This is a genomic window from Amycolatopsis sp. NPDC049688, from assembly GCF_040674975.1.
Classification (GTDB): Bacteria; Actinomycetota; Actinomycetes; order Mycobacteriales; family Pseudonocardiaceae; genus Amycolatopsis.
In genome coordinates this window covers 902,862-960,532 of record NZ_JBFANY010000001.1, presented here as the reverse complement: position 1 = coordinate 960,532, position 57,671 = coordinate 902,862, and the positions used below count along the sequence as shown (strand labels likewise).

General features: G+C 72.3%; 44 protein-coding genes (1 of these 44 only partly in view). 27 read left to right on the top strand and 17 right to left on the bottom strand.

Annotation, left to right across the window (positions count from 1 at the left end):
* A protein-coding gene (locus AB0J55_RS03945; RefSeq protein WP_364242416.1) for a TM0106 family RecB-like putative nuclease crosses the window boundary here: on the bottom strand, window positions 1-2,585 show its 5' portion. 742 nt of this gene lie to the left of the window's left edge; only the first 2,585 of its 3,327 coding nucleotides appear in the window; it begins with the start codon at window positions 2,583-2,585; the stop codon falls past the left edge of the window.
* 176 nt (window positions 2,586-2,761) lie between these two features.
* Here AB0J55_RS03945 and AB0J55_RS03940 point away from each other — a divergent pair, with 176 nt between their 5' ends.
* From AB0J55_RS03940 to AB0J55_RS03915, 6 genes are all read left to right on the top strand, one after another.
* Window positions 2,762-5,338 carry an alpha-glucuronidase family glycosyl hydrolase gene (locus AB0J55_RS03940; RefSeq protein WP_364242413.1) on the top strand — a complete coding sequence of 859 codons (2,577 nt, stop codon included), beginning with the start codon at window positions 2,762-2,764 and terminating at the stop codon, window positions 5,336-5,338.
* 84 nt (window positions 5,339-5,422) lie between these two features.
* Window positions 5,423-6,361, top strand: coding sequence for an acyl-ACP desaturase (locus AB0J55_RS03935; RefSeq protein ID WP_364242411.1), 939 nt, complete (start codon window positions 5,423-5,425; stop codon window positions 6,359-6,361).
* A 23-nt stretch (window positions 6,362-6,384) separates the two neighbouring features.
* Window positions 6,385-7,149: an IclR family transcriptional regulator gene (locus tag AB0J55_RS03930; protein ID WP_364242408.1), complete on the top strand. Its 765-nt coding sequence runs from the start codon at window positions 6,385-6,387 to the stop codon at window positions 7,147-7,149.
* Between the two features lie 69 nt (window positions 7,150-7,218).
* Window positions 7,219-8,250 carry an aromatic ring-hydroxylating dioxygenase subunit alpha gene (locus tag AB0J55_RS03925; protein WP_364242405.1) on the top strand — a complete coding sequence of 344 codons (1,032 nt, stop codon included), beginning with the start codon at window positions 7,219-7,221 and terminating at the stop codon, window positions 8,248-8,250.
* Window positions 8,247-8,408, top strand: a complete 162-nt coding sequence (locus AB0J55_RS03920) for a hypothetical protein (RefSeq protein WP_063749421.1) — start codon at window positions 8,247-8,249, stop codon at window positions 8,406-8,408. Before AB0J55_RS03925 ends, AB0J55_RS03920 begins: the two co-directional genes overlap by 4 nt.
* On the top strand, window positions 8,405-9,322 hold the full coding sequence (locus AB0J55_RS03915; protein WP_364242402.1) for a PDR/VanB family oxidoreductase: 918 nt from the start codon (window positions 8,405-8,407) through the stop codon (window positions 9,320-9,322). The genes AB0J55_RS03920 and AB0J55_RS03915 overlap by 4 nt, the downstream gene beginning before the upstream one ends.
* 8 nt (window positions 9,323-9,330) lie before the next feature.
* Here the strand turns inward: AB0J55_RS03915 and AB0J55_RS03910 are convergent, their stop codons facing one another.
* A complete protein-coding gene (locus AB0J55_RS03910; RefSeq protein ID WP_364242399.1) occupies window positions 9,331-12,594 on the bottom strand; it encodes an NACHT domain-containing protein in 3,264 nt (1,087 codons plus the stop codon).
* A gap of 112 nt (window positions 12,595-12,706) precedes the next feature.
* Here AB0J55_RS03910 and AB0J55_RS03905 point away from each other — a divergent pair, with 112 nt between their 5' ends.
* Window positions 12,707-14,164, top strand: a complete 1,458-nt coding sequence (locus AB0J55_RS03905) for a phospholipase D family protein (protein ID WP_364242396.1) — start codon at window positions 12,707-12,709, stop codon at window positions 14,162-14,164.
* A 3-nt stretch (window positions 14,165-14,167) separates the two neighbouring features.
* On the opposite strand, the gene AB0J55_RS03900 is transcribed toward AB0J55_RS03905, so the two are convergent.
* The 4 genes from AB0J55_RS03900 to AB0J55_RS03885 all read right to left on the bottom strand — a co-directional run bounded on the left by AB0J55_RS03900 (window position 14,168) and on the right by AB0J55_RS03885 (window position 18,716).
* Entirely contained in the window at window positions 14,168-15,742 is a 1,575-nt protein-coding gene (locus AB0J55_RS03900) for a succinic semialdehyde dehydrogenase (protein ID WP_364242393.1), read from the bottom strand.
* Window positions 15,739-17,367 carry a GMC family oxidoreductase N-terminal domain-containing protein gene (locus AB0J55_RS03895; protein WP_364242390.1) on the bottom strand — a complete coding sequence of 543 codons (1,629 nt, stop codon included), beginning with the start codon at window positions 17,365-17,367 and terminating at the stop codon, window positions 15,739-15,741. The genes AB0J55_RS03900 and AB0J55_RS03895 overlap by 4 nt, the downstream gene beginning before the upstream one ends.
* A 96-nt stretch (window positions 17,368-17,463) precedes the next feature.
* Entirely contained in the window at window positions 17,464-17,922 is a 459-nt protein-coding gene (locus tag AB0J55_RS03890; protein WP_364242388.1) for a dihydrofolate reductase, read from the bottom strand.
* Complete coding sequence (locus AB0J55_RS03885; RefSeq protein WP_364242385.1) at window positions 17,919-18,716, bottom strand: thymidylate synthase; 798 nt, start codon at window positions 18,714-18,716, stop codon at window positions 17,919-17,921. The genes AB0J55_RS03890 and AB0J55_RS03885 overlap by 4 nt, the downstream gene beginning before the upstream one ends.
* Window positions 18,717-18,823: 107 nt before the next feature.
* Between AB0J55_RS03885 and AB0J55_RS03880 the strand changes: the two genes are divergently transcribed.
* From AB0J55_RS03880 to AB0J55_RS03870, 3 genes are all read left to right on the top strand, one after another.
* Entirely contained in the window at window positions 18,824-19,276 is a 453-nt protein-coding gene (locus tag AB0J55_RS03880; protein WP_364242382.1) for a Fur family transcriptional regulator, read from the top strand.
* Entirely contained in the window at window positions 19,273-21,546 is a 2,274-nt protein-coding gene (gene katG, locus AB0J55_RS03875; protein ID WP_364242379.1) for a catalase/peroxidase HPI, read from the top strand. The genes AB0J55_RS03880 and katG overlap by 4 nt, the downstream gene beginning before the upstream one ends.
* Before the next feature lie 144 nt (window positions 21,547-21,690).
* Window positions 21,691-22,455, top strand: a complete 765-nt coding sequence (locus AB0J55_RS03870) for a polysaccharide lyase family 7 protein (protein ID WP_364242376.1) — start codon at window positions 21,691-21,693, stop codon at window positions 22,453-22,455.
* Between the two features lie 36 nt (window positions 22,456-22,491).
* Here AB0J55_RS03870 and AB0J55_RS03865 read toward each other — a convergent pair whose 3' ends face one another.
* Window positions 22,492-23,514 carry an LLM class flavin-dependent oxidoreductase gene (locus AB0J55_RS03865; protein ID WP_364242374.1) on the bottom strand — a complete coding sequence of 341 codons (1,023 nt, stop codon included), beginning with the start codon at window positions 23,512-23,514 and terminating at the stop codon, window positions 22,492-22,494.
* A 124-nt stretch (window positions 23,515-23,638) separates the two neighbouring features.
* Between AB0J55_RS03865 and AB0J55_RS03860 the strand changes: the two genes are divergently transcribed.
* From AB0J55_RS03860 to AB0J55_RS03820, 9 genes are all read left to right on the top strand, one after another.
* The gene (locus tag AB0J55_RS03860; protein WP_364242372.1) at window positions 23,639-24,142 is read left to right on the top strand and encodes a hypothetical protein; all 504 of its coding nucleotides are present in this window, start codon (window positions 23,639-23,641) and stop codon (window positions 24,140-24,142) included.
* 122 nt (window positions 24,143-24,264) lie between these two features.
* Complete coding sequence (locus tag AB0J55_RS03855) at window positions 24,265-25,959, top strand: alpha/beta fold hydrolase (RefSeq protein WP_364242370.1); 1,695 nt, start codon at window positions 24,265-24,267, stop codon at window positions 25,957-25,959.
* 429 nt (window positions 25,960-26,388) lie between these two features.
* The gene (locus AB0J55_RS03850) at window positions 26,389-26,718 is read left to right on the top strand and encodes a helix-turn-helix domain-containing protein (protein WP_364242367.1); all 330 of its coding nucleotides are present in this window, start codon (window positions 26,389-26,391) and stop codon (window positions 26,716-26,718) included.
* A gap of 111 nt (window positions 26,719-26,829) precedes the next feature.
* Window positions 26,830-30,690, top strand: a complete 3,861-nt coding sequence (locus AB0J55_RS03845; RefSeq protein WP_364242365.1) for a tetratricopeptide repeat protein — start codon at window positions 26,830-26,832, stop codon at window positions 30,688-30,690.
* Window positions 30,691-30,787: 97 nt separating this feature from the next.
* Window positions 30,788-32,191: a cellulase family glycosylhydrolase gene (locus tag AB0J55_RS03840; protein ID WP_364242363.1), complete on the top strand. Its 1,404-nt coding sequence runs from the start codon at window positions 30,788-30,790 to the stop codon at window positions 32,189-32,191.
* A 109-nt stretch (window positions 32,192-32,300) separates the two neighbouring features.
* On the top strand, window positions 32,301-32,660 hold the full coding sequence (locus AB0J55_RS03835; RefSeq protein WP_364242361.1) for a metalloregulator ArsR/SmtB family transcription factor: 360 nt from the start codon (window positions 32,301-32,303) through the stop codon (window positions 32,658-32,660).
* Window positions 32,657-33,145, top strand: coding sequence for an SRPBCC family protein (locus AB0J55_RS03830; RefSeq protein WP_364242359.1), 489 nt, complete (start codon window positions 32,657-32,659; stop codon window positions 33,143-33,145). The genes AB0J55_RS03835 and AB0J55_RS03830 overlap by 4 nt, the downstream gene beginning before the upstream one ends.
* A 1-nt stretch (window position 33,146) precedes the next feature.
* Window positions 33,147-33,707, top strand: a complete 561-nt coding sequence (locus tag AB0J55_RS03825) for a maleylpyruvate isomerase family mycothiol-dependent enzyme (protein WP_364242356.1) — start codon at window positions 33,147-33,149, stop codon at window positions 33,705-33,707.
* A gap of 153 nt (window positions 33,708-33,860) precedes the next feature.
* Window positions 33,861-35,159, top strand: coding sequence for a cellulose binding domain-containing protein (locus tag AB0J55_RS03820; RefSeq protein ID WP_364242353.1), 1,299 nt, complete (start codon window positions 33,861-33,863; stop codon window positions 35,157-35,159).
* Between the two features lie 2 nt (window positions 35,160-35,161).
* Here the strand turns inward: AB0J55_RS03820 and AB0J55_RS03815 are convergent, their stop codons facing one another.
* Together AB0J55_RS03815 and AB0J55_RS03810 are read right to left on the bottom strand one after the other, a co-directional pair.
* Entirely contained in the window at window positions 35,162-35,905 is a 744-nt protein-coding gene (locus AB0J55_RS03815; RefSeq protein ID WP_364242350.1) for an alpha/beta fold hydrolase, read from the bottom strand.
* Entirely contained in the window at window positions 35,905-36,273 is a 369-nt protein-coding gene (locus AB0J55_RS03810) for a DUF1330 domain-containing protein (RefSeq protein ID WP_364242348.1), read from the bottom strand. The genes AB0J55_RS03815 and AB0J55_RS03810 overlap by 1 nt, the downstream gene beginning before the upstream one ends.
* A 72-nt stretch (window positions 36,274-36,345) precedes the next feature.
* Between AB0J55_RS03810 and AB0J55_RS03805 the strand changes: the two genes are divergently transcribed.
* From AB0J55_RS03805 to AB0J55_RS03785, 5 genes are all read left to right on the top strand, one after another.
* Window positions 36,346-36,975: a TetR/AcrR family transcriptional regulator gene (locus AB0J55_RS03805; RefSeq protein WP_364242345.1), complete on the top strand. Its 630-nt coding sequence runs from the start codon at window positions 36,346-36,348 to the stop codon at window positions 36,973-36,975.
* Window positions 36,976-37,008: 33 nt separating this feature from the next.
* Window positions 37,009-38,001 (top strand): LacI family DNA-binding transcriptional regulator, encoded by a 993-nt coding sequence (locus AB0J55_RS03800; RefSeq protein WP_364242343.1) that lies wholly within the window; start codon window positions 37,009-37,011, stop codon window positions 37,999-38,001.
* Window positions 38,002-38,348: 347 nt separating this feature from the next.
* Window positions 38,349-39,701 (top strand): sugar ABC transporter substrate-binding protein, encoded by a 1,353-nt coding sequence (locus AB0J55_RS03795; protein ID WP_364242340.1) that lies wholly within the window; start codon window positions 38,349-38,351, stop codon window positions 39,699-39,701.
* 41 nt (window positions 39,702-39,742) lie between these two features.
* Complete coding sequence (locus AB0J55_RS03790; RefSeq protein WP_364242338.1) at window positions 39,743-40,654, top strand: sugar ABC transporter permease; 912 nt, start codon at window positions 39,743-39,745, stop codon at window positions 40,652-40,654.
* A gap of 20 nt (window positions 40,655-40,674) precedes the next feature.
* Window positions 40,675-41,490, top strand: a complete 816-nt coding sequence (locus AB0J55_RS03785; RefSeq protein WP_364243394.1) for a carbohydrate ABC transporter permease — start codon at window positions 40,675-40,677, stop codon at window positions 41,488-41,490.
* On the opposite strand, the gene AB0J55_RS03780 is transcribed toward AB0J55_RS03785, so the two are convergent.
* From AB0J55_RS03780 to AB0J55_RS03770, 3 genes are read right to left on the bottom strand one after another with little or no spacing between them, the layout of a single operon-like run.
* Window positions 41,480-43,318 (bottom strand): ATP-binding protein, encoded by a 1,839-nt coding sequence (locus tag AB0J55_RS03780; RefSeq protein WP_364242335.1) that lies wholly within the window; start codon window positions 43,316-43,318, stop codon window positions 41,480-41,482. The genes AB0J55_RS03785 and AB0J55_RS03780 overlap by 11 nt on opposite strands.
* A gap of 5 nt (window positions 43,319-43,323) precedes the next feature.
* The gene (locus AB0J55_RS03775; RefSeq protein WP_364242332.1) at window positions 43,324-44,538 is read right to left on the bottom strand and encodes a transposase; all 1,215 of its coding nucleotides are present in this window, start codon (window positions 44,536-44,538) and stop codon (window positions 43,324-43,326) included.
* Between the two features lie 40 nt (window positions 44,539-44,578).
* Entirely contained in the window at window positions 44,579-45,601 is a 1,023-nt protein-coding gene (locus AB0J55_RS03770; protein ID WP_364242329.1) for a hypothetical protein, read from the bottom strand.
* Window positions 45,602-45,858: 257 nt separating this feature from the next.
* Here AB0J55_RS03770 and AB0J55_RS03765 point away from each other — a divergent pair, with 257 nt between their 5' ends.
* From AB0J55_RS03765 to AB0J55_RS03755, 3 genes are all read left to right on the top strand, one after another.
* Entirely contained in the window at window positions 45,859-47,838 is a 1,980-nt protein-coding gene (locus AB0J55_RS03765; RefSeq protein ID WP_364242326.1) for an ATP-binding protein, read from the top strand.
* 222 nt (window positions 47,839-48,060) lie between these two features.
* Complete coding sequence (locus AB0J55_RS03760; protein ID WP_364242324.1) at window positions 48,061-48,867, top strand: helix-turn-helix transcriptional regulator; 807 nt, start codon at window positions 48,061-48,063, stop codon at window positions 48,865-48,867.
* 225 nt (window positions 48,868-49,092) lie between these two features.
* On the top strand, window positions 49,093-52,122 hold the full coding sequence (locus AB0J55_RS03755; RefSeq protein WP_364242321.1) for an acyltransferase domain-containing protein: 3,030 nt from the start codon (window positions 49,093-49,095) through the stop codon (window positions 52,120-52,122).
* 43 nt (window positions 52,123-52,165) lie between these two features.
* Here AB0J55_RS03755 and AB0J55_RS03750 read toward each other — a convergent pair whose 3' ends face one another.
* The 5 genes from AB0J55_RS03750 to glgX are packed head-to-tail and all read right to left on the bottom strand — an operon-like array spanning window position 52,166 to window position 57,500.
* Complete coding sequence (locus tag AB0J55_RS03750; RefSeq protein ID WP_364242318.1) at window positions 52,166-53,353, bottom strand: FAD-dependent monooxygenase; 1,188 nt, start codon at window positions 53,351-53,353, stop codon at window positions 52,166-52,168.
* Window positions 53,350-54,576, bottom strand: coding sequence for a PP2C family protein-serine/threonine phosphatase (locus AB0J55_RS03745; protein ID WP_364242316.1), 1,227 nt, complete (start codon window positions 54,574-54,576; stop codon window positions 53,350-53,352). The genes AB0J55_RS03750 and AB0J55_RS03745 overlap by 4 nt, the downstream gene beginning before the upstream one ends.
* Entirely contained in the window at window positions 54,573-55,025 is a 453-nt protein-coding gene (locus AB0J55_RS03740) for an ATP-binding protein (RefSeq protein WP_364242313.1), read from the bottom strand. The genes AB0J55_RS03745 and AB0J55_RS03740 overlap by 4 nt, the downstream gene beginning before the upstream one ends.
* Window positions 55,025-55,357 (bottom strand): STAS domain-containing protein, encoded by a 333-nt coding sequence (locus AB0J55_RS03735; RefSeq protein WP_364242310.1) that lies wholly within the window; start codon window positions 55,355-55,357, stop codon window positions 55,025-55,027. Before AB0J55_RS03735 ends, AB0J55_RS03740 begins: the two co-directional genes overlap by 1 nt.
* 7 nt (window positions 55,358-55,364) lie before the next feature.
* Entirely contained in the window at window positions 55,365-57,500 is a 2,136-nt protein-coding gene (gene glgX, locus AB0J55_RS03730) for a glycogen debranching protein GlgX (RefSeq protein ID WP_364242308.1), read from the bottom strand.
* Window positions 57,501-57,671: the final 171 nt, after the last annotated feature.

Genomic DNA, 57,671 nt, shown 5'->3' with positions numbered 1-57,671 from the left:
ACCACCTGTGGCAGCTGCTGCGGGTCGCCCAGCAGCAGGACGTTGCGCGCGCACACCGACACCGCGAGCGCGTCGGCCAGGGCGAACTGACCGGCCTCGTCGATGATCACCAGGTCGAAGGGCTCTTCGCGGATCGCCGCGTTGGCGAAGGTCCAGGCCGTCCCGCCGACCAGGTGCCCGGTGTCGTGCTCCGCGCGCCACTTCACCAGCGCCGGGTTGCTCTTCGGCTGCTCCCACGGCGCCGCCGGGTCCGGCGTCCTCTTCGCCCGCTTGGCGCACGGCAGGTCCGGTGCGTTCTTCTTGGCCGCGCTCAGCACGTTTTCCACGGCCTTGTGGCTGTTCGACGTCACCGCGACGGTCCGCCCGGCCCGCACGAGGTGGGCGATCAGCTTCCCGGCGAGGTAGGTCTTGCCCGCGCCGGGCGGCCCCTGCACGGCCAGCGTGGAGCCGTCCAGGGCGTCGACCGCCTCGATCACCGTGGCGACCAGGTCCGGCCCCGGTGCCGGCAGCGCCGCGCCGCCACGCAGCCGCGGCGGTGTCCGCCGGAGCAGGTCGACACCGGGGTGCCGCGGCAGCTCCGGGAGCGCGTCGACGACCAGCCGGGCGAGGTCGGCGACCGCCTCGTCCTTCGGCGAGGGCCGGACCGGGCTGCCGGGCAGCACCGCGGACGGCCGGTCGTTCGTGGTCGCGTCCGGCGGGCAGCTCTCCTCCAGGGTCAGCTCCACGGCCGACGCGGCGACGACCTTCGCGTCGCGGGCGGTGTCGCCGTAGCGCAGCCGCACGTCGTCGCCCGGGGCGAAGGGGTGCGGCCGGTCCGGGTCGCACGCCAGCTGCAGCGTCCGCTTCGCGGTGCGCGCCCGCCCGGACGGCGGCACCCACTCCCCCGCTTCCAGGGCGACCGGCACGGCGCAGGCGGTGTCCACTTCGAGATCGCCGAGCGGCGCGGCCAGCTGGCGGAAGTACTCCCACCACGCCGGGTTCGTCTCGCGGCGGTGGTAGCCGACGGCCGCCGCGAGCAGCGCACGGGCCCGCTCCTCGCCGGTGAAGGCGCCCGGGTCGTCCGGGAGTCCCTCCAGCAACGGGTCGACCAGCGCGGCCAGCTGCGCGGCCCGTTCGGCGCGCCGCTCGGCGGCGACGTCCTCCTCGGCCGCGCGCAGCAGCGCGTCCTCGGCGGATTCCGCGGCCGGTTCCGGGACGTCGATCCCCGCGTCGGCGCGGACCCGGTGCAGGAACCCGAAGAGCCGCTGGGCGGAGAGGCAGTCGTCCTCGGTGTTCTCGGCGATGCGACGCAGCACCTCGTCGGCGCGTTCCGGCGCCCCGGTCTGCGCGAACGCCAGGTACTCCTCGTACGCGTCGACGTCGGACACGGCGGTTTTCGCGCGGGCGCCGGGCTGGTAGAGCGGTTCGAGGTGGCGGATCGAGTACGACCGCTGCGACACGCGCAGCGCCTTGCGCACGACCGCGTGCAGGTCCACGACCGCGCCGCTGCGCAGCAGGTGGTCGACGGTCTCCTCGCGGGTGCCGTGCACCGCCGCCAGCCGCTTGATCGCGGTGACCTCGTACGGCGCGTAGTGGTAGACGTGCGAGCCGGGGTGTTCGGCGATCCGCGCCGCGGCGAAGTCGACGAACTCTTCGAACGCGCGCCGCTCCTGGGTCCGGCTGTGCGCCCAGAACGGCGTGAACTGCCGGTCGGCGACCGCGCCGAACAGGTACTCCAGCCCCTCGCCCGCGAGGGCGTGCGGGTCGCCGGCGAGGTCGACGAACACGTCGCCCGGCGCGGGCGCGGGCAGGGCGGCCAGCTCGTCGGGGTCGACGATCTCGTAGGCGACCTCGCCGGTGGTGTCCTGCCGGACCTGCAGCGCGGCCTGGGCGCGCAGAGTCGCGAACGCCGTCGCGGACAGGTCCCGCGGCCGGTCGGCCGGGCCGGCCGCGGCCAGGGCGTCGATCGAGCCGAGCCCGGCTTCGACCAGCTTGCGGCGCTGGTCGACGCGCATCCCGGCGACCAGCGAGAGGTCCCGGTCGGCTTCGCGGGCCGTCGCGCAGTGCCGGGCGAAGCCGCAGCCGGCGCAGGCCGGGCGCTCGTCGGCCCACAGCGGGACCGGCAGCCGCGGCGGCCGCCCGGCCAGCCGGGCCCGGAGGCGGTCCACGAGCGGCCGGAAGTCCTCGGTGCGCAGCGTCCGCGTCCCGCCGTCGGTGAGCCGCAGGTGCAGGTGCGGGCCGGCGGGCCAGCCGGCGCGGGTCATCGCGTCGGCGCACGCGGCCAGCCGGACCACGGCCGCGGGCGTGGCCTGCCGGACCGGCGTCGTGTCGTGGACCTCGTAGCGGCCTTCGCCGTCCTGGACCAGGAGGTCCGCCCGGGCCGAGAATTCGCCGTCGAGGAAGACGGCCCGGTGGATCACCGGGACCCCGGAGCGCAACGCCTCCTCCGTCGCCTTCGCGGCGAGCGCGAGGTCTTCGACGCCGTCGGTCTCGTGGCGGCCGGGCTCGGGCCGCGGCGCTCCCGGCAGGCCCGCGGCGAGCGCCTGGACGAGCAGGCTGCGGTGTTCGCATTCGAGCAGGTCGGCGAGATCGGCTGGGGTGAGCATCGCGCCGCAGTCTGGCACGGCAGTCCGGGCGGGCCGGGCACGCCGTCTCCGACACGCCGGGCGCTCGGCGAAAGTTTCGGGATTTCCCCGCTATATCGCCAATTATTGACAGTGCGGTACCTGCCCGCAATAGTGCGGGAAACGAACTGAATATCCGGCGGGCGGATGGGGGAACCTTGTCTTCCAGTGACGAGAACGGAATGCGGCGGCGCAGCTTCCTGATCGGCAGCGGAGCCGTCCTGACGACCTCGGTGTTCGGCGCCCCCGCGGCGCAGGCGAGCCCGCCGGCTTTTCCGGGCGGCTACGACGGCTCGGACCTGTGGTTGCGCTACGAGACCGTCACCGATCCCGGCGTGCTCGCCCGGTACCGGGCCGCGCTCGGCGCGATCGTCGTGGAGAACGCCGAGCGGACCCCGGTCCACCGCCACACGGCGAACCTGAGCATGGCCCCCGGCGCCACCGAGCACCTGGTGCGGAGCACCCTGGAAGCAGCGCGCGACGAACTCGTCCGTGGCCTCGGGGGACTGCTGGGGCGGCCCGTGCCGGTGCTGGGCGGCTTTCCCGACCGCGCGGTGGTCGTGGGCACTCCCGGCACCTCTCCCCTGGTCCGCAGGCTCGTTCCCGCACCCGACCTGAAGCCGCTCGGGACCGACGGATACCTCGTCCGCTCCCTGTCCCGGGGCGGCCGCCGGGTGATCGTCATCGCCGGCAACACCGAGCTCGCCGCGCTGTACGGGACGTTCGCGTTCCTCCGGCGTCTGCAGGCGCAGCAATCCGTCGCCGGCCTGAAACTTTCTTCGGTCCCGAGGATCAATCACCGGTACCTCAACTATTGGGAGACCGAGCGGCTGTACGCCGGCAACAACCCGGCCGGCACCGGCGGGCTGAACGGCGAGAACGGGGCGATGTTCGACTTCACCGCCACCGGCGCGTCCGCCGCGCTGAACCTGCCGGTGATCCTGGACCGGTACGTCGTGGCGGCGCGGGCGATGGCGTCCCTCGGCATCAACGGCATCACGATCAACAACGTCAACGCCAACAGCTTCTACCTCACCCCGGCCGCCATCGAGCAGGAAGCCGCACTGGCGGACGCGTTGCGCCCCTACGGGATCAAGCTGGCCGTCTCCATCAACTACGCGGCGCCGACGGACGCCCGGTTCGCCCCCGACACGCTCACCCGGGAAGAACTCGATCCCTACAGCGCCAAGTTCCGGGACTGGTGGACCCGGCGGGCACGGCAGCTCCAGGCCGCCATCCCCGACTTCATGGGCTTCACCGTCAAGGCGAACTCCGAGGGGCAGCCGGGTCCCCAGGACCTCGGCTACGACCACGGTGACGGCGCCAACGGCATGGCGGCGGCGGTGGCGCCGCTCGGGATGCGGATCTTCTGGCGGACCTTCGTCTACAACGCCGACGTCGACGCGGACCGGCTCAAGCGCGCCTACCTGGAGTTCGGCCCGATCGACGAGGAACTCCAGCCCGACGGCACGATCGGCCGGTTCTCGGAGAACGTCTTCCTGCAGACCAAGAACGGCCCCCTCGACTACCAGGCCCGGGAGCCGGCCAACCCGCTCTTCGGCCGGATGGAACACACGAACCAGGCCCTCGAACTGCAGATCACGCAGGAGTACACCGGGCAGAACACCATGCTGTGCTACCTCGGCCCGCTGTGGGAGGAGGTCCTGAAGTCCGACACGTACGCCACCGACGCGCACGGCAAGCTGCTGGACAAGCGGCTGGTGGGGCACGTGGTGGACGGCACCGCCCAGGGTCACCCGGACAGCGCCATCGTCGGCGTGGGCAACTTCGGCAACGCCGCCAACCTGACCGGGCACCACTTCGCGCAGGCGAACCTGTACGCCTTCGGCAGGCTGGCCTGGGACTGGACGCTCGACGCCCGCGGCATCGCCGAAGACTGGGTCCGGCTGACCTGGGGCAACCACGACTTCGTCGTCCGGACGATCGTGGCGATGATGCTGGGCTCCCGGGAGGCGCTGGTGAGCTACCAGACCCCGCTCGGCGTCGCGCACCAGTTCCGGTCCAGCGACCACTACGGCCCCAACCCGGCCGAACGGCTCGCGCGGGACGACTGGAGCCCGGTGTACTACAACAAGGCCGACGCCGCCGGCCTGGGCTACGACCGCTCCCCCACCGGCAGCGGCTTCACCGCGCAGTACTTTCCGGTGCTCGCGGCCCGGTACGCCGACATCGAGACCGTGCCCGAAAACCTGCTGATGTGGTTCCACCACGTGCCGTGGGACCGGCGGATGCGCAACGGCCGGATCTTCTGGGACGAACTGGTGTACCGCTACCAGACGGGCGTCCACTACGTGAGCTGGATGCGCCGGGCCTGGAGTTCGCTCGAACGGCACGTCGACGCGCGGCGCTTCGCCGAGGTGCGCGACAAGCTCGCCGCCCACGAGGCCGACGCGGGCAGCTGGCGCGACACCTGCGTGCGGTACTGGCAGGGGTTCAGCGGCCGGGCGATCCCCACGGACGGGCCGCTCGCGATCCGGATCGTGGCGGGCGGCCGGACGATCGGCGGGTTCGACGCCGGGGCGCCGTCCTGCACCGTTCCGCTGCCGGCCGGCGCTTCGCCGAGGATCACGAAGGTCATCCCGGCCGATCCCGCGGTGCGGTGCGAGGTCCTTTCCCAGGCCGGTGGCGTGCCCGGGCGGGCCGTCGTGCGGGTCACCGGGAGGAGCTTCTTCGGGCCCGTCCTCAAGGACTACGTGTTCGAGTTCACGAACTGAGGGGAACCCCGCGGCATCGGTGTCCGTTGTCGGTTCCTACGGCACCGTAAGTTACGGTCGCGTAGGTACGGAAGGACATCCCCCATGCCGGTCCCCGAAACCACCCGCCTGCTGCACGAACTGGAAGGCACGGTCGAAGAGAACCTCAACCGGCACCTCGCCGCCGCCCAGGAGTGGATGCCGCACGAGTACGTCCCGTGGAGCCAGGGCCGCGACTTCGCCGAGCTCGGCGGGGAGGCCTGGGACCCGGAGCAGTCCCGCGTGACCCCGATCGCGCGGACGGCCCTGGAGGTCAACCTGCTGACCGAGGACAACCTGCCCAGCTACCACCGCGAAATCGAGCGCGCGTTCGGCCGCGACGGCGCGTGGGGCACCTGGGTGCACCGGTGGACGGCCGAGGAGGGCCGCCACGGCATCTGCATCCGCGACTACCTGCTGGTCACCCGCGCCGTCGACCCGGTCGAGCTGGAGCGGATGCGGATGGAGACCATGCAGGCGGGCTACGACACCGGCGACAAACCGCTGCTGAACGTCTGCGCGTACGTCTCGTTCCAGGAGCTCGCGACCCGGCTTTCGCACCGCAACACCGGCCGCTACACCCAGGACCCCCTGGCCGAGAAGCTGCTGGCCCGGGTGTCCACGGACGAGAACCTGCACATGGTCTTCTACCGCAACCTCGTCAAGGCCGCCCTGGAGATCTCGCCGGACGCGATGATGCGCGCGATCACCGACGAGGTGCTGAACTTCGCGATGCCGGGCGCGGTGATCCCGAGCTTCCAGCGCAAGGCGGCGCTGATGGCCAAGGCGGGCATCTACGACCTGCGCATCCACCACGACGACGTCGTCCAGCCGCTGCTGCGGTACTGGAAGGTCTTCGACCTGACCGGCCTCGGTGCCGTCGGCGAAGCCGCGCGCGAGGAGCTGGCGACCTTCCTCAAGGGCCTGGACACGCAGGCGTCCCGGTTCGAGGAACGCCGTGACGCGGCTGCTGCGCGCCGGGCGGCGCGAGGCATAGTGGACTGAAGTCCCGCCCACCGGAGGTCGCCGTGCCGCACCGAGGTCGCGCGCCCGGCGCCACCGGGCCGGTCCTCGGACGCGCGCTGCGGGTCCTGGAGGCGTTCTCGCCGAACCGGCCGGCGCTGCGGCTGAGCGAGGTCGCGCGCCGGAGCGGGCTGCCGGCCGCGACCGCGCACCGGCTGCTGCGGGAGTTCTGCGAGTGGGGTGCGCTGGAGCGGGACGAGGCCGGCGTCTACCGGGTCGGGTTGCGGCTGTGGGAGCTCGGATCGCTGGCGCCGCGGGGCCTGGGCCTGCGGGAGCTGGCCCTGCCGTTCCTGGAGGACCTCTCGCAGATCACGCGCGAGAACGTCCAGCTCGCCGTCCGCGAAGGCACCGAAGTCGTGTACATCGAGCGGATCGCCGGGACGGGCGCGGTGCCGGTGCTGACCCGTGTCGGCGGCCGGTTCGCACTGACCGCCACCGGCGTGGGGCTCGTCCTGCTCGCGCACGCCCCCGCCGAGGTGCAGGAGGACGTCCTCGGCCGTCCGATCGAGCGGTACACGCCCGAGACGGTGACGGACCCGGACCGGGTGCGGCACCTGCTGGCCGACGTGCGCACGCACGGGTTCTCCATCAGCGAGCGCCAGGTGACCCTGGACGCGCTGTCGGTCGGCGCGCCGATCCACGACGCCCGGGGCCAGGTCGTCGCGGCGGTGTCGCTGGTCGTGCGGTACGGGAGCGTCTCGCCGCACGCGCTGGCTCCGCTGGTCATGACCAGCGCGCGGGCCATCTCGCGCGCACTTTCCATCTTATGAAATCGCCCTTCGTGGCGGCGGGGTCGCTCGCCCAGGCTGTGACCCGGCCCACCACGAAAGGACGACCCGATGAGCGCCATTCCCCGCGACCAGTGGTACGTCGCCGCCTACGGCTCGGAGATCGGCACCGAGCTGTTCAGCCGCACCATCTGCGGTGAGCCGATCCTCTTCTGGCGCACGCGCGACGGGAGTGTCACCGCGATGGCGGACCGGTGCGTGCACCGGCGGTTCCCGCTGTCGCAGGCGCCTTCGCGGCTGGTCGACGACCAGGTGATCTGCGGCTACCACGGCTTCACCTACGGCGTCGACGGCAAGTGCGTGGCCGTGCCCGGCCAGACGCGGGTGCCGCGGACCGCGCGGCTGACCCGGTATCCCTTGGTGGAGCAGGACTCCTTCGTCTGGGTGTTCATCGGCGACCCCGCGAAGGCCGACGCGTCGGCGATCCCGCGGGCGCCCTGGCTCGACTCGCCGGGCTACACCACGGTCTGCGGGATGGAACCGCTCAAGGCGCGGTACTCGCTGCTGGTCGACAACCTGCTGGACCTGTCCCACGAGACGTACCTGCACGGCGGCTACATCGGCACCCCGGAGGTCGCCGAAACGCCGATCACGACCGAGGTCGACGAGGACGCCGGGATCGTCTACGTCTCGCGGCACATGGCCGACGCGGCGTGCCCGCCGTTCTACGCCAAGTCGACCGGCCTGGAGGGCCGCATCACGCGCTGGCAGGACATCGAATACACGCCGCCGTGCCTGTACAAGCTGCACAGCCGGATCGCGCCGGTCGGGTCGGTGCCGAACCCGGACGGCAGCGACCCGGACGCGTTCCACGTCGAGGTCGTCTACGCCATCACCCCCGAGACGGAGCACTCGACGCACGACTTCTGGGCGGTGGCCCGGGACTTCGCGCTCGACGACGAAGGCGTGTCGGCGTTCCTCGCGGAGAACAACCGGACGGTGGTGCTGCAGGACGTCGAAGCCCTCGACGTCCTCGAGCGGGTGATCGCCACCGAACCGGAGGGGTACCAGGAGCTGTCGATCAACATCGACACCGGCGGCCTGGCGGCCCGCCGGATGCTGCAGCGGCTGGTGGCGCCGTGACCCGCCCGATGCTCACCGGCGACCGCGTCAACCGGATCCACTGGGTGCTCGGCACGGACCGGCTGCGCGCGGTCTGCCACTGCGGCGCCGAGCGCGAGTTCGACGACCCCGTGCAGCTGTGGGACTGGCTGCTCGCCCACCCCGAAGGACACCGATGACCCTCGACCTCCTGGTGGACCGCAAGGAAGTTCTGGCCGACGGCGTCGTGGCGCTGACCCTCCGCTCACCCGGCGGCGGGTCGCTGCCGCCGTGGGAGCCGGGCGCACACATCGACCTGGTCCTGCCCGGCTTCGTGCGGCAGTACTCGCTGTGCGGCGACCCAGCGGACGCGTCGGCGTACCGGGTGGCGGTGCTGCGGGAGACGGCCGGCCGCGGCGGCTCGGCGTACGTGCACGACTCGCTGCTCGCCGGGGACCGCGTCCGGGTGGAGGGCCCCCGCAACCACTTCCCGCTGGTGGCCGCCGAACGCTACCTGTTCCTCGCGGGCGGCATCGGCATCACGCCGATCCTGCCGATGCTGGACGAGGTGGCTCGCGCGGGCCGCCCCTGGCAGCTCGTCTACGGCGGCCGGACCAGATCGTCGATGGCGTTCACCTCGGAGCTCTCGGTCCACGGCGACCGGGTTTCCTTCCGGCCCCAGGACGAACACGGGCTGCTGGACCTCCCGGCGCTGCTGGCCTCGGCGGGTCCGGAAACGGCGGTGTACTGCTGCGGCCCGGAACCCCTGCTGGCCGCGGTGGAGGCGCTGGGGCCGCCCGATCTGCACGTCGAGCGCTTCACGGCTCAGCCGGACACCGGCCCGCGCACGGCGTTCGAGGTCGAGCTGGCCGGCTCGGGGCGGGTGCTGCCGGTGCCGGCGGACCGGTCGATCCTGGAGGTGGTCGAGGAGGCCGGGGTGCCGGTGCTGTCGTCGTGCCGGGAGGGGACGTGCGGGACGTGCGAGACGGGCGTGCTGGGCGGGGAGCCGGATCACCGGGACTCGGTGCTGACGGCGGAGGAGCGGCTGGAGAACGAGGTGATGATGCTCTGCGTGTCCCGGGCGTGCTCGCCGCGGCTCGTGCTCGACCTCTGACGGCTGCCTCAGAGCCATTTCACTTTGATCCTCGGGCCGGCGCCGACGATCCGGTGTCTCTCGGGATAGGCGCGAACGGTCAGCTCGGCATTGCCCAGTCCGGAAAGGTCGATAATTCTTCGGTCGTCGGAATCCGAGAGGATCTCCAAGGTGGTCAGCTGGGTCAGCCGAGCGATGTGCGCCAACTGAACCGGGTCGACTGGCGCGACTATCTGGAGGGTCCGAAGGGTTTCCACGGTGGCGAGCGGGCTGAGGTCTTCGACTTGACAATAGCGGATGGACAACGTGTTCAACGCGGAAAAGCGGGCGATCTCGCCGAGTTCATCGAGTGGTTGAACGAACAAGAATCCGAGTTCATCGAGCCGAGGAGCGTCCATTGCCAGCTGACGCAAACCACCCCGCACCCCGAGGCTCTCACTGCTGCCGCGACGGCCCAGATCCAACCGTCGCAGCGCAGGGAGGTTCCCGAGGAAACTGAATTCGGCTCCGTCCGGATAGCAATACAAACACAACTGGTTCAGGCTCTGCAGGTCGACGAGCGGAGAAAAGTCAGCTACCTCCTCGACAAACTCTATACCCAACGAGATTAGATTTGCCATCGGCCGGAAGACCTCAAGATCCGATATCGACCCGGCCCCGGGGTAGAAATACAAGTGCCGCAAACTCGGTATATCAAGAAGAGTACGGGGGTCGACCGCGCCACGAGGCGCCAACAACAACCGTTCCACTCCGGTGCATTGCGTCAACGGAGCAAGATCATCGAAGTTGCCGGCAAGGTGGGCATTGCGCAGGCACGGAAAGCCAGGCAGCAGTCCCAGGTCCGTGAAGTCGCGGAAATTGACACTGAGATGGCTCAATTGACGGAGCCTGTGGACCGCGGGCAAGAGCGCTTGGTCCTCAATCCATAGATGCCCGTCCAGCAGCGGTGCATCGGCGAGGACACGTGCGGCGTACTCATCCGGATCGAAATACCGCCATGCCGCGATCAGCTCCTTCTGCACCCCCGGCCTCGGATCGCGGCTGAACTTCTCTAGCACCGGCCACGCTTCCGGCCCGTTGATCAACGCCGCGGTCCGGACCGTAGCCGCTGCCGCGGCCTCCGACAGATCGGCCGACGAATCAAGAAGGCGAGGAAGCAAGACCTCCCCGCCTGCGGCAAGTGACCGGGCTTCGGCCTTCCCCCGCGGCGGAATCAGTGCGGCCAGTGAGCTTTCCATGCGTTCGGTGAGTTCGACGGTCAGGGCAGGACCGGACTCCGTCGCCGCCGCGGCAAGCAAACGGAGCTTCCGCCGGGTCCGCGGTTCGGCGTCGGCCCGGTCGAACAACCCCTTGAACAGCTGCTCCCGCAAGGGCGCGTTGGCCAGCCCGGCGGCCATCACGACGATGTCCCGCCATTGATCCAGGTGCGCGTTCTGCACCAGCAAGCCGACATCGCCCTGATCCGCGGCCTCCTCCGCGGTCAGGAACTCCTGGAATGTGCGGTGCACGAAGTCGATCCGGCCCGGTGTCGGCTCCCGGACGATGCCGCTGCGCTGCACCAGGTGTTCGAGCAGGTCGCCGGCGTCGTGGCCGACCCGGGGCATGGTCGCGAGCCGTTCGGTGAGGCGCCTGAGTGCTTCCTCCCTGCTCAGCTCGGACCGGCCGTTCACCGACAGCCGCCAAGCCAGGTGGCGGAGCAGCTGGCGGCTCTCGCGGTTGCCGATCTTCAGCGAGGTCGGGATGCGCCTCTCGACGTCCCGCCGTTCCAGCAGCATCGACAACGCCGTGACGTAGAGCTCGAGCCGGTTGCGCGGGAGGAACGAGGCACGGTCCAGGTTCAATGCGCACAACATGGCGCACAACAGCGGCGTCGTCGCGAGAGCCCGCAGGTGGGCGTTACCGTCCAGGCGGCTGAGCAGGACGCCCTCGTAGCGAGGCAGCTCCTCTTCGGGACACGGCATGCTCCCCGCATCGCGTACGGCCCGGTGCCAGTGGCGGACGAGGGCACGTACGTCGGCCTGGCTCATGTGCTCGATCCACGCCGAACCGAACCCCTCCGCGCTCAGCCACGTCTCCGCGGCCGCGGCCGGGCGGGACGTGAGGACCAGCCGCACTTCGGGAAAGGCCTGGCACAGGTCCTTGAGCCACGCCCGGACCGCGCCTCGCTCGTCGGCGGTGAGTTCGTCGACGCCGTCGACGAGGACGAGTGCGCGCCCCGAGGCGAGCTGGCGATGGACGTAGGCCGGCGGCATCAGGGCGGTCAGCGCCTGCGCCGTCCCGTCGAGGAATTCCTCGGGCGAAGGAAGCCTGCGGCCGGAGTAGCTGCGCAGCTTGATCAGGAACGGGACGTACCCGTTAAGCCCGGCCAGCTCGTCCCGGAACGTCCCCCGCGCGGCGTTGACCGCGAGCCAGCGCAGCAGCGTCGACTTGCCCGAGCCGGCCTCGCCGCGGACCAGGAGGCGGCCGGCCGCCGCCAGCGCCCGCTCGGCCCGGACCGAGCCGTCCTGGCTCCGCAGCGAGTCCGCCCGCCACGAAAGCATCTCGTGGGCCGGTCCGCGGGACTCCGCACCGGTGCCGCGGACCGTCAGGCTCACATAGGCGACGCTCAACGTCGTGCGGAGCCGGTAGCTGCGGGTGTCCACGCCGAACAGCTCGAGGTCGTCCAGGGTTTCGCTGATCTGACGCAGGTACCGGGACCGGAACGCCGTGTCGGACGCGGTGCCGCCGGGGGCCATCAAGGAAGGCGCCGGCAACCGGTTGAGCACTCGTTCGAGCTGCTCGGCCAGGCCCGAGACCCGGCCGAGCAGCTCCGCACCGGCCCTCGCCGCGAACGGCGTCAAGTGCACGACCAAGCGGGTGTAGCAGACGCAGCACTCTTCGAGGACCCGTCGGTAGAACCACGTAGCGGCTTCGCCGAGGCCCGCGCGTTCCGCCGCGTCCGGCAGGGTGGCGCGCAGGCGATCGGCGAGCTTGGCCGCGTCGACGTCGACCTCGAACAGGTCGGCGTCGGCCAGATCCGCGCGTTCGAAGGCGTCCGCGACCTCCGCCAGCGCCGCCGACCGCTCGCCGTCGTCGAGGTCCGGGACTTCCTGACGGCACAACAGCAGCAGCCGCTCGGACACCACGTCGACCAGGGCTTCGACCTCCCGGTCGAAGCGCCGTCGGGAAAAGCCGCCGCCCACGCGGGCCTGCACCAGCTCCGCCAGGGAACTTTCCCGTTCGAGCCCGCTCTTGCGGCTGGTGAGCCAGGACTTCACGGCCGAGCTGACGACGGCCGTGCCCACCTTCAGCACCAAAGGCTCCATGGAGTTCGAGTCGCCCCGGCACTATCCACTGTTACGACACAGGTTGTTGCGCAGCGTCACTGCACGGCGAACCCCGCCGATCTGTAGTGACATAGGACGGGTGACGACGTTTCGCTCTTTCGTGGACAAGGTGGACGAGCGGCTCGGTGACGGGCTGGAGCGGGTCCTGTGCGCCCACCACCGGCGGCGGCTGCGCCGGCTCGGGTGGGGTGACGTGCTCGGGCCCGGCGGCGCCCAGGACCGGCTCGGGGGCCGGGCCCCCGTCCGCGACGGGAACCGCGTCGAGGTGCTGATCGACGGTGAGGAGTCGCTGCCCGCCGTCGCCGAGGCCATCCGGCGGGCGAAGTCGCACGTGCACCTGGCCAACTGGCACGCCAGCGCCGACTTCCGGCTGACGCGGGAGCCCGGCTCGCCCACCCTGCGCGAGCTGCTGGCCGAGGCCGCCGGGCGCGGGGTCGCCGTCCGGGTGCTGCTGTGGGCCGGGCCGCCCTTTCCGGCCTTCCAGCCGTCGCGGAAGCTGGCGCTGTCCGAACAGCGGAAGTTCACCGAGGGCACCGGCGTGCGCTGCGTGCTGGACGCCCGGGAACGCACCCTGCACTGCCACCACGAAAAGATCGTGGTCGTCGACGACGCCGTCGCCTTCGTCGGCGGCGTCGACTTCACCGCGCTCGAGGGCGACCGGCACGACAGCCCCGAGCACCCGCCGCGGCCGATCGGCTGGCACGACCTCATGGCCAAGCTCGAAGGGCCCGCGGTCGCCGATGTCGCCGTCCACTTCCGGCGGCGGTGGACGGAGGTGGACGGCGAGGCCCTGCCCGAACCCGCCGTCCCGGAGCCGGCCGGTACCAGCCGCGTGCAGCTGCAGAAGACGATTCCGAACGACACCTACGACTTCCTGCCGAAGGGCGAGTTCACCGTCCTCGACGGCTACCTGCGCGCCCTGCGTTCGGCTCGGCGGCTGGTCTACCTGGAGAACCAGTTCCTGTGGTCGCCGGAGATCGCCGAGGTGCTGCTCGGCAAGCTGAAGAACCCGCCGGACGACCGGTTCCGCGTCGTGCTCCTGCTGCCGCGCAAGCCGAGCAACGGCTCGGACACCACCCGCGGCCAGCTCGGCCGGCTGCTGGACGCCGACGACGGCCACCACCGCCTGCTGGCGACGACGATCAGCGCGCACGAGGGCGACGAGTCCGCGCCGGTGTACGTCCACGCGAAGCTCGGCATCGTGGACGACGAGTGGCTGACGGTCGGCTCGGCGAACCTGAACGAGCATTCGCTGTTCAACGATACCGAGGTCAACCTCGTCACCGACGACCCGGAGGTGGCCCGCACCGCCCGGCTGCGGCTGTGGGCCGAACACCTCGGGCGTCCGGTCTCGGAGTTGGCGAAGAGCGACCCGGCGGACATCGTGGACCACCTCTGGCGGCCACTGGCGGAGGAACAGGCCGAGCGGGAACGCCGCGGTGAGCAGCGGACCCACCGGCTGGTCCTGCTGCCGGGCGCCTCGCGCCGCGCGGCGCGGCTGCAGGGGCCGTTGCGGGGGCTGCTGGTGGACGGCTGAGCGCTACCGGATCCGCAGCTTCCGCATCAGCTTCAGCCCGGACAGCATGCTCTCGACGTACTTTTCGTACCCCTGCCCCGGCCGCGGCCCCATGACCTGCTTCTTCAGCACGGCCAGGTTCTGCACGTCGGTGTACTTGAGCAGCCCCTGGTCCCCGTGCCGGGCGCCGACGCCGGAGTTCTTCACCCCGCCGGACGGAGTCCCCTTCGCCGCATAAGCCGTCGCCAGGACGTCGTTGACGTTGACGTTCCCCGACTCGATCCGCGCCGCCAGCGCGCACCCCGCTGCGACATCGCCGCTCCAGACCGACGCGTTCAGCCCGTAGTCCGTGTCGTTGGCCAGCGCGACCGCTTCGTCCACCGTGCGGTACTTGTGCAGGGCGACCACCGGGCCGAAGGTTTCGGTGACGCCGCACAGCATGTCCGTGGTGACGCCCTCGAGGATCGTCGGCTCGAAGAACGCCGGGCCCAGGTCGGGGCGGGGCTTGCCGCCGCACAACACCGTCGCGCCCTTCGCCACCGCATCGTCCACATGGGACTTCACCCGGCGCATGTGGTCGACCGAGACCAGCGAGCCCATGTCGGGGCCGAAGTCGTACGCCGCGCGGACGTCGAGAGCCGAGGCCGCCGCCACGAACGCCGTCTTGAACTCCTCGTAGCGGGATTCCGGCAGATAGATCCGCTCGATGTGCATGCAGATCTGGCCCGTGTTGCCGAACGCGCCGAAGATCGCGCCCTTCACAGCCTCCTCGAGGGGAGCGTCGTCCAGCACGATCATCGGGTTCTTGCCGCCGAGCTCGAGGCAGCAGCCGATCAGGTTGCGGCCGGCGCGTTCGCCGATCACCCGGCCGGTCGCGGTCGAGCCGGTGAACATCACGTAGTCCGCGCGGTCGATCAGCGGCGGCCCGACGTCCGGGCCCTCACCGCAGACCACCTGGAACAGCCCTTCCGGCAGGCCCGCTTCCTCCAGCAGCCGGACGCCGTAGAGCGGCGAAAGCGCCGTCTTGTTGTCCGGCTTCAGCACCACCGCGTTGCCCGCCATCAGGGCCGGCACGGCGTCGGAAACACCGGTGGCGAAGGGGAAGTTCCACGGCGCGATGATGCCGACGACCCCCTTGGGCAACCGCACCTCGGTCGATGTCGTGAGCAGCGGGACCGGGCCGCCGCGCTTGGTCGGCGCCAGCAGCTTCGCGGCCCGCTTCAGGTAGTGGCTCATCACCATCGGCGGGTCGCAGGTCTCCTCGATCGCCATCCGCCGGTTCTTGCCGCTTTCGACCTGGATGAGGTCGGCGATCGTGCGCGCCCGCTCGACGAACAGCGCGTGCGCCCGCCGGAACACCGCCAGCCGCTCCTTGACCGGGGTGGCCGCCCACTTCCGCTGGGCCTCGCGGGCCACGGCGAACGCCCGGTCGATGTCGTCGGTGCTCGACTGCGGGAGCTCCACGAGCAGGTCGCCGGTGTAGACCTCGGTGAGCTTCCAGGTCGTGCCGGACGAGCCCGGCACCCGGGACACCAGCTGCTGCAGGAAGGCGCCGGTGACCGAGGCGGGGCGGGTGAGGCCGAGCGGCGTGAGCGTCATGACCGGCTCCCGAGGACGAGCTGGGCGCCCATTTCGCCGATCATGATGCAGGGCGCGTTGGTGTTGCCGCCGGTGATCGACGGCATGATCGAGGCGTCGCAGACCCGCAGGCCCTCGACCCCGCGCACGCGCAGGTCGGGATCGACGACGGCGAGCTCGTCGACGCCCATCCGGCAGGTGCCGACGCCGTGGTAGACCGAGGTCGCGCGGTTGAGGATGGCGTCGCGCAGTGCCTGGCCCTTGAGGTCCTTGCCGGGGTGGATCTCTTCTTTGACCGCGCCCTTGAACGCCTTGGACGCGAAGATCTCGCGCACCATTTCCGAGCCTTCGCCGAGCAGTTCGAGGTCGGCCGGGTCGGACAGGTACTGGAAGTCGATGAGCGGGGCCGCGGCCGGGTCGGCCGAGGCGAGCCGCAGGGTGCCGCGGCTCTTCGGGTAGATCAGGGTGGTCAGCACGGTGAGCGCGGGGCGCTTGTCGACGTCGTGCCGGATCGGCGCGTCCTGGTTGGGCGACACGTACGCCCACGGCAGCAGGTGCAGCTGCAGGTCGGGGATCGCCCCGGCCTGCGAGGTCCGCAGGAACGCCACCGCCTCGAAGACGGAGTTCGCCAGGAAGGTGGTGCCGGGGCGCAGCAGCTCCCGGGCCAGGCCGCGGGCGAAGTACGGCGCCGTGCCCTTGTTCTTGCTGGTCGAGACGTGGAACGTCAGGGCGTGGAACATGTGGTCGTGCATGTTGTCGCCGACGGGCAGGTCGGCGACGACGTCGATGCCGTGTTCCTTCAGGTGCTCGGCGTGGCCGACGCCGGACAGCATGAGCAGCTGCGCGGAGCCGATGACACCGGCGGAGAGGATGACCTCCTTGCCGGCGCGGATGGTGCGCGGGCGGCCGCGGTCGAGGACCTCGACCCCGACGGCGCGGCCGTTCTCGATGAGCACCTTCGTCACCGTCACCCGGTCCTGCAGCTGCAGCGTCGGGGGCGCGAGGTAGTGGATGTAGCCGCGCGAGGCGCTGTAGCGCAGGCCGTCGGCGGCGTTCTGCTGCATCCGGCTGACGCCTTCTTGGGACTCGGCGTTGTAGTCGTCGAGGATTTTGCAGCCGAGCGCGTCGGCGGTGGCGTCGACGAACTGCAGGGAGCCCTCTTGGGGGTTCTTCGCGCGGGTGACGCGGATCGGCCCGCCCGCGCCGCGGAAGGCGTTCTCGCCGTCTTCGAAGTCCTCCATGCGCTTGTAGGCGGCGTTGACGCTGTCGGCGTCCCAGCCGGTGTTGCCCTCGGCGGCCCAGGAGTCGAAGTTGGCGCGGTTGCCGCGGACGTAGACCATGCCGTTGATGGAGCTGGAGCCGCCGACGACCCGGCCGCGCGGCACCGGCATCCGCCGATCGAGAACGTGTTTCTGCGGGACGCCGTAGAAGCCCCAGTCGAGCGGCTTCTTGAGCTGCGGCACGGCGTGCATGGGTCCGACGAGCCCGGGCTTCTTGACCAGCAGCTGCTCGTCGCTCTTCCCGGCTTCCAGGACGATCACGCTGGCCCCGGCCTGCGCGAGCCGTCCCGCGATCGCCGCGCCCGAGCTCCCCGACCCGACGACGACGTAGTCGGCCTCGTCGCCGCGCGCCGCCCTTTTCGCCATGTCCGCTCCTCGCTACGACCGGCCGCTGGAACTGGAACGTGTTCTAGTTGGCCAACCGTATAGCGCCGCACCCCGCGAGCGCAACGGCCCGGGTCGTCAGCCCCAGGTCAGGAAGCGGTAGTGCAGGCCGGTCGAGGACTCCAGCCACTCGCCCGCGGAGTCCGCCGGGCGCCCGACCTCGGGTGCGTACGTGTCGCCCTCGAAGGACTCCCGGAGCTCGGTGACGACGATCCGGTCCGCGACCGGCAGCGCCGCCCGGTACACCGCCGCGCCGCCGATCACCCAGACGTCCCCGTCGACCGCGGCCAGCGCCGAAGGGAGGTCGGCGAACGTCTCGACGCCTTCCTGCGGGGTCGTCGACAGCACGAGGTTCCGCCGCCCCGGCAGCGGCCGGAACCGCGGCGGCAGCGACTCCCACGTCCGGCGGCCCATCACCACCGCGGCGCCGGCGGTCAGCTCCTTGAAGTGCTTGAGGTCCTCCGGCAGGTGCCACGGCAGCCGGCCGTCGCGGCCGATGACGCCGTTCGCCGCCTGCGCCCAGACGAGCCCGATCACACCGCCACCGGCGCCTTGATGCCCGGGTGCGGGTCGTAGCCCTCCAGTGCGAAGTGCTCGTACGTGTAGTCGAACAGGCTGTCGGCCGGCTTCAGGTCGAGCACGGGGAACGGCCGCGCGTCGCGGGCGAGCTGCGTGCGGACCTGCTCGACGTGGTTGTCGTAGATGTGGCAGTCGCCGCCGGTCCAGACGAAGTCGCCGACGCCGAGCCCCACCTGCGCGGCGATCATGTGCGTGAGCAGCGCGTAACTCGCGATGTTGAACGGCACGCCCAGGAACAGGTCCGCGCTGCGCTGGTACAGCTGGCAGGACAGCTCGCCGCCGGCGACGTAGAACTGGAAGAACGCGTGGCACGGCGGCAGCGCCATCCGCGGAATGTCGGCGACGTTCCACGCCGACACGATGATCCGCCGCGAGTCCGGGTTCTCACGCAGCGTGCGCAGCACCTCGGCGATCTGGTCGACGTGGCCGCCGTCCGGGGTCGGCCACGAGCGCCACTGCACGCCGTACACCGGGCCGAGGTCGCCGTCGGCCGCCGCCCACTCGTCCCAGATCGTGACGCCGTGTTCCTGCAGCCAGGAGACGTTCGCGTCGCCGCGCAGGAACCACAGCAGCTCGTAGGCGATCGAACGGAAGTGGACTTTCTTCGTGGTGATCAGGGGAAAACCCTCGGACAGGCGGTAGCGCAGCTGGTGCCCGAAGATCGACCTCGTGCCGGTGCCGGTACGGTCGCCCTTGCGGGCGCCCGTGTCGAGGACATGGCGGAGGAGGTCTTCGTACTGCGTGTCCGGCATGCCCGGGACTCTAACCCGTGCCGCTGACTCAGCGTGAACCCCGGTTGCGCCACACGGACGGGCAGCAAACTTGACCCATTCCAGAAAAGGCCCTAGGGTCGGCGGCGATGTCGGACTTCGAAGCACAGCTGCGTGCGGTCTCGCTGCGGGTCACGCGACCCCGGCTGGCCGTGCTGGCCGCGCTGCGCGACCATCCCCACGTCGACACCGAAACGGTGATCGACTTGGTGCGCGCCGAGCAACCGACGGTGTCGCACCAGACGATCTACGACGTGCTGCGGGCGCTCACCGAAACCGGGCTGATCCGGCGCATCCAGCCGGCCGGCGCGAACGCCCGGTACGAGGCCCGGGTGGGTGACAACCACCACCACGTCGTGTGCCGTTCGTGCGGGGCGATAGCCGACGTCGACTGCGCTGTCGGCCACACCCCCTGTCTCACCGCTTCGGACGATCACGGTTACGTGATCGACCAGGCGGAGGTCGTCTACTGGGGCACCTGTCCCGACTGCGCGGCCGACCGTCCCCGAAATGATTCGCCGCTCCCGGAAGGAAGTAAATGAGCTCCACCCAGGACAACCCGTCCTCCGCGCAGGGCGTGGACAAGAAGGCGGCGGCCGGTTGCCCGGTCGCGCACGACTCGGTGACCTCGCACGGCAGCGAGAGCGAAAACCCGGCGATCGACTCGCCGAAGCCGAAGACGGGTGGCCGTCCGCGCACGAACAAGGACTGGTGGCCCAACCAGCTCGACCTGTCCGTGCTGCACGCCCACTCCCCGAAGGGCAACCCGCTCGGCGAGAACTTCAGCTACGCCAAGGAGTTCGCGAAGCTCGACGTCGACGCCCTCAAGCGCGACATCACCGAGGTGCTCACCACCTCGCAGGACTGGTGGCCTGCCGACTTCGGCCACTACGGCGGCCTGATGATCCGCCTGAGCTGGCACGCCGCGGGCACCTACCGCATCCACGACGGCCGCGGCGGCGCCGGGGACGGCAACCAGCGCTTCGCCCCGCTCAACAGCTGGCCCGACAACGCCAACCTCGACAAGGCGCGCCGCCTGCTGTGGCCGGTCAAGCAGAAGTACGGCCAGAAGATCTCGTGGGCCGACCTGCTCGTGCTCGCCGGCAACGTCGCCCTGGAGTCGATGGGCTTCAAGACCTTCGGCTTCGGCTTCGGCCGCGTCGACGTCTGGGAGCCCGAGGAGATCATCTGGGGCCCGGAGGACGACTGGCTGGGCGACGAGCGCTACGTCAGCGACTCGGAGATGGCGCCCGAGGTCGGCGCGACCGAGATGGGCCTCATCTACGTCAACCCCGAGGGTCCCCGCGGCAGCGCGGACTTCGAGGCCGCGGCGCACTTCATCCGCGAGACCTTCGCCCGGATGGCGATGAACGACGAGGAGACCGTCGCCCTCATCGCCGGTGGCCACACCTTCGGCAAGACCCACGGCGCCGGCATCGCCGACGACCACGTGGGCCCGGAGCCCGAGGGCGCGAACCTGGAGGCGCAGGGCCTCGGCTGGCTGAGCACGTACGGCACCGGCAAGGGCCCGGACGCGATCACCAGTGGCCTCGAGGTGACGTGGACCGACAAGCCGACCCAGTGGAGCAACCGCTTCTTCGAGATCCTCTTCGGCTACGAGTGGGAGCTCACCACCAGCCCGGGCGGCGCGAAGCAGTACGTCGCCAAGGACGCGCCGGAGATCATCCCGGACCCGTACGACCCGAACAAGAAGCACAAGCCGACGATGCTCACGACGGACCTGTCGCTGCGCTTCGACCCGGTCTACGGCCCGATCTCGCGCCGGTTCCTGGAGAACCCGGACGAGTTCGCGCTGGCCTTCGCCAAGGCCTGGTACAAGCTGCTGCACCGTGACATGGGCCCGGTCAGCCGCTTCCTCGGCCCGTGGGTCGCCGAGCCGCAGCTGTGGCAGGACCCGGTCCCGGCCGTCGAGGGCGAGCTCGTGGGCGACGCCGACATCGCCGCCCTCAAGGCGAAGGTCCTCGACTCGGGGCTCACCACCGCGGAACTGGTTTCCACGGCGTGGGCGTCGGCCGCCAGCTTCCGCTCCACCGACAAGCGCGGTGGCGCGAACGGCGCCCGGATCCGCCTGGAGCCGCAGCGCAACTGGGAGGTCAACCAGCCCGAGCAGCTCGGCAAGGTCCTGGAGATCCTCGAGGGCATCCAGCGCGAGTTCAACGAGGCCGGCGGCGCGCAGATCTCGCTGGCCGACCTGATCGTGCTGGCCGGCTCGGCCGCCGTCGAGAAGGCGGCGCGCGACGCCGGCGTCGAGACGACCGTGCCGTTCCACCCGGGCCGCACCGACGCCTCCCAGGAGCAGACCGACGCCGACTCGTTCGAGCCGCTCGAGCCGCGCGCCGACGGGTTCCGCAACTACCTGCGCTCCGGCGAGAAGCTGCCGCCGGAGGTGCTGCTGGTCGAGCGCGCCTACATGCTCGGCCTGTCCGCGCCCGAGATGACCGTCCTCGTCGGCGGCCTGCGCTCGCTCGGCAACAACCACGGCGGTGCCGCGCACGGTGTCCTCACCGACAAGCCGGGCGTGCTCACCAACGACTTCTTCGCCAACCTGCTCGCGCCGGGCACCCGGTGGAAGGCGTCGGAGTCCGACGAGAACGTCTACGAGATCCGCGACGTGTCGACCGACGAGCTGAAGTGGACCGCCACCGCGGTCGACCTCGTCTTCGGTTCGAACTCGCAGCTGCGGGCGCTGTCCGAGGTCTACGCCAGCGACGACGCCCGCGAGAAGTTCGTCGCGGACTTCGTCGCGGCGTGGACGAAGGTCATGGAGCTGGACCGCTTCGACCTCGCCTGATCGCCACCTCGACGGGCCTGGCCGGTTTTCCGGCCGGGCCCGTTTCGTGTGCGCGGCGATCTTGACAAGGGGTGAGCGCCGACCTACCGTGAGTTCCACGCCGCCGGGTTGTCCAGACCATTTACCGTGAAAGGACACTCGACGATGCGTGTGCGTGCCTTGCTCGTCCTCCTGGCGATCCCGGCCCTGGCCGCGGCGACCGCGTCCCCCGCGCTGGCGGCGGATCCGTCCGTGGCTCCGGGCGGCAACTTCGACCTCTCGGTCTGGCAGCTGCAGGAGCCGGTCGGCTCGCCGGGCAGCCCGACGACCATTTCGTCGTCCCGGCTGCAGGGGCCGAACGGCTTCCAGGACAGCTACTTCTACACCGACACCCGCGACGGCGCGATGACGTTCTGGGCGCCGGAGAAGGGCGTCACCACGCCGAATTCGAACTACGCGCGCTCGGAGCTACGCGAGATGAACCGCGACGGCTCGGCCGCGAACTGGTCGCTGAGCGGGTCGCACAAGCTGAGCGCGACCCTGCGCGTGGTGTCCGTGACGTCGAACGTCTGCGTCGGCCAGGTGCACCTCGGCACCGGCGGCTCGTCGACGAAACCGCTGCTGGAGCTGTACTACCGGGCGAGCGGCGACATCGTGCTCGGCACGGAGAACTCCCCCGACGGCGGCCAGACGGCGCACACGGTCGGCCACGTCTCGCTCGGCAAGACGTGGACCTACACGATCGGCATCTCCGGCGGCAACACCATCGACCTGACGGTCAACGGCAGCACGACGCACTACGGCATCCCGTCGTCGTTCAAGGCGTACAAGCAGTACTTCAAGGCCGGCTCGTACAACCAGTCCTCTTCGGACAGCACGACCAAGGGCGCCCGCGTCGCGTTCTACGGCCTGAAGGTCACCCACGGCTGACGAAGAGCGGCCCGGCCGCCACCGGGCCGCCGTTCCTCAGCGCCAGCCCAGCTCCGGGGCCACGTGGGTGAGGATGTTCTCCAGCACGTGCGCGTTGTAGTCGACACCGAGCTGGTTCGGGATGGTGAGCAGCAGCGTGTCCGCGGCCTGGATGGCCTCGTCTTCCTTGAGCTGCCGGACCAGCTCGTCGGGCTCCCCGGCATAGGAGCGGCCGAAGATCGCGCGGGTGTTCTCGTCGATCATGCCGACCTGGTCGCGCGAGTGGCGGTCGCGGCCGAAGTACGCGCGGTCGGTGTCGTTCGTCAGCGCGAAGATGCTGCGGCTGACCGAAACCCGCGGCTCCCGCTCGTGGCCGGCCTCGGTCCACGCCTCGCGGTAGGCCTCGATCTGCTTGCGCTGCTGGACGTGCAGCGGCTCGCCCGTCTCGTCGTCCTTGAGCGTCGAGCTCTGCAGGTTCATGCCCAGCTTCGCCGCCCAGACGCTCGTCGCGTTGGAGCCGGAGCCCCACCAGATGCGGTCGCGCAGGCCCTCGGAATGCGGTTCGAGCCGCAGCAGGCCCGGCGGGTTGGCGAACATCGGCCGCGGGTTCGGCTGCGCGAAGCCCTCGCCTTCCAGGAGCTTGAGGAACACCTCGGTGTGCTGCCGGGCCATGTCGGCGTCCGTCTCGCCCTCGCCGGGGGCGTAACCGAAGTACCGCCAGCCGTCGATCACCTGCTCGGGGGATCCCCGGCTGATGCCGAGCTGGAGCCTGCCGCCCGAGATCAGGTCCGCCGCCCCCGCGTCCTCGATCATGTACAGCGGGTTCTCGTAGCGCATGTCGATCACGCCGGTGCCGATCTCGATCTTCGACGTCCGCGCGCCGATCGCCGCCAGCAGCGGGAACGGGCTCGCCGCCTGCCGCGCGAAGTGGTGCACGCGGAAGTAGGCGCCGTCCACGCCGAGCTCCTCGGCGGCCACCGCCAGGTCGATCGACTGGTGCAGGAAGTCGGCGGCCGACCTCGTCTCGGAGTGCGCGCCCGGCGACCAGTGGCCGAACGACAGGAAGCCAATCTTCTTCACACCCCTCAGACGTCCGGGAGCCGCGAATGATTCCCGGGTGTGAGCTGGTCGTTCGCTCGTTCCGGTGAATCGCCGCCGCGGCCCGGCCGGGCCGGGTACTCCGCCGGAAACGAGGAGGAGACGCATGCCCGACAACGACCTCACGGGGTTCCTGATCATCGGACTGGTGTTCGTGGTGGCGGACGGCCAGGTCCTCTACCGCGGCGGCCGGCGGTACCTGAGCGGACCGGACGGCGGGGAGGGCACCGGGTCGATGGCCTGGATGGTGGTGACCGTCTTCCACCTCGTCTCGTTCGGCGTGCTCGCCCTGCTCTCGGTGGTCGGCCCGCAGTGGTCGGGCTCGACGGCCGCGCTCGTCGGCCGGCTCGGCGTCTTCCTGCTGCTGATGGCCGTGGCGCACGTGCTCACGCTGGCCGTGCTCTCCCGCCGCCGCCAGGACCGGATCGTCGAAGAGCACTTCCAGGACCGGGAAACCGAGACCTACGTCCGGCCGGCCACCGAGGTGGTCGTCGAGCCGGCCGCGACGGACCCGGCGTGGCGGCCCGCCGTCACCCCGGTGCCCGGCCAGGACGGGCCGCAGCCGCGGGTGGCCCCCGATCTCGGCAACCACGGCCCGTACCGCACCTGACCTGCACCGCGGCGTTCACCGGATCGAAGGAATCCTTACGGTGATCCGCGACTTTGTGCTGCCACTCCCCCACCGGGCGTGATTGGATTTTCCCGGCCGGTGCGCGAGGAAGGAAGACTGCGGTGCGAACGTCCCGAGCTGGGCTGGCGGTGGCCGTCTCGGTCCTGGTGGCGGCCACGGCGCCCGCCGCCGCGACCACGCCCGACCCGCTCGCTCCCTACCGGGGTCAGCAAGTCACCTGGGGCGCCTGCCCCTTCAAGCAGGGCGCCCACGCCCGGGCCGCGCAGTGCGCGCGGATCACCGTCCCGCGGGACTGGTCGGCGCCGTCCGCCGGCACCGACCTCGAGGTCTCGATCAGCCGGGTCCCGGCCGCCGGGACCCGGCAGGGCGCGATCCTGGTCAACCCCGGCGGGCCCGGCGGCCAGGGCACGTCGCTGGCCGGCGCGCTGGCGAGCCTGGAACCGGCGGTGAACGAGCACTACGACCTGATCGGCATGGATCCCCGCGGGACCGGCCAGGAAGGCGGCGAGGACAAGGGGTACGTCTGCCGCGTGCCGCTGGGCCGGCTGCCCGCGGACGACGACGACCTCGACGCCCGCGACCGCTCGGCGGCCAGCATCGCCGTGCACCAGCGGACCCCGCGCGTGCTGGCCGAGGCGTGCCAGAGCGACGCGCTCGCGCCGTTCATCACCACCTGGCAGACCACGCACGACATGGACCTGATCCGCTCGCTGCTGGGCGACGAGAAGCTGAACTACCTCGGTTTCTCCTACGGCACCTGGCTCGGGGCGAAGTACGCGTCGCTGTTCCCCGACCGCGCCGGGAGGATGGTCCTCGACTCCAGCGTCAACTTCGAAGGCCGGCTCCAGGCCGCGTTCGAAGCGTTCCCGAAGATCGACCAGCGCCAGTTCGACGGCGTCTACGCACCCTGGCTGGCCCGGCGGTTCCCGGACCAGCTCGGCAAGACCGCCGCCGAGGTCCGGGCGAAATGGGAGCGGCTGCGCAAGTTCTTCAAGTCCAAGGGCGTGCCGCCGGACGTCTTCGACTCGGTCTTCGTCGGCAACGGCAGCACCCGGCAGTGGATGACCGGCGCCCTGGTCCTCACGAAGGGCGCGGCGGCCATGGACGGCACGGCCGCCCCGCCGCCCACCGCGCTGCGCAGCGACCTCGACCGGGCGTCACGGGCGGTTTTCGGCCGGCCGGCGGACCGGCTGACCGCCGCCGACGTCGCGGCGGACCCGCCGGAGCCCGACTACGCCGACGTCCCGGGCACGCGGCTGGCGGTGGCGTGCGGCGACCAGCCGACGCGGACGGCGAGCTGGTACAAGCTGCTCAGCGACCTGCAGGGGCCGGCCTACCCGCTGTTCGGCTGGGCGTACGGCCTGAGCGAGGCGTGCGGTTTCTGGTCCGACCCGCCGCGGCACGAGCTGCCGAGGCTGACGTCACGTGCCGCGAAGAACATCCTGGTCGTCCAGGGCGAGTTCGACCCCCAGACCGGCTACGAGCAGGCGGAGGCGGCCGCGCGCGCGGCCGGGATCCCGATGATCTCGGTGGCGGATTCGCCCTTCCACGGCCAGTACGCGGTCGGCGGCAATTCCTGTGTGGACGATCTGGTGAACGGCTTCTTCCTGGGCGGCGCCCGCCCGGCGGCCACCATCTGCCCCGGTGTCCCGCTGCCCGGCGAGCACCAGGTGTACCCGGTGCCGGGCCCGGTGGGCCTGCCGGCCGAATCGTCGGCCCCCGCGGCGCGCGACTCGCTTTCGACGGCGCGGGAACGGCTTCAGGACGCCATCAGCTCGGTCAACCGCGACCGCTGACCGCGGAGGGTGGCCGCCCGCACGGAGCCCGTCTCACCGCCGATCGGCGACCGGGCCGCCGGGGGCGTGGCCTGCGCACTCCTGCCCGGCCCGAACGTCCCGCGTCCCCGCGCAGAGAAAATCTCCCTTGGCGAGGGTAGACATTCGCGCCCAGCCGGAGGTAATCTTCTGCCTGTACCGAGAGAGACCAGACGGGAAGGAAGGGCACGGGAACATCACTGGATCGCCCGCCGCGGCTCGTGGCCGCGCGGGTGCCGCAGTCCCATCGAGTTCGGAGGTGGTGCTCGGTCACGGATGAGCGATCCCCGCGCCGGTCGGCGCGGGTGCAGGAGGCCGGTGGTCACGCCGGCCGGCAGTAGTGATACCCAACCTTCGAGGACCCCGGGTGCCGCCCACGGCACCCGGGGTCCTTTCCGATGCGGAGGTGACGTGATTCCCGACCGGGAAAGACCGGGGCCGCCCGGTAAGTTCGACGACGAGCACTACCCCGGCTACACCATGGGCCGGGCCGCGGACATGCTGGGCACGACCCAGGGCTTCCTGCGCAGCCTCGACGAAGCCGGCCTGATCACGCCGCAGCGGTCCGCCGGCGGGCACCGCCGGTACTCGCGGCACCAGCTGCGCCTGGCGGCGCGGGTCCGGGAGCTCGTCGACCAGGGCACCGCCGTCGACGCCGCCTGCCGGATCGTCACCCTCGAAGACCAGCTCCACGAAGCGCGGCTGCTCAACCGCGCCCTGCAGGGCGAACCGGACGGCTGACCGCTCACTTCTCCACTGTGGACTCCGACTGCTCCCGCGCGTCCACCTCGGCCCCGGCGAGCACCCGTTCGGCCGAAGCGGGCGCCTCGCCCGGTGTAGTCCACTACGCCGGTGAACGCGCTGGATCCCCGTGCCCAGGTCACCAGGTTGCGCCGGGCGTGCCGGTACGCCGAAGCCGAAGAAGCCGTCGAGAAGCTGCTGGACGGCGCCGGCGCCCACGTCGAGCTGGGGCGGATCGCGTTCGAGCGGGACCGTACCGACGTCGCGTCGCAGCACTTCGCGCGCGCCGTCGAGCTGGATCCGGCCGATGAACTCGCGCAGGCGTGGCGGGTGGCGGGGCTGAGCAGGCAACGCCGGTACACCGAAGCCCGGGCCACCGCCGACGCCGTCCTGGCGCGGCGCCCGGACGCGCACCTGGTCCGGATCGCGCGGGCCCGGGTGGCCGAGGACGAGACCGACGAGGAGAAGTACCTGCTCGACGAGCTCGAAACCGTGCTCGCCGCCGCGCCCGATCACCTCGAGGCCCTGGAGGTGCGCGTCCGGACGCTGGGGACGATGAACCGTCCCGACGAGGCGGCCGCGGCCGCCCGGAAGGCCCTGGAGGTCCACCCGGACGCGGCCGAGCTGTACGTGGCCTGGGGCGAAGCGCTGGCCGAAGCCGGCCGGTTCACCGCCGCGGTCGAGAAGTTCGACCAGGCCCTGGAGCTCGAACCCGAATACGTCGAAGCGCACTACCGGAAGTTCGGGGCGCTGAACGACGCCTGGCGCCACGACGAGGTGTGCACGCTCGCCGAAGAGGCCGTTCGGCAGCTGCCCGGGGCCAGCCGCCTGTACCTCTCGTGGGGTGTCGCGCTCAACGAACGCCAGGACTTCGCCGGAGCGCTGGCGAAGTTCGAGCACGCCGCGGAACTCGATCCCCAGCGCTCCCTGTACCACCGCTGGCGGGCCACCGTCCTGAGCCACCTCGACCAGGACACCGAGGCCCTCGAAGTCCTGCGCACGGCCCTGGCGGCCATCCCGGACAGCATCAGCCTGCTCGTCGCCCAGGCGTGGCGGCTGCACGACCGCGACGAGACCGAAACCGCCGTCACCGTCGCCGAAAAGGCCGTCGCCCTCGATCCGGCGGACGGGTCCGCGCTCACCTGCCTCGTCACCCTCCTGCGGTGGTCGCACCGGTTCGCCGAGGCGGAATCGGTGGCCCGGTCGGCGATCCGGCTGCGGCCCGGGGACCCGGAGCTGCACAACGACCTCGGCTGGATCCATGCCGACCAGGACCACGACGAAACGGCGCTGGAGTGGTTCCGCCGGGCGAGCGACCTGGTTCCCTTCGCGGCCGGGTACCTCGTGGACGTTTCCAAGGCGCTCCGCTGGCTCTACCGCCACGACGAAGCCGAGCGGCTGCTCGCGGAGGCGTGCGCGAAGCTCCCCGAGTCACCCGACCTGGTCGAGAACCGGGCGCTGCTGCTCGAAGACCGGGGCGACCTCGCCGCGGCGGTGGACCTCTACACGGAGATGAACGACCGCTGGCCGGGGTACCTGCGGGCGTGGATCGGGCGGATCCGGCTGCTGGCGAAGCAGGAGCGTCACGTCGAGGCGGAACGGGCGGCGCGGCTGGCGGTGGCGGCCAACCCGCTCGCCTACCAGCTCCGCAGCTGGGCCGCGTCGGTCCAGGACACGATCGGCGGCCCGGAGAAGGCAGCGGAATCGCTGCGCGCCGCCTGCGCGGAACTGCCCGGCCGGATCGTGCTGTCGCTCGAACTGACCTGGTACCTCCGCAGCGCGGAAGCACCCGGCCAGGCCCGGGAAATCCTGTGGCAGCTGCCGGACCGCTCGGACGTCCTGATGAACCGCATCGGCCTGCTGCGCGAAACCCGGGAGCACGCCGAAGCGATCGCCATCGCCACGGCGGGCGCGGAACGCTTCCCCCGTGATCTCCGGTTCCGGCGGGTCCTCGGCGACATCCACGCCGACCTGGACGAGGACGAGCAGGCGCTGGCGGACTACGAAGCCTGCCTCGCCCTGAACCCCACCGACCGGACGAGCCTGCGCGGGAAGCTGCTCTGCCTGCGGCGGCTGGGCCGGTTCGACGAGGCGGTGCGGATCCTGCTCGAAGAGCTGGCCCAGCGCCCGAACTACCTCGACCTGCACATCGAGCTCGCCTGGACCTACGCGCAGCTGGAGCGGCGGGAGGAGGGGATCGCCGTCTACGAGAAGGCCCTCGAACTCGATCCCCGGCACACCGGCGTCCGGCTGAACCACGCCAACGCCCTGCGGATGGCCGGACGGCACGACGACGCCGAGGCCGCCCTCACCGCCGCGCTGGAACTGTGGCCCGGCAACGCTTCCCTCGTCCTGGAGATGGGCGAGCTCCGCGACGCCCAGAACCGGCACGAAGAGGCGCTCACCTGGTTCGACCGGGGCATCGCCCTGTCCCCCCGGTCCACCTGGGCGCTGGTCGCCAAGTCGGCCGCGCTGCGCTCGCTCGGCCGGTTCGGGGAAGCCGAACGGCTGCTCGCGCCGAAGCTGGCGAACCCGAACGTCGCCACCACCGTGGTCATCGAATGGGGCTGGGTCCTCCGTGACCGCGGCGAGCTCACCCGGGCCGGCGAGGCCTTCGAACGCGCTCTCGGCCAGGCCGTCGGGACGCGCAGCCGGGTCGACGCCCTCAACGGCCTCGGCTGGGTCGCCTTCACCGCGGGCGACTTCGAGCAGGCCGCGCTGCGGTTCCGGGCCGCCATCGCCGAGAACACCCAGTCCCTCGACGCGATGGTCGGCCTCGCGTGGACGCTGGTGCACGAAGGGGAACCGAACGGCGAGGACGAGGCGGAACGCCTGTGCCTCGCCGTCCTGGCCGAGTCGCCGCGCCGGCACCTCGCGCACACGTGCCTGGGCGTCCTCTACGCCCGGCAGGGCAACCTGCCCCAGGCGGAGTACCACCTCCGCCGGTCCATCGAGATCGATCCCTACGGCGGGAGCTACGTCGACCTGGGTGCCCTCTTCGCCCAGATGGCCCGCTCCGAAGAAGCCGAAGCCCTGTTCCTCAAGGCGCTGGAACGCAACTGGTACGACAGCCAGGCCCACATCGAACTGGGTGCCCTCTACCTGCAGCGCGGCTTCGACGGCCCCGACGACCCGGCCGACGCGCGGCGCGCGGCGCGGCACTTCCGGCAGGCCCTGGTCATCGAGCCGACCCGGGGCGCCGCGGCCATCGGGCTGTCGCTGGCCCTGATCAAGTCGCCCGGCGACCTGCCGGCCGCCGAACGCGTGCTGCGGGACGCCCTGCGGCGCAAGGACTGCGACCAGCCGCGGTGGCAGCTGCTCGTCGCGCTGGCCCGGCTGCTCATCGGCCGCGGCGACGAAACCCAGCGCCGTGACCTGCACCTCGAAGCGCTCAGCACCGCCCGGCAGGCGATCGAGCTGGCCGCCGGTCAGGCCGACCCGCACTACGTCGCGGGTGTCGCGGCCTACAAGGCCGGGGAAAGCGGGCCGGAAGCCCAGGCGCGGCCGTTCTACCGCCGCCGCGCCCTGCACCACTTCCGGCGCTGCCTGCACCACGATCCCGAGCACATCGAAGCGCGCCGGGTGATGACGCTCGCCGAACAGAGCCTGGCCATCACCCGCAACAGCCTCGCGGGCAGCGCGACGATGATCGCGGTGGCCGGCGGCCTGCTGATCACGCTGTGGCTGGGGTTCTTCCTCACCGACAAGGTGACCACGGTCGTGATCAGCACCCTGACGCCGATCCTGGTCGGCCTGGTGGCGCTGGGGTTCGTGCTGCCCTTCCTGGTCCGGCTGAAGCTGCCCGGCGGCGTCGAGGCCGACCTGTCCGCCAGCCTGAACCAGGTGTCGTCCGGGCCGACCGGCGAGGTGAGCATCGGCCCCGGACGGCTGGTCGGGACCAGCTCGGACAGCTCCCCGGTGTGGTCCCCGCTCAGCACCGGCCCGCGGGGCGAACTGCCGCGGCTGGGCTGACCCGGCCGCCCTTGACGGATCGCGGCACCGGATGTTCTCCTGTTTGGGAGCGCTCCCAGCCTGGTGAAACCTTCGAAACCAGACCATAGGGAGTTCGATGAAGCGCTCCATCGCTGCGCTGGCCGCCGCCGGCGCGACGGTTCTCGGCTCGACCTGCCTGCTGCTGATGCCGACGGCTTCGGCCGCCGCGCAGGGCTGCCGGGTCGACTACACCATCACCAACCAGTGGCAGGGCGGGTTCCAGGCCGGGGTCAAAGTCACCAACCTGGGCGACGCGATCACCGGCTGGTCCCTGCAGTTCACCTTCCCCGACAGCGGCCAGAAGGTGGCCCAGGGCTGGAACGCCACCTGGTCGCAGTCCGGCGCCACCGCCACCGCCACCAACGCCGACTGGAACCGCACGCTGGCCACGGGCGCCGTCACCGACCTCGGCTTCACCGGCACCACGACCGGCGCCAACCCGGTGCCGGCGGCGTTCACGCTGAACGGCGTCACCTGCACCGGATCCACCGGCCCGGGAACGACGACAACGCCCACGACGCCCAGCACGACCCCCACCACGCCGTCCCCCGGGAGCACTCCCCTGGCGGCGAACGGGCAGCTGCACGTCTGCGGCGTCCACCTGTGCAACGAGGGGAACCGGGCGATCCAGCTGCGCGGCATGAGCACGCACGGCCTGCAGTGGTTCGACAGCTGCTACAACGACCGGTCGCTGGACGCGCTGGCGAACGACTGGCACGCCGACCTGCTCCGCATCGCCATGTACGTGCAGGAGAAGGGGTACGAGACGAATCCGGCCTGGTTCACCGACCGGGTCAACGCCCTGGTCGGCGAAGCCGAGGAACGCGGGATGTACGCGGTGGTCGACTTCCACACCCTCACCCCCGGCGACCCGAACTACAACCTCGACCGCGCCAAGACGTTCTTCGCCGCGGTGGCCGCGCGCAACGCGGCCCGGAAGAACGTGATCTACGAGATCGCCAACGAACCCAACGGCGTGAGCTGGGCCGGCATCAAGAGCTACGCCGAGCAGGTCATCCCGGTGATCCGCGCCGCCGACCCGGACGCCGTGGTGATCGTCGGCACCCGCGGCTGGTCGTCCCTCGGCGTCTCCGACGGGTCGAACGAGACCGAGATCGTCAACAACCCGGTCAACGCCACCAACATCATGTACACGTTCCACTTCTACGCGGCCAGCCACAAGGACAACTACCGCGCCACCGTCAGCCGCGCCGCCACGCAGCTGCCGCTGTTCGTCACGGAGTTCGGCACGGTGACCGCCACCGGCGGCGGCACGCTCGACCAGGCCAGCACCACGGCCTGGCTGGACCTGCTCGACCAGCTGAAGATCAGCTACGCGAACTGGACGTACTCCGACGCGGACGAAAGCAGCGCCGCCCTGCGCCCGGGGACCTGCGCGGGCAGCGACTACGGCACCGGCACGCTGACGGCGTCCGGCGCACTGGTCAGGAGCCGCATCAGCACTCCGGACAGTTTCTGAGGCACGGGCGGGGGGGGTTCCCGGCCCCCCGCCCCTTTCTCAACCGCCGGGTTGACAACGGGCGGGGTGCGCTCTACGTTCTTGTTCAACCGAGGAGTTGAGAAGACAGGTGGACGAAGGCACCGAGCGGCTCAACCGGGTGTTCGCGGCGCTGGCCGATCCCACCCGGCGCGATCTGGTGGCCCGGCTGGCGGGCGCGGACGCGACCGTCGGCGAGCTGGCGGAACCCTACGACATGAGTCTCCAGGCGATCTCCAAGCACGTGAAGGTGCTCGAAGAGGCCGGGCTGGTGACGCGCAGCAAGGACGCCCAGCGCCGGCCGGTCCACCTGGACGCCGAGGTTTTCGACCTGATGACCAAGTGGATCGACCGGTACCGGCGGCAGGCCGAGGAGCGCTACCGGCGCCTCGACGCCCTGCTCGGCCGGATGGCCGGCGACGAAGCCCGATCCCGCGAGGACGCATCATGACCATGGCGAAGCACGAAACCGAGATCCAGGCCGACGGGCGGGTCCCGACGATCCGGATCGTCCGGGAGTTCGACGCCCCTCCCGAACTCGTCTTCCGCGCGCACGTCGACCCCGAGCTCTACGCGCAGTGGATCGGGCCGCACTCGGTCACCACGAGGATCACCCGGTGGGACGCGCGGGCCGGTGGCGCGTGGGCGTTCGCCAACGACCGGGACGGCGAGGAGATCGCCGCCTTCCACGGCAGTTTTCACGACGTGCGGCCGGACGAGCGGATCGTGTGGACGTTCACCTACGACGGCGAGCCCGACGGCGTCGCCCTGGAAACCCTGACCCTCGAAGCACTCGAGGGCGGCCGCACCCGGCTGCAGGTGCTGAGTGTGGTGCAGGACTTCGAAACCCGGGACGGCATGCTGGCGAGCGGCATGAACACCGGCCTCACCGAGGGCTACGCCAAGCTCGACGAACTGCTCGCCAAGGAGGCGTGAAATGACCCCCACCGGCCCCGCGCAGCGGCACGCGCACGACGCCGCCCGGTTCACCGAGCTCACGGAGTCGGCCTCGGCCGCCGACTGGACGCGGCCCAGCCCGGTCGCGGGCTGGACGGCGCTCGACGTGGTGAAGCACCTGGTCGAATGGCCGCGGGCGTTCCTCGGCGGAGCCGGGATCGAGCTGCCGGCACTGGCCGTCGAAGCCGACCCGGCCGCCGCGTGGAAGCAGCACGCCGCCGACATCCAGGCCATCGTCGACGACCCCGCCGGGCGGGTGCTCAGCAACCCGCACACCGGCGACCGTCCCGTGGACGAGGCGATCGACCAGTTCTACACCAACGACATCTGGATGCACACCTGGGATCTCGCCAAGGCGCTCGGCCGCGAGCCCGACCTCGGCGAGGAGCGCTGCGCCGCCACCTTGGCCGGAATGCGGCCGATGGAGGAACTGCTGCGCGGCAGCGGGCAGTTCGGCCCGGCGGTGCCGGTCGCCGCGGACGCCTCGGCGCAGGACCGGCTGATCGGCTTCCTCGGCCGCGACCCGGCCTGGCGGCCCTGAGCGGACGGCGGCGCGCGCTGCGGAGCGCGTGCCGCCGCGGGACCGGCGGAAGATTGACAACGGACGGTCCCCGGAGGACTCTGGGAGCGCTTCCAGAAGTCGCCGCCGGGGTCGCTTCCGCCTGCCCCGGCACGCAAGGCGGAAGGAGAGTCCATGGGATCCGCCTCCCGCCGGGGTGCCGCGCGCCCGGCCGTGCTCGCCGCGGTCGCCCTGCTGGTCCTGGGTGTTTCCGTGCTGTGGCCGTGGCCGTCGGGCGCCGCGCCGGCCGCGCCGGTCACCGGCAACGCCACCCACTTCGACGCGCTCGGCGCACCCTACGGCGGCTGCGGCCTGCCCCAGGAGCAGCTCGACTCGCCGGACTTCGTGGCCCTCAACGTCTACAACACCCCCGGCGACTACGGCTTCTACCCGCGGCCGATCCCGCCGGCGCAGGCCGCCAAGATCGGCCTGTGGGACAACGGCCGCAACTGCGGGCGGTTCGTCCAGGTCACCATCGGCGACTACTGCACCGGCGTCAACGACGGCGCGCCCGGGCAACCGTTCTGCCGCAACGGGTCCTGGGTGACCGACGGCTACGCGGGCGCCCAGCTGACCATGGTCGTGGCCGACAGCTGCGGCGACGCGAACGCCTGGTGCCGCGACGATCCCGGGCACCTCGACCTGTCGACGGCGTCACTGAACCGGTTCGTCAAGAACGGCGTCCCGGTCGGCGACATGAACCCCGCGCACTGGAACAACCGGCACGTCTCGTGGTCCTACGTGCCCGCGCCGGACTACACCGGCGACCTGAAACTCGGGTTCCTCCAAGGGGCGCAACGGTATTGGACGGCCATCGCCGTGTCGCACCTGCCCAACGGCGTCCACGGCGTGGAGTTCCTCGGCGCGGACGGCACCTGGCAGCAGGCGCAGCCGGACAGCGATCTGGGGCAGGCGTTCATCATCGGCCCGACTGCCACCGCGGGCACCGCGTACGCGATCCGGGTCCGCGACGCGAGTGACGCGCTCGTCAACGACGGCCGCGTCTACCGGTTCACGTTGCCGGACCAGTGCCTGTCGGGGTGCGGGGCCGCCTACACCGCCATCGGCTACACGACCGGCACCGGCACCCCGACGAACACGACCACACCCACGACCACGACCACGCCGGCCGGGGTGGCGTGCACGGCGGCCGCCGCGGTCACGTCCACCTGGAACGGCGGGTACCAGCTGCAGTTCACGGTGCGGAACACCGGCTCGGCCGCGGTTTCGGGCTGGACCACGTCGTTCTCGTTCGCGGACACCCAGCAGGTGACCAACTCCTGGAACGCCGCGGTGACCCAGACCGGCCGGCAGGTGCAGGCGGGCAACCAGTCCTACAACGGGACGCTGGCCGCCGGGGCGACGACGACCTGGGGTGCCACCGTGTCCGGCGCGGCCCAGCCGGTGTCCGGATTGGCCTGCGCCGCCCGCTGACCTCAGGGGACGGTGGCCCAGAACCCGGTCAGCGCCGCGGCGGCGCGGGCCGGGTCGTGGGTCATCCACCAGTGGCCCAGGCCGTCGAGCACGGCGACCTGCGCACCGGCGCGGGCGGCCGAGCGGCGGCGTTGGTCCTCGGTGCCGGAGACGGGGTCGGCCGTGGCGAGCACGGCCAGTCCCGGCCGGGCCGCCGCGCGTTCCAGCGGCAGGCCCAGGCCGGGGACACCCGCGGCGGCGGACCGGTACACCGACAGCACCGCCCGGCCCATCGCCTCGTCCTGCCCCGCCGCGACGCGGGCCGCGACGGCTTCGCCCATCCCCCGCTCCTCCAGCACCGCCGCGCGGTCCGCGGCCGTGCCGCCGAACCGCGCCGCGACGTCGGCCTCGCCGGCACCCGGCGTCTGCCAGCGGCGGGCCAGTTCGTGCCACTCGTACCCCGGGTCGTACATTCCGAGTGCGTCGCTGACCCAGCTGCGGACCAGCTCCGGGTGGCTCAGGACGACGTTGACGACGTGCCCGCCGCCGAGGTCGTGCCCCACCAGGTCCACCGGTTCGCCGAACGCCGCCAGCTCCGCGACCAGCCAGTCGCGGTAGCCGGCGTGGGTCGCCTCGAACCCGGCGGGCAGCGGCGCGCCGAAACCGGGCGGCGACAGGCAGACCACGTCGGGCCGCGCGAGCTCCGCCAGCAGCAGGTCCCACACCGCCGCCGTCTCGGGGTTCCCGTGGACGAACACCGCGGGCATCAGGGACCCGCCGGCGTGGTCGGCTGCAGCACGGATTCCGCCAGCGCTTCGGTGCGCAGGTGGGTGATCGCCTGGTATTCGGGGTCGCGGACCATGGCCGCGAACGCCTGCCGATCCGGGTAGCGGACGAGCGCGACCATGTCCCAAGCCTGCCCGTCTTCGGCGACGAGCGCGCGGCCGCCGCGGCCCAGGTACTCGACCTTCAGGCCGTACCGGGCGTTCAGCCCGCGGTTCAGGGCTTCGGCGTAACGCTGGTAGCTCTCGCGGCCGCCGTCCGGGCGGAACCGCAGCAGGTTGAGCATCACGACCGGGCCGCCCGGGTCCTCGGCGAGCAGGGCGTCGAGGGCGCGGTCTTCGATTTCGATCATCAGGACCTCCTTGGCCGCCACCTTACACATACTTGTTGGTCGACACGCAAGTTAGTTTGCTATCCTCATGTCATGCCGACCGCCCGCCGCACCCAGCAGGAACGCCGCGACCAAGCCGAAGCCGCGCTCCTGACCGCCGCCGCCGAGCTCGTCGTCGAGCAGGGCGTCCGCTCGCTGACCCTCGCCCGCGTCGGGGAACGCGCGGGGTACAGCCGCGGCATCGTCACCCACCACTTCGGCGGGAAGCAGGCGCTGGTGGAGCGGCTGGCGCGGGCCACGCAGACCGGGTTCGTCCCCGGCCTCGAAGACGTGCCGCCCGGGCTGGACCGCCTGCTGCGGCTGATCGACGGCTACCTCGGCGAGCTCGGCCGGATCGGGGTGTTCAACCAGGCCTTTCTGTTGCTGTGGGCCGAATCCGCCACCCAGCCGGAGCTGGCGCCGATCTTCCGGGAGCGGGACGAGGCCTTCCGCGCCGACCTGCGCGAAGACGTCGAAGCCGGGATCGCGGCCGGGACGATCGACGGGAGCGCCGTCGCGGCCGAGGTCGCGACCGCCGTCGTCGGGCAGCTGCGCGGGATCGCGCTGCAGCGGCTGCTCGACCCGGGGAGCGTCGACATCGACGGGCTGCGCCGGAGCGTCACCGAGCACTGGCGCCGCGCCCTGCGGACGGCTTCCTCCGCCGGGACCGCGGCGACCCCTTAGGCTCTTCGTCGGACGGCGGAGGGAGGTGGCGGGGTGACCGGGCGGCTGCCGCGGATCAAGCGCGTGACGATCGAGGACGTGGCCAAGGCGGCCGGGGTGGGCCGGCAGACCGTTTCGCGCGCGCTGCGCGACCTGCCGGAGATCGCTCCCGAAACCCGCGACCGCGTGCTGGCCGCCGCGAGCCGGCTGGGTTACCGGCCGAGTGCGCTGGCGAAGGGCATGCGCACGCAGCGTTCGGACGTCATCGCGCTCGTGGTGTCCGACATCGCGAACCCGTTCTACCCCGCTGTGGCGCGCGGGGTGTACGACGCGGCGGAGGCGGCCGGGTGCAGCGTCGTGCTGTACAACACCGATGCCGACCCGGGCCGGGAACGCGACGCCATCGAGGACGCGCTGGCCCGTTCCGCGCGCGGCGTCGTCGGCTTCTTCTACGGAACCCCCGAGGACGTGCTGGCCGACTACGCGCGCTCGGTGCCGCTGGTCGTCGCCGACCGGGAGCTGTCGACCGAGGTGGCCGCCTCGGTGAGCAACGACTTCGCGGCCGGGACCGCGGCCGCGGTCGAACTGCTCGCCCGCCGCCCGGACGCCTGCCTCGGCATGCTGGACAGCTCGGTCGGCGTCGCGGTGGACGAGCGGCGGCTGGCGTTCCTCGCCGCCTGCGCCGCCCACGGGTTCGGCGACGTCTCGGCCCGGATCGTGCAGGGACCACCGAGCATCGCGGGCGGCACCGAGGCGGCCCGCCGGCTGCTCGACGACTGGCCCGCGGTCAACGGCATCTTCGCGTTCAACGACCTGATGGGCATCGGCGCGGTCCAGGCGGTGCTCGCGCGTGGCGCCGCCGTCCCGGCCGACTGCGCCGTGGTCGGGTTCGACGACCTGGAGATGTCGGCCTACCTGAACCCGCCGCTCAGCACGGTCCGGATCGACAAGTACGACCACGGGCAGGCCCTGGTCCGCGCCCTGCTGGCGGACACGGCCGACCGGATTTCGCTGCCGGTTTCGCTGATCACCCGCGCCACCGCCTGACCCCGCGGCGAAGACGCCCTTGACGGCGTGCCCCGGAGGTGCGCATACTCCCCGGGAACCAGCGCCGGGAACATTCCCGGGAACGTTCCCGACAATGGACGGACAGGGAGACAACGGCATGGACGCAGGCCGCCATCCCGCCCGCGGCCGGTGCCGGAAACCCGTTCCCGCTCGCCCACCGAGCCGCCGCCGGCACCACAACACCTCGTCCCCCCGCCGCCAGGCCCACCGTCCACACCGGACCCCACTCCTCCCGCCGCCGCGACCTCTCCCGCTTCCCGGAGCCCGGCTCCTCCCGATCCCGGGCCTCGGCTGATCCCGCCGCCACCCCGAAAGGACCGAACGCAATGGTGCGTACCTCCCCCACGACAAGACGGCTCCGCCGGCTGGGCGCCGTCCTCGCCGCGGCCGGGCTCGCCCTGGCCACCGCCGCCTGCGGCAGCACCGATGCCGCGGCTCCGGCCGCTGCCGCCTGCGCGCCATCGGGTGGCAAGGTCGAGCTGTCGTTCTGGTCCTGGCTGCCCGGCATCGACCAGGCCGTCGCCCTCTGGAACCAGGGACATCCCGGCATCCACGTCACGGTCGAGCAGACCCCGCAGGGCAACCAGGGCACCTACAACAAGATGTTCACCGCCCTCAAGGCCGGCCAGGCCCCGGACCTCGGGCAGGTCGAGTTCGACTCGCTGCCCGGGTTCCGCGTCCAGCAGGGCCTGCGCGACATCTCGGGCTGCCCCGGCGTCGCGGACGCCAAGGCGAAGTTCGTCGACTGGACGTGGGCGCAGGCCTCGGTCGGCGGCGACGGCGTGTTCGCCGTCCCGCAGGACACCGGCCCGATGGGCCTGTTCTACCGCAAGGACCTGTTCGAGAAATACCACGTGCCGGTGCCGACGACCTGGGACGAGTACGCGCAGGCCGCCAAGACCCTGCACGCCGCCGACCCGAACCTGACCATCACGCACTTCCCGCAGAAGGACGTCAACTGGTTCGCCGGTCTCGTCTGGCAGGCCGGCGGGCACTGGTTCACCCAGGACGGCCAGCAGTGGAAGGTGAACCTGACCGACCCCGCGTCCACCAAGGTCGCCGGCTACTGGCAGAACCTGCTGTCGCAGGGCCTGGTCTCGAACTACCAGGGCTTCTCCGAATCCTGGAACAAGGCACTGGATTCCGGGCAGATCGCCACCTGGACCGGGGCCGTGTGGGGCGTCGGCACGATCGCGAAGGCCGCGCCGTCGACCGCCGGGAAGTGGGCCGTGGCGCCGCTGCCGCAATGGACCAAGGGCGAGCAGCGCTCGGGCAACTGGGGCGGCTCGACGACGGCGGTGTTCGCCGGCACCAAGCACCCGGCCGAAGCGGCGCAGTTCGCGCTGTGGCTCAACAGCGACCCGCAGGCGCTGGCCGTTCTCACCGCCCAGGGCGGCATCTACCCGGCCACCGTCGACGCCCAGGCGAACGCGAAGGCCTCCCCCGAGAACACGCAGTTCTTCGGCGGCCAGGACGTCGACGCGGTGTTCCGCGAGGCGGGCAAGGGCGTCAGCCAGGACTTCACCTGGGGACCGTCGATGGAACAGACCTACGCCCACGTCCGTGACGGGTTCGGCGCCGCCCTCGCCGGCCACGGCACGCTCGGCGACGCCCTTTCCGAAGCCGGCGCGGCGACGATCACCGACCTGCAACGCCAGTCCATCCCCGTGGCGAAGTAGGGCCGACGATGGTTGTCGCAGCGTCTCGAACCGTCGCCGGCGTGCCCTCCCGCCCCCGGGTGGCACGCCGGCGGCGGGCGGGCACCGGCACGCGCGCCGCCTGGCTGCTGCTGGCCCCGTTCCTGCTCGGCTTCGCGGTGTTCTACGTGGCCCCGATCGTCGTGGCCCTGGTGAAGAGCTTCACCGCCGTCACCCGGACCTCGACCTACGGCCGTCCCGTCGAGGTGTTCGCCGGGCTCGGCAACTACACCGCGGCGCTCGGCGACGCCGGGTTCACCGGCTCGGTCGGGCGGGTGCTGCTGTTCGGCGTCGTCCAGATCCCGGTCATGCTCGGCCTGGCGCTGGTCCTGGCGCTCGCCCTGGACTCGGCGGTCGTGCGGCTGCGGCGGTTCTTCCGGCTCGCGTTCTTCCTGCCGTACGCGGTGCCCGGCGTGATCGCCGCGGTGATGTGGGGCTTCTTCTACGCCCCGAACCTCTCGCCGGTCAACCAGCTGCTGGCCCCGGCCGGGATCCACCCGGACCTGTTGTCCGGCAACGTGATCCTGTATTCGATCGCGAACATCGTCACCTGGACGTTCACCGGGTACAACATGCTGATCCTCTACTCGTCGCTGCAGGCGATCCCGCCCCAGCTGTACGAAGCGGCCCGGCTCGACGGCGCGTCGGGCTGGGCGATCGCCTGGCGGATCAAGGTGCCGGTCATCGCGCCGTCGCTCGTGCTGACCGGGGTCTTCTCCATCATCGGCACCTTCCAGCTGTTCACCGAACCGCAGGTGATGGCCGGGGTGTCGAGCGCGGTGTCGTCGTCCTACACGCCGTCGATGGCCGCCTACGCCCAGATTTCCGCCCAGAACTACGGCCTCGGAGCGGCGATGAGCGTGCTCGTCACGCTGCTCATCGCGGTCCTGTCGTGGCTGTTCTTCCGGATCACCCGTGCGAGGGCCGCCCTGTGAACACCCGGAGTTCGTCCGTCGTGGTCACCACGGCGATGTTCGTGGCCGCCGTCTACTTCCTGCTGCCGGTGGTCTGGCTGGCGATCTCGGCCACGAAGTCCGCGTCCGACCTCTCGACGACGTTCGGGTTGTGGTTCTCCGGCAACCACCTCGGGCAGAACCTGCACGACACCGTGGCCTTCGGGGACGGCCTGTACCTGCGCTGGCTGGCCAACAGCGCGCTGTACTCGGTGGTGGGGGCCGCGGCGGCGACGCTGCTGTCGGCGATGGCCGGGTACGCACTGGCGAAGTTCAGCTTCCGCGGGCGGTCGTTCACGTTCTCGGCCGTCCTCGCCGGGGTGCTCGTGCCGCCGACCGCGCTCGCCGTCCCGCTGTTCCTCATGCTCGCCGGCGCGGGGCTGACGAACACGGTGTGGTCGGTGCTGCTGCCGAGCATGATCAGCCCGTTCGGGGTCTACCTGGCCCGCGTCTACGCGGCGGCGTCGGTCCCCGACGAGCTGCTGGAGGCCGGCCGCATCGACGGCGCGGGCGACGTGCGCATGTTCTACACCGTGAGCCTGCGCCTGATGGCGCCGGCGCTGGTCACCATCTTCCTGTTCCAGTTCGTCGCGATCTGGAACAACTTCCTGCTCCCCCTGGTGATGCTGACCGGCGACCGGCTGTACCCGGTGACCCTCGGCCTCTACACGCTCAACACGCAGATCACCCGCGACCCCGACCTGAAGGCCGTCGTCGTCACCGGTTCGCTGCTGTCGATCATCCCGTTGATCCTGGCTTTCCTGGCGCTGCAACGGTTCTGGCGCACCGGCCTGGCCGCCGGGGCGGTCAAGGACTGACCGCCCCGGGCAGCCGGACGACGAACCGCGTGTCACCGGGCGCCGACACCGCCTCGATCGAGCCGTTGTGCCGGATCGCGACGATCTCGTGGCACAGGTGCAGGCCGAGGCCGGTGCCGTGGCCGATGTCCTTGGTGGTGAAGAACGGCTGGAACAGCCGCGGCAGCAGGTCCGGCGGAATGCCCGGCCCGCTGTCGCGCACCTCGACGACCGCGCAGGGACCTTCCCGGCGGGTGGTCAGCCGCAGTTCGCCGTGGCCGCCCATGGCTTCCGCGGCGTTGCGGACCAGGTGGGTCCAGACCTGGTTGAGCTCACCGAGGTGCGCGATCACCGGCGGCAGTGGAGCGTAATCGCGGACGATCGTGAGGCCGGTGAGCGTCGGGGCGAGGACCCGCAGCGTCGCCTCGAGTCCTTCGAGGACGTCGACCTCGCGGTCCGGGGCGCGGCCCAGATCGGAGTAGGCGGCCGCCGAGGCGACCAGCGCGCTGATCGCCCGGCCGGCCGCCTGCGCATCGACGGCGAGCGCCCGCGCCGAGAGCCGCCCGGCGAGCAGCCGGACGGCAATGTCGAGCACCTCGGGCCGGACGGCCGCGGCGAAGGCAGCCAGGTCGGCGGGGGTGATCGAGGAGAGGGCGGGGGCGAGGTCGGCTGCGTCGGGGATGCCGGCCGCGGCGAGCCAGTCGGACATCGCGTCGACGGCTTCCGCCGCGGCCAGGGGGTCCGGTTCGGGGGGTGTGGTCGGCGGGTGGTCGAGCGTGGCTCGCTCGCTGGCCAGGGTGGTGGCGGTCGCGGGACCCGCCGGCCGGCCCACCAGCCGACCAGACACGCCCAGCTCACCGGCCGAGGCTGTGGCGCCCGCGGCTACTTCCGCTACTGCGGAACCCGCCGGCCGACCAGCCCGCTCGCCAGCCGGGGCGATCACGGCGGCCTCCGCTACCGCGGGACCCGCCAGCCATCCGGGCCCGGCCCGCTCGCCGCCCGAGGCGGGTTCCGCTACCGCGGAACCCGCCATCCGGCCGGCCCCGCCCCGCTCGCCGCCCGGGGCCATGGTGACTGCCGCCGGCGAAGCCGGCGCCGGGAACTCATCCGCCGGATCCGCCGGCCGACTGGACCCGCCCCGCTCGCCGGTCGAAGCTGTGGCACCCGAACCAGCCGCCGGCTCCGCGACCGCCAGACCCACCAGCCCGTCCAGCGCCGCCCGTTCCCCGGGCAGGGCCATCGCGCCCCAGGCCGTCGCCGTCGTAATCAGGTCCGCCGCCGTGCGGTCGAACTCGGCCGCCGCTCGGACCAACGCCGCCACCGGGTTGTTGAGCTCGTGGGCCAAGCCCGCTGCCAGGGTTCCCAGTCCCTCCATCATCGTGCGGCGGCCCGCCTGGGCCTCGTACGAGCGGATCCGCCAGACCAGCACCGGCAGCAGGACCCGGCAGATCTCCGGGCAGCGCACCAGCATCCGCAGGAAGGTTTCGCGGTCGTAGACGAGCAGTTCCACCGGGCCGACCGCCGTCGCCGCCGCCACGTAGCCGCCGCCGGCCAGCAGCGGGAGCTCGCCCGTGTACTGGTGGGCCGCCGGGGGCTTGTCGGCCGCGTGGGGGGCCGCCGCCGGGTCGGCGAAGTGCCTTCCGACGATCTGCTCGCGGCCGTCGATCCGCTTGCTCAGCAACAGTTCCCCCGCCAGCAGCACGTAGAAGTGCTCCGCGGGCTGGCCGTCGTCGAACAGCATTTCGCCGTCGCGCAGGACCTGCCGGGTGCCGGCCGCCGCGAGCCAGTCGCGCCGCTCGTCGTCGAGGCCCGCGAACAGCTCGATGCCGCGCAGCCGAGCGCCCGTCACCGGACTCATGCGTACGGCCGGATCCACGCGTCGCGGGTGTCCAGGACACCGGCGTTTTCCTGCAGCACCCGGTACGCGTGCGCCACCGACGCCAGCGTCACGTGGTGGTGCCAGCCGCGGAAGGACCGGCCCTCGAAGTCGGCCAGCCCCGAATCGTCGTGCAGCCGGGCCACCCCCTCGGCGACGCCGCGGTGCCGGCGCACCAGGTGCACCAGGTCCGGCATCCGGGCCTGGGTGATGTTGGTCAGGTGGATCAGGTCCGGCTGCGCCCGGCCGGACACCCGCTCGGCCAGCAGCTGCCGGGTGCCGCGGTGCAGCCGCGCCGGCGCCGGCTGGGTGCGCCCGGTGCCGCCCAGCGGCGCCAGCACGAACTGCGAGATGCTCGCCTGCCCGTGCGCGGTCTCCCGCCAGTTCATCGTCATCCGGCCGAGCCGGCGGGCCTGGCGCACCAGCTCACCCGCAGTCCGGGGCTGCGGCGCGCCCAGCGCGGCCGCGGGCACCGCGCCCGCCACCGGGGTGTCCTCCGACACCTGCACGACGTAGTGCAGGCCGCGGCGCTCCAGCCCGCGCAGCAACGCCTCGACGTGCCGCTCGTGCCGGGCGTCGACGAGCACCGGCAGCGCGGGCAGGTCCCAGTCGAGCATCTCGTCCAGCATCTCCATGACGTGCGCCCAGCGCGGCCGGTGCCGCTCGCCCGGCGGCACCCGCGAGCGCGTCCGGCGGACGCTGTCCTCGTCCCACTCCCTCGGTAGCTGCAGCCGCCAGTCGACCGGCACGCTGCCTTCGTCGCAGGCGAGGAACACGGCCAGCCCCAGCTGGCAGTTGAGCACCCGCTGGCAGCTCGGCGCGAACTGCTTGGCGACGCCCACCGAACTGGCGCCGTTCTTCGGGAACACCGCTTCGGCGATCACCAGCGCCCGCGGCCGCAGCGTGCCCGCGACCGCCCGCGCCAGCGCGGCGCGGACCGGCGCCCAGTGCCACGGGCTCTGGTTGACGAACTGCTGCAGCGACTGGTCGGCGCGCCAGCCGACGACGTGGTCGGAGATCCGGCGGATCGTCTTGCGGCCGGGCAGGGAGTACAGCCCGCGGACGTACACCTCGCCCCAGCGGCGCTGGTCGGAGCGGGCGAAGGAGGCGAACAGCTCCTGGCAGAAGACGGACAGGTCCACCGGATCGACGGGTGCGACCGGGACGAAGCTCTCGATGCGGGCAGTGGTCATGGTTCCCCCAAACGGTTTGCTTCTCGTGCCGTGCGGTGGATCAGGCCGCGGCGCGGCCGACCCGGCACACGGCGAGCTCTTCCTCGCCGTGGGCGTAGTGCAGCCGGACACGCATCGCCGCGGCCTGCGGCGCGTACCGCGTGCGCCAGTCCTGGAAGTGCGCCCATGCCTCGCCGTAACCGCGCTGCTCGGGCAGCCCGGCGAGCACCGCCACGCGGACGCTGTGTTCGAACCCGCGTTCCTCCCTCCCCTGGAGGCTCACCGCGGGCCGCGGCAGGTCGATGCCGAGCTGCCTGGCCAGTGCGGGCAGGCAGCTCGAACCGGCGTCGAGCACCGAACGCGCGCTGTGCGGGGCCCACGCCGGTGCGACGGCGTGGGTCAGCGCGGCAGCGTCGAGCACCAGCACCGCCGCGTCCAGCCAGCACAGCTCGCTGGCGGGCCGGAAGCAGGTCAGCGCCGGGTAGCCGGTGTGGGTCGCCCGGATGTCGGCCAGCCAGGCGGTCCACTGCCGGAACAGGTCGTCGAGGTGCTCCCGCGAGCCGAACCGCAGGTGCTCGGCGAGCAGGAACTCCGCCTCGGACGGCTTGGTGCTGTGCGTGCACAGCTCGGCGACCATCCGTTCGCGACGGCTGTAGGCGGCGACGATCCGCGAGAGGTGCAACCCGAAGACGAGGAGCACCTGCAGCACGGCGAGCCAGCCCGCGACGGCCAGCAGGGCCGCCCCGGAGTCGTCGCGCAGCACCATGAACCGCGCGACCCCGCCCGGGGTCGGCGGGATGCCCGCCAGCGCCGGGACGAGGAGGGCGGCGCCGAGGAAGGTGGCCGCCATCCAGCCGGCCCCGACGAGCATCAAGGCGAGCGGGGCGCACAGGTCCAGCACGCGCTCGCGGCCGCCGGGCGGCAGCCACCGGGCGAGGGCGGCTCCCCCGCCGCCGACCGCCCGCACGGCCAGCCGCATCAGCCGGCCGGACCGCTGCCGCGGCGCGAACACCGTGCGCAGCACGCTCAGCCACGTCAGCCCGAGCAGGACGACCCCGGCGAGCAGGAGCACCGCCGGGATCACCGGTGCCCCACCGGGGCCGGTCGCCGTGGATCTCCGTCGTGCCGCACCCGCCCGTTCATCCCACCGGCCTCCAGTCCGTCCAGTTCTTCGAGCGTGCGCCGGTGAGCAAGAACCAAACAGAACCGGCTTGTAGTGGTACTGGGAATGCCTGCACTCGGTTGAGTGACGGAAGTGGTCACACTCCGTCAGCTCGATCTTGACCGGCTCCGCTGTCCGGGCGAGCGTGAACGGCATCGACCAGCGGAAAGGGGAATCGGATGGACTGGCACTTCGTCGGCCGGGCCGAGCACCTCGAACGGATCCGGTCCCGCCTCGCCGAACGCGACCCGGGCCCGCTCGTGGTCGTCGGCGAGCCTGGCATCGGCCGTACCAGCGTGGTGCGCAAGGCGCTGGCGGCCCTCGATCCGAGGCGGGACGCGCTGTTGGAGGTCCGCCCGGGCGGGCACGAGCCGTTCTCGTCGCTGCGGCACCTGCTGCCGGCCGGCGCGGCGCCCCCGGCGGGCCGCGACGCGGTGCGGGAGATCGCGGACGCGGTGCGGGCGCCGGCGGCCGGGCGCCGGCTGGTGCTCCTGGCCGACGACGCGCACCTGGCCGACCACGCGACGATGCTGGTACTGCAGCACCTCAACCGGCACGCGGGGGCGTTCCTGCTGCTCACCCACCCGGTCCCGGCTCCACGGGCGGGTGGCGGCGACCCGGTGGACTGCCTGCGTTACGAACGCGGGATCAAGACGGTACGGCTGCCGCCGCTGTCGGTGGACGAGGTGGGCGCGGTGCTGGCCCGGCTGATGGACGGCCCGGTCCGTTCGGCGACGACGGAAGCCCTGCACGCGGCCACGGCGGGCAACCCGGGCCTGCTGCACGACATCGTGGTCCGCCAGAAGCTGCGAAGCCGGATGACGCGCGACGGCGGCCGCTGGTGCCTGGCCGACGCCCCACCGGCGGAGGAACCACCGGCGCTGACCTGCCGCGGCGTCACGCACCTGCTCGCGGCGGTCGCACGGGCGTGGGAGTCACTGGCCCTGGACCAGGTGGAGGACTTGTGCCGGCTCGCGGTGTGGAGCGGCGCGGGCGCGGAGGTGGCCCTGGTGAAGGCGGCGGTGCATTTGCTGCGCGGCCGGGCGGCGGAGGCGTTCGACGCGTTGGACGGGCGATGGGAGGGGGCGGGAAGGAGCAACGGCGCCGGTTTGGGAGCGGCCCTGGACCTCGGCGCCGGCTCGGGCGCGGTGCTGCACCGCGCAGCAACCGACAACACGGGCATCAACGGCACTCGCAACCACGCAGAACCCACCGGCGGCACCGACTCGGGCGCGGTGCTGCACCGCGCAGCAACCGACAACACGAACATCAACGGCACTCGCGACCACGCAGAACCCACCGGCGGCACCGGCTCGGGCGCGGTGCTGGATCGCGTGGGCTTCGGCGGCGGTCTCGGCCAAGCGAAAACCGCCGGCGGTGCAAGCTCTGGCGCGGTCGTCGACCACACGACCCCCCGCGGCACCGGCATCGGCGCCGCCCTCGGCACCAGCTCCAGCACGATCCTCGACCACGCCGAACCCGCCCCCGGCCGCGAAGGCCGCGGCGACGGCCCGGGCTCCGAGGCGGCCCTCCGCCACGCAGCACCCGTCGCACCGCCGGCGGACAGCCGAGCCTCCGCCGTCCGCTCGCACTCCGCCCCGCCGCGCGGCCATGCGATCGGGGCGGCCGCGCGCTCCGATGATCCGCACCCCCTTCTCCTGCGGGCCATGTGCCTCGCCTTCGGCCGCCAGGAGCTCGGTGAAGCCGATGCCCTCCTCGCCGCCGCGGCCGCGGCCTCGCCGCACCGGGAACGGCTTCACGCCTACCGTTGCTGGCTGCTCGCCGTGGCCGGGCGGAGCTCCGAGGCCGCCGATGTGCTTGCCGGCCTCACGCACCACCGGGACCGGCACGCCGCTCTCTTCGCCCACGCCGCCGAGGCCATCGGGCACCTCGACCTCGGCCGGGGCGCCGCCGCGATCCCGCCCCTGCGGCGGGCGCTCGTGCTCGCCGAGGCCGATCGGGCCGTTCTTCCCTGGATGGCGCCCTACCTGCGGGCCTACCTCATCGATGCGCTGCTGCTCGCCGGGCGGATCACCGAGGCCACCTCGCTGGCCGGCGAATTCCACGCCGCCGCGCCGGACTGCGGGTGGAAAGTCGCCGTGGCGATGGCCGCGCTGACGACCGCCGCCCGCTCGGCCGCCACCGCCGAGGTGCCCTGAGCACGAAACGCCGCCCGGCAAAAGGACCACCCGGCCGCTTTCCGGCCCGGCCCCACACTCGGCGAATAGTCCTTTTAGGCCGTTTCGCCGGATATCGGGGGAAAGTTCACACCAGCGGACCGCCGTGGCCGGCCGGATGCGACCGGTACGCCCCGTATGCTGTCCGAATGGCCCATTGCCTGGGGGATTTTCGTCCGTCCGTTCCGCCCGCCCGAGGTCGGCATGTCCGCGGCAGGCGATAGCCGCCGGGAGCTGGCCAAGTTCCTGCGCAGCAGGCGTGAGCGGATCACCCCGGAGGAGGTCGGGCTGCCCGCCGGGCCCCGGCGGCGGACCGTCGGGCTGCGGCGCGAGGAGGTCGCCGTCCTCGCCGGACTGAGCCCCACCTGGTACACCTACCTCGAACAGGGCCGCGGGATCCAGCCCTCGCGCGAAGTCCTGGACAGCCTGGCCCGGGTCCTGCGGCTGACCGAGGACGAACGCCGGTACGTGCACAGCCTCGCGCACGGCTCGGTCATCCAGGCCGCTCCACTGACGACGGACGTCACCGCCGCCGACCTCATCCGCCAGATCGTCGCCCAGTTCGACGACAGCCCCTACCCGGTCTACGCCGCCGACCAGTACTGCGCGGTCATCGCGTGGAACCAGGCGGCCTGCGAGTGGTACGACGACTGGGCCGTCCTGCCGCCGGCGGAACGCAACATCCTGCACTGGCTGCTGTCCTCGCCGCTGGCCCGCGAACGGCTGGTGGACTGGGAGGTCGTCACCCGGGACTCGGTCGCCCGCTGGCGCGCCGAATGCGCCCGCCACCCCAACGACCCGCATATCCGCGCCCGCATCGCCGAGTTCACCCGCCTCAGCCCGGCTTTCGCCGAATGGTGGGAAAGTCACGAAGTGCTGGAACACCGGTCGGCCGTGCGGTTGTTCCGCCACGGGCACCTCGGCGTACAGGCCATGCGCATCGTGCCCCTGCAGTCGCCCGAGTTCATTCCCTCCGGCGTCGTCCTGCACCTGCCCACCGCGACCGAATAGCGGCCGCGCGTTTCGGCATTCCGTTATTTGGTCGTTGACCACCGGTCGGTCGGCGCGACAGGCTATGCGCAGCGTGCCGATCCTGCTCAGTGTCGACGGACCGCCCCTTAGGCGGTTACGGCCACGAGCAGCAGATCCGCCGACTGGGGAACAACAAGCAAAAAATGGCCATGCCCGCCATTCCGGGATCGACGCTGGGGTCCCGTGGCAGCACGAGGGGAAGTTATGATCTTGAGGACGAGCAGGAACCTTGCCCGGCAAACTTCCGCAGAGCAGGGTGTTGCCATTGTCGGAGCCGCTTGCCGGCTGCCCGGCGCCGGAACTCCGGAGCAGTTCTGGGAGGTGCTGCGGACCGCGCAGGACACGGTCACCGAGGTTCCGGACGACCGTTTCGACGTCGACCGGTGGTTCTCCCCCGAAATGGGAAAGCCGCACACCATCCGCAGCCGCAGCGGTGGCTTCCTGGATCGGATCGACCAATTCGACGCACGTTTCTTCGGCATTCTGCCCAACGAAGCGGAGCAAATGGACCCGCAGCAGCGGATGCTCCTGGAAGTCACCTGGCAGGCCTTGGAAGACGCCGGGCGGACCGCTCCCGAACTGGCCGGCTCCAATACCGGCGTCTACGTGAACATCTGCAATTCCGGATACTGGGACGTGTTGCGCGCGGCGGGGCGCCACGACCTGCACGCGGCGATGGGCGGCGAGGCGGGCGGAATGGCCGCGGGCCGGATCGCCTACCACCTCGACGTGCGCGGCCCGGTGATGGCGCTGGAGTCCACCTGCGCCACCGCGCTGCTGGCGGCGCACGTGGCCGGCCGGGCCCTGCGCTCCGGCGAGATCGACCTGGCCATCATCGGCAGCGCGAACCTGCTGCTGTCGCCCGACCTGTACTTCGCGCTCAGCGAGGCGGAAATGCTCTCCCCCACCGGGCGCTGCCGGTTCGGCGACCGGGACGCCGACGGCTACGTGCGCAGCGAAGGCGCCGTGGTGCTGGTGCTCAAGCGGCAGGAGGACGCGGACGCCGACGGCGACCGGACCTACGCGACGGTCATCGGGACCGCGGTGCGCGGCGACGGCCGCAGCGGCGGCACGCTCACCACGCCGGGTGTCGAGGGCCAGGAAGCCATGCTGCGGGCGGCCTACGAAGACGCCGGCGTCTCACCGGCCGATGTGGACTTCGTCGAGGCACACGGCCCCGGCACCCCCGCCGGCGACCCGGTGGAGCTGACGGCGCTGGCCACCGTGCTCGGCGAACAGCGCGACCCGGCCCGGCCCTGCCTGGTGGGCTCGGCCAAGTCCAACGTCGGTCACCTCGAAGTCGCGGGCGGGATGGTCGGGCTGCTGAAGGCGGCGCTGGCCCTGTACCACCGCGAGCTCCCGCAGACCCTGCACGTCCGCACCCCGCTGCCGATCTTCGAAGAGCCGGGCAGCCCGCTGCGGCTGGCCACGGAACGGACGCCGCTGACGCCGATCGACCGCCCCGCCCTCGCCGGGGTGAGCGCCTTCGGCCTTTCCGGCGGTTACGCGCACGCCGTGCTGTCGGAAGCTCCGGCGGTGGCCGCGCCGCGCCGGACCCGGGACGGCGATCGCCCGGCGTACCTGCTTCCGTTGTCCGCCAAGGATCCCACCGCGCTGCGGACCCTCGCCGCGGCGACCGCCGAGCTGCTGAGCGCCCCGGACGGGCCCTCCGCCGCGGACGTCTGCCACACCGCCGGGACCCGGCGCACGCACCACGAGCGCCGGGTGGCGGTGGTGGGCCGGGACCGGGCGGAGCTGGCCGACGAGCTGATCGCGGTGGCCGGCGGGCACGGCGTCCGGCCGGCACCGGTGCGGGCGCCCCGGGTCGTGTTCGTCTTCCCCGGCCAGGGTTCGCAGTGGCCCGGCATGGGCCGCGAGCTGCTGCGCACCGACCCGGTGTTCGCCGCGCGCTTGACCGAGTGCGATCGGGCGGTACGCGCCGAGGCCGGGTTTTCCGTGCTGGAAGCCCTGGAATCGGGCCGCACCCTGTCCACTATGGACGAGGTGCAGCCGGTGCTGTGGGCGGTGCAGGTGGCTTTGGCCGGGAGCTGGCGGAGCCGGGGCATCGAGCCCGGCCTGCTGATCGGGCACAGCATGGGCGAGGTGGCCGCCGCGGTCACCGCCGGCGCGCTGACGGTCGCCGAAGGCGCGGCGGTGATCTGCCGGCGCAGCGGCCTGCTGGCCCGCCGCCGGACGCCCGGCGCGATGTGGGCGGTGCAGCTGGGCGAGGAACGCGCCGCCCGCGCCATCGGCGCGCACGCCGACCGGGTCTGCGTCGCGGTGGTCAACAGCCCGCACGCGACGGTGCTGTCCGGCGACCCCGGCGCGCTCGCCGAAGTCGTCGCGCCGCTGCGCGCGACCGGCGTCCACTGCCGCCAGGTGCCGGTCGACTACGCGTCGCACGCCCCGCAGGTGGCCGGGCTCGGCCCGGACATCGAACGGTCGCTCGCCGGGCTGCGCCCGCGCGAGGGCCGGGTGCCGCTGCACTCGACCGTGCTGGACCGCGTGGTCGGCGGCACCGAGCTGGACGGCCGTTACTGGGCGGACAACCTGCGCCTGCCGGTCCGCTTCGCCGACGCCGTCGGCGCGGTGCTCGCCGATCCGCGGCCGGTGCTGTTCGTCGAGATCAGCCCGCACCCGATCCTGCACGCGGCGATCGAGGACGGCATCGAGGCCGCGGGCGCGGCCGCCGCCACGGTCACCGGCTCGCTCGAGCGGGAAAGACCCGAGGCGGCGACGATGCTGCGGGCGCTCGCGACCGCGTACGCGGCGGGTTGCGACCCGGACTGGGCCCGGCTCACCGAAGGCGGCGCGTTCGTCCCGCTCTCCGGCTACCCCTGGCAGGGCGAGCGGTACTGGGTCGGCGACGGCGCCGGGGCGGGGACCTCCCCGGTGATCTCGCTGCACCACCGGCACGCCGCCGCCGAGCGGTTCGACGAGCCGGGCGACCGCCCCCGCCGGGGCCCGAGCACGCCGGAGGAGTGCGCCGAGGACCTGCTCCGCCGGACGTCGGTCCTGCTCGGCATCGACACCGGCGGGGTCGGCCTCGAGGTGCCGCTGACCCAGCTGGGGTTGAACTCGCTGTTCGCGGTGAAGCTCGCCTACCGGCTGCGGTCCGAGCTCGACATCCCGATCAGCGTCCGGGAGCTGCTGCAGGCGGCCTCGATCGCGGAGCTGGCCGAGCTCGTCCACGACCGGATGCCCCGTGCGGTCGACGCGGACCAGGCGTCCTGAACGGCTCGTGGCGGCCACCTCCCCCACGGGTGGCCGCCACGGCTCACCGCGCCGGTCCGTCCAGAGTGGACCGCCACCACCGCCGGAACTCACCGTCGCCCATCGCCGCCCAGTCCGGCGTCCGCCCGACCTGGGCGGCGCCGAGCCGGCGCCCGAGGGTCACCAGCTCCGCGCCGTTGGCGGTGCGGCTCGTGTCGTAGCCGGCCAGGACCGCGTCCCACCGGCGGTGCTCGCGGCAGCCCGCCTCCAGCGCCAGCGCGTCCTGGACCGCCTTGGTCACCCCGCCGCCCGCGTGCGGGCGGGCCAAGGCCCCGGCGTCGCCCGCGAGCAGCAGCCGGCCGGTGGCGTACCGGGCGACCGCGAGGTCGTAGATCGGCTGCAGGGCCAGCTCGGCCCGGGTCGTGGCGCGGACCACCCGGGCCCAGACCGCGGGGAAGTGCGCCTCGACGGCCCGGTCCAGTTCCGCTGCGAGGCCGTCGCCGACCCTCCCGGGAGGCAGCGAAACCAGCCCGCCGGGCCGGGGCAGCGGCAGGTAGACCGCCCAGTTGACCCGGGTCTCGGTGCCCGGCAGGCCGGGCATCAGGTAGAAGACCGCGTGACCGCCCGGGAACATCACCGACACCCCGGCCCCGTGCAGCGCCGCCGGTGGTGTCCCGAGGCGCGACGCCGGGTAGTTGCCGCGCCAGAGCGCGTAGCCGGCGTAACCGGGACGGCCGCCGCCGGCGATCCGGCGGACCCGCGAGGCGTACCCGTCCGCGCCGACGACGACGTCGAAGCGCCCGGTCACGCCGTCCGCGGTGACCTCGGCGCCGGCTCCGGTCTCGCGCACGCCGGTCACCGTCGCGGTGCGCCAGCCGACGCCGTCCGGGACGCGCTCGCGCAGGCCGCGCCAGACGATGCCCCAGTTGGTCAGCAGCAGGTCCAGGGGCTGCCGCCAGGCGAGCCGCCCCGCTTCGCCCGCCGCCGGGTCCGCCACGATCCACGACCGTGACCGGCAGGCCAGCGCCGGCGTCGCCGCGGCGAAGTAACCGGCGTCGACGAACTCGCGCCAGGCGGGCCGGGCCAGCCCGATGCCGAACCCGCGGTCCGCGAGCACGCCGCGGCTGCGTTCGAACACGGTGACCGCGCAGCCCGCGCGCGAGAGCGCGATCGCCGCCGCGCACCCGGCGACGCTGCCGCCGACCACGGCGACCCGGCTGCCGCGGACCCGTCCGCCGGGGAACGGCGTCACGGGCGGCTCCGCCGGTGCAGCGCCAGCATCGTGATGTCGTCGGACTGTTCCGCGCCGGAGACGAACCGCGACAGCGTGTCCTCCATCTCGAGCAGCAGCTTCTCGGCCGCCGTCCCCGCCCGCCCGGCCACCGCGGTCATCCGGTCCATGCCGAACAGCGCGCCCGCCCGGTCCCGGGCCTCGACCACCCCGTCCGTGTAGAGGAACAGCGTGTCGCCGCGCTGGAGGCTCGTGTGGCCGAGGGTGTACGCGCTGCCGGGCATCATGCCGACGGCGGGCCCGGTCGGGGTGAGCAGCTCGTGCCCGCCGCTCGCGCGCACCAGCACCGGCGGGTTGTGGCCGCCGTTGATGTACAGCAGCGCCCCGGAATCGGGGTCGAGCACGCCGAAGAACACCGTCGCGAAGTACCCCTGCCGGAGGTGGTTGCGGGCCATGTACCGGTTGGTGCCGAGCACGGCTTGGATCAGCGGCCCGGCGCCGAGGGACAGCAGCGGCGGCAGCGCCGGGCCGCCGGCGACGACCTCGGGGACGGCGTCCACCGGGCTCACCGTGCCGGTGTGCTCGGCGGTGTGCCGCAGCAGGGTCCGGATCAGCGCCATGAACAGCGCGGCGCCGATGCCCTTGTCGCAGACGTCGGCGACGACGAACCCCAGCCGCCGGCCGTTGACCAGCTCGAAGCCGTCGTAGAAGTCACCCGCCACCTGGCGCGCCGGGCGGAACCGCGACGCGAACTCCCAGCCCGGCGCCGACGGCAGCTCCTGCGGCAGGAACCCGGACTGGATCTCCCGGGCGATGCTCAGGTCGCGTTCGTACTCGCGCACGCTCGCCGCGGCCGCCATCTCCTCCACCGTCATGGTCAGCTGCCAGCGCTCCCAGCAGGACGTCATCCGGCTCCGCAGCAGGCCCGGCAGGTAGGGCGGGACGACGAAGTCGAACCCGCCGCGCGCGCAGGCCTCGAGCGCCTGGAAGTCCTCGCCTTCGGGGAACACCAGCAGGGTGGCCGACGCGCCGGTCACCGCGACCTGCTGCGCGATCAGCGCGACCCGCTGCAGGCCGAGCGACGCCGACACCAGCAGCACGTCGGCGTCGAGCCGGCCGGGCCGCTCGGCGAACCCGGCCGCGCTCACCTTGGTCAGGCCGATGTCCTCCGCGCGCAGCACCCGCTCGAGCTCGGGGGCGGGGTCTTCGCTGTCAGCGACGAGAAGCGCCGTCGTACCGGTCATCGTTTCCTCCGTCGTTCGCCGGCGCCCCGGTGCCCGCGTTCCCGGTGCAGCACCAGGATGTTGCGGTTGCGGCCGCGCACGTGCTCGTAGCCGAACTCGTCGACGACGGTCAGCGCCAGGTGCAGGCCGAGGCCGCCCGCGGCCCGCAGCGGCGGTTCGGCTGCCAGCCGGGGGTCGGGGTGGTGGCCGCGCGGGTCGAACGGCGGCGCGTCGTCCTCGATGCTCAGCCACACCCGCCCGTGCGCCGCGTACCCGCCGAGGTCGACCACGCCCGGCGCGCCGCGGTAGCCGTGGCAGGCGATGTTCGTGGTGATCTCGTCCGCGGCCAGCCGCAGCCGGTAGGCCTGCGGCGCCGCTAGGCCGCCCTGCGCGGCCAGTTCGGCGACGAGCCCGGCCAGGACGCCGTTGACGTCGTGGCCGCTGTTGACCAGCAGCCGGCGCGCGGCCATCAGGGCTCCGCCCGGCTCTGCATCACGATGGCGCGGTCGAACCCGGTCAGCCGGATCGTCTCGGCCACCTCCGGGCGGGCGCCGACCAGCACGATGTCGCCGGTGCGGCCCAGCTTCTGGTGCGCGAAGACCAGGCACCGCAGCCCGGCCGAGGACAGGTAGGTCAGCTCGCCCGCCAGCAGGACGATCCGGCGGACGTGCTGCTCGACGGCCCGGGTGACCAGCTCGTCGAGCACGGCCGCCGAGCGCGAGTCCAGTTCGCCGGACAGCCACACCGTGGCGGTCCCGTCCTCGACGTCGAGCTTGGCCTGGAAGTCCGTGGGAACACTCATCGGTGGCTCACTCCTCGTGCGGTTGCGCCGCGGCGGGGCCCGGCCGGGCGAGCAGCACCGCGGAGGACCGCGGGGCCAGCCGGACCGAGTCCTGCCGGGGCAGGGGTGGTTCGGTGCCGGGCGCGTGGCTGTCCGCGCCCGGCCCGGCGCCGGTGTCGGCGAACCGGTGCCAGGTCAGCTCCGGCGGCAGCTCGGGCAGCTGCAGCTCGTGCGGCTCCCAGTGCGCGTTGGCGGCCACGTAGACGCAGTCGTCGGCGCCGCCCGGGTGCCGGCCGCACAGCATCGCGGCGAACACGCGGCTGTGCGGCGACCAGTCCGGCGTCCACGCGCGCACGCCGTGCCAGCTGACGTCCGGGAACAGGCCCTGGGTGCGCCCGGTGGGCTGGCGGCGGCGCCGCAGGCACGGGTGGGCGCGGCGGAAGGCGATCAGGTGCCGGGTGAACTCGACCAGCTCGGCGTTGCGCTCGACCAGCGTCCAGTCGAACCAGGACAGCTCGTCGTCGTGGCAGTAGGCGTTGTTGTTGCCGTGCTGGGTCCGGCCGGCCTCGTCGCCGGCCAGCAGCATCGGGATGCCGTGGCTGGTGAGCAGGATCAGCAGCGCGTTGCGCACCTGCCGGTCGCGCAGCCGGGCGACCGGGCCGCCGTCCACCGGGCCCTCGTGCCCGCAGTTCCACGAGATGTTGTGGTTCTCGCCGTCGCGGCCGTCCTCGCCGTTGGCGTCGTTGTGCTTTTCGTTGTAGGACACCAAATCTCGCAGGGTGAAGCCGTCGTGCGCGGTGACGAAGTTGACCGACGCCACCGCGCCGCGGCGGGCGTAGAGGTCCGGCGAGCCGACGAACCGGGTGGCCAGCTCGGCCACGCTGCCGACGTCCCCCTTGAGAAAGTGCCGCAGCGCGTCGCGGTAGCCGGCGTTCCACTCCGCCCAGCGGCAGTAGTCCGGGAAGCTGCCCACCTGGAACAGCCCGCCCGCGTCCCACACCTCGGCGACCAGCTTGCAGTCGCGCAGCACCGGGTCGTGGGCGAGGGCCTCCAGCAGCGGCGGGTTGGCCAGCGGGACGCCGTCGGTGGCGCGGCCGAGGATCGCGGCGAGGTCGAACCGGAAGCCGTCGACGTGGAACTCCGACGCCCAGTAGCGCAGGCAGTCCAGCACGAACCCGCGCACCACCGGGTGGTTGCAGTTGAGCGTGTTGCCGGTGCCGCTGAAGTTGAAGTAGTGCCCGTCGGGCGTGAGCATGTAGTAGGTGCGGTTGTCCAGGCCGCGCAGCGACAGTGTCGGGCCGCGTTCGTCGCCCTCGGCGGTGTGGTTGAACACCACGTCGAGCATCACCTCGATGCCCGCCCGGTGCAGTTCCTTGACCGTGTGCTTGAACTCGTCGACCTGCATGCCGTGCCGCCCGGTGGCGGCGTAGCCGGCCTTGGGCGCGAAGAAGCCGACCGTGCTGTAGCCCCAGTAGTTGGCCAGGGGCTCGCCGGTGCGCGGGTCGCTGCGGACGTTGTCCCGTTCGTCGAACTCGAACACCGGCATCAGCTCGACGCAGTTGACCCCGAGCTCGGCCAGGTACGGGATCTTGGCCACCAGCCCGGCGAACGTGCCCGGCGCGCCGACACGAGAGCTGGGGTGCGCGGTGAACCCGCGCACGTGCGCCTCGTAGACGACCAGGTCCTCGGGCGGGATCCGCAGCGGCCGGTCGCCTTCCCAGTCGAAGTCGGCGGGTGCGATCCGCGACCGCCACGGCCGGTCCGGCCCGCACCGCCAGCGCTCGCGCCCCGACAGCAGCGTCGCGTACGGGTCGACGAGCAGCGCCCGGCCGTCGAACCGGTCGCCATCGGCCGGCGCGAACGGGCCGTCCGCGCGGTAGGCGTAGGCGATCGCCTCCGGGTCGACGCCGAACACCGTCATCGCGTACACCCCGCCGATCCGGAAGGACTCGTCGAACCGCAGTTCCGCGAGCGGCTCGTCCTCGCCCACGCGGAAGAGCACCAGCGTCATCGCGGTGGCGTTGTTCGAGTACACCGAGAAGTTGACCCCGCCGGGCACCGGTGTCGCCCCGAAGGGCAGCGGCTGCCCGGCGCGGACCTCGAACCCGCCGATGCGGTGGGTCGGGTACGCGTCGATCCGCGCCGGCAACGACGTCCAGCTCATCACACCTCCTGCGTCCGGTTCGCCGTCACGGCTCGAGCGCGGCGAGCCCTTCGGCGAGCGTGTCGGTCACGGTCCGCGCCGGCAACGACGTCCAGCTCATCACACCTCCTGCGTCCGGTTCGCCGTCACGGCTCGAGCGCGGCGAGCCCTTCGGCGAGCGTGTCGGTCACG

Coding starts and splice junctions, on each gene's coding strand:
- AB0J55_RS03815 (WP_364242350.1), bottom strand. CDS start 35,905: ATGCCCGCGGTGTTCGTCCACGGGAACCCCGAGACGGCGGCGGTGTGG.
- AB0J55_RS03900 (WP_364242393.1), bottom strand. CDS start 15,742: ATGACGCTCACGCCGCTCGGCCTCACCCGCCCCGCCTCGGTCACCGGC.
- AB0J55_RS03860 (WP_364242372.1), top strand. CDS start 23,639: ATGCCCGACAACGACCTCACGGGGTTCCTGATCATCGGACTGGTGTTC.
- AB0J55_RS03735 (WP_364242310.1), bottom strand. CDS start 55,357: ATGAGTGTTCCCACGGACTTCCAGGCCAAGCTCGACGTCGAGGACGGG.
- AB0J55_RS03765 (WP_364242326.1), top strand. CDS start 45,859: ATGGACTGGCACTTCGTCGGCCGGGCCGAGCACCTCGAACGGATCCGG.
- katG (WP_364242379.1), top strand. CDS start 19,273: ATGAGCTCCACCCAGGACAACCCGTCCTCCGCGCAGGGCGTGGACAAG.
- AB0J55_RS03830 (WP_364242359.1), top strand. CDS start 32,657: ATGACCATGGCGAAGCACGAAACCGAGATCCAGGCCGACGGGCGGGTC.
- AB0J55_RS03885 (WP_364242385.1), bottom strand. CDS start 18,716: ATGCCGGACACGCAGTACGAAGACCTCCTCCGCCATGTCCTCGACACG.
- AB0J55_RS03840 (WP_364242363.1), top strand. CDS start 30,788: ATGAAGCGCTCCATCGCTGCGCTGGCCGCCGCCGGCGCGACGGTTCTC.
- AB0J55_RS03925 (WP_364242405.1), top strand. CDS start 7,219: ATGAGCGCCATTCCCCGCGACCAGTGGTACGTCGCCGCCTACGGCTCG.
- AB0J55_RS03740 (WP_364242313.1), bottom strand. CDS start 55,025: ATGGCCGCGCGCCGGCTGCTGGTCAACAGCGGCCACGACGTCAACGGC.
- AB0J55_RS03745 (WP_364242316.1), bottom strand. CDS start 54,576: ATGACCGGTACGACGGCGCTTCTCGTCGCTGACAGCGAAGACCCCGCC.
- AB0J55_RS03805 (WP_364242345.1), top strand. CDS start 36,346: ATGCCGACCGCCCGCCGCACCCAGCAGGAACGCCGCGACCAAGCCGAA.
- AB0J55_RS03895 (WP_364242390.1), bottom strand. CDS start 17,367: ATGGCGAAAAGGGCGGCGCGCGGCGACGAGGCCGACTACGTCGTCGTC.
- AB0J55_RS03825 (WP_364242356.1), top strand. CDS start 33,147: ATGACCCCCACCGGCCCCGCGCAGCGGCACGCGCACGACGCCGCCCGG.
- AB0J55_RS03820 (WP_364242353.1), top strand. CDS start 33,861: ATGGGATCCGCCTCCCGCCGGGGTGCCGCGCGCCCGGCCGTGCTCGCC.
- AB0J55_RS03810 (WP_364242348.1), bottom strand. CDS start 36,273: ATGATCGAAATCGAAGACCGCGCCCTCGACGCCCTGCTCGCCGAGGAC.
- AB0J55_RS03870 (WP_364242376.1), top strand. CDS start 21,691: ATGCGTGTGCGTGCCTTGCTCGTCCTCCTGGCGATCCCGGCCCTGGCC.
- glgX (WP_364242308.1), bottom strand. CDS start 57,500: ATGAGCTGGACGTCGTTGCCGGCGCGGATCGACGCGTACCCGACCCAC.
- AB0J55_RS03755 (WP_364242321.1), top strand. CDS start 49,093: ATGATCTTGAGGACGAGCAGGAACCTTGCCCGGCAAACTTCCGCAGAG.
- AB0J55_RS03775 (WP_364242332.1), bottom strand. CDS start 44,538: ATGACCACTGCCCGCATCGAGAGCTTCGTCCCGGTCGCACCCGTCGAT.
- AB0J55_RS03760 (WP_364242324.1), top strand. CDS start 48,061: ATGTCCGCGGCAGGCGATAGCCGCCGGGAGCTGGCCAAGTTCCTGCGC.
- AB0J55_RS03880 (WP_364242382.1), top strand. CDS start 18,824: ATGTCGGACTTCGAAGCACAGCTGCGTGCGGTCTCGCTGCGGGTCACG.
- AB0J55_RS03795 (WP_364242340.1), top strand. CDS start 38,349: ATGGTGCGTACCTCCCCCACGACAAGACGGCTCCGCCGGCTGGGCGCC.
- AB0J55_RS03935 (WP_364242411.1), top strand. CDS start 5,423: ATGCCGGTCCCCGAAACCACCCGCCTGCTGCACGAACTGGAAGGCACG.
- AB0J55_RS03915 (WP_364242402.1), top strand. CDS start 8,405: ATGACCCTCGACCTCCTGGTGGACCGCAAGGAAGTTCTGGCCGACGGC.